The sequence below is a fragment of the Rubrobacter calidifluminis genome (genome assembly GCF_028617075.1).
GTDB lineage: Bacteria > Actinomycetota > Rubrobacteria > Rubrobacterales > Rubrobacteraceae > Rubrobacter_E > Rubrobacter_E calidifluminis.
Genome location: NZ_JAQKGV010000021.1, coordinates 1 through 40,928 on the forward strand (window position 1 = coordinate 1; position 40,928 = coordinate 40,928).

At 68.4% G+C, this 40,928-nt stretch carries 41 protein-coding genes and 1 pseudogene; 26 read left to right on the plus strand and 16 right to left on the minus strand.

What is annotated here, in order from left to right:
• Together PJB24_RS14010 and PJB24_RS14015 are read right to left on the minus strand one after the other, a co-directional pair.
• The coding region (locus PJB24_RS14010) for a 2-dehydropantoate 2-reductase N-terminal domain-containing protein (protein ID WP_273846924.1) at nt 1-319 on the minus strand (319 nt) is incomplete at its 3' end.
• A gap of 63 nt (nt 320-382) precedes the next feature.
• Nucleotides 383-1,276, minus strand: coding sequence for an SDR family oxidoreductase (locus PJB24_RS14015; RefSeq protein ID WP_273846927.1), 894 nt, complete (start codon nt 1,274-1,276; stop codon nt 383-385).
• A 392-nt stretch (nt 1,277-1,668) separates the two neighbouring features.
• Between PJB24_RS14015 and PJB24_RS14020 the strand changes: the two genes are divergently transcribed.
• The 9 genes from PJB24_RS14020 to PJB24_RS14060 are packed head-to-tail and all read left to right on the plus strand — an operon-like array spanning nt 1,669 to nt 11,799.
• Nucleotides 1,669-3,324: a carbamoyltransferase family protein gene (locus PJB24_RS14020; RefSeq protein WP_273846930.1), complete on the plus strand. Its 1,656-nt coding sequence runs from the start codon at nt 1,669-1,671 to the stop codon at nt 3,322-3,324.
• Complete coding sequence (locus PJB24_RS14025; protein ID WP_273846933.1) at nt 3,321-4,871, plus strand: HAD-IIIA family hydrolase; 1,551 nt, start codon at nt 3,321-3,323, stop codon at nt 4,869-4,871. Before PJB24_RS14020 ends, PJB24_RS14025 begins: the two co-directional genes overlap by 4 nt.
• The gene (locus PJB24_RS14030) at nt 4,868-5,887 is read left to right on the plus strand and encodes a glycosyltransferase family 9 protein (protein WP_273846935.1); all 1,020 of its coding nucleotides are present in this window, start codon (nt 4,868-4,870) and stop codon (nt 5,885-5,887) included. The genes PJB24_RS14025 and PJB24_RS14030 overlap by 4 nt, the downstream gene beginning before the upstream one ends.
• Entirely contained in the window at nt 5,884-6,819 is a 936-nt protein-coding gene (locus PJB24_RS14035; RefSeq protein ID WP_273846937.1) for a glycosyltransferase, read from the plus strand. Before PJB24_RS14030 ends, PJB24_RS14035 begins: the two co-directional genes overlap by 4 nt.
• Nucleotides 6,816-8,030 (plus strand): glycosyltransferase, encoded by a 1,215-nt coding sequence (locus PJB24_RS14040; RefSeq protein ID WP_273846940.1) that lies wholly within the window; start codon nt 6,816-6,818, stop codon nt 8,028-8,030. Before PJB24_RS14035 ends, PJB24_RS14040 begins: the two co-directional genes overlap by 4 nt.
• Nucleotides 8,027-8,635: a D-sedoheptulose-7-phosphate isomerase gene (locus tag PJB24_RS14045; RefSeq protein WP_273846942.1), complete on the plus strand. Its 609-nt coding sequence runs from the start codon at nt 8,027-8,029 to the stop codon at nt 8,633-8,635. The genes PJB24_RS14040 and PJB24_RS14045 overlap by 4 nt, the downstream gene beginning before the upstream one ends.
• Nucleotides 8,632-9,978 (plus strand): D-glycero-beta-D-manno-heptose 1-phosphate adenylyltransferase, encoded by a 1,347-nt coding sequence (gene rfaE2, locus PJB24_RS14050; RefSeq protein ID WP_273846943.1) that lies wholly within the window; start codon nt 8,632-8,634, stop codon nt 9,976-9,978. Before PJB24_RS14045 ends, rfaE2 begins: the two co-directional genes overlap by 4 nt.
• Nucleotides 9,971-10,915, plus strand: coding sequence for a glycosyltransferase family 9 protein (locus PJB24_RS14055; protein ID WP_273846945.1), 945 nt, complete (start codon nt 9,971-9,973; stop codon nt 10,913-10,915). The genes rfaE2 and PJB24_RS14055 overlap by 8 nt, the downstream gene beginning before the upstream one ends.
• Entirely contained in the window at nt 10,912-11,799 is an 888-nt protein-coding gene (locus PJB24_RS14060; RefSeq protein ID WP_273846948.1) for a polysaccharide pyruvyl transferase family protein, read from the plus strand. The genes PJB24_RS14055 and PJB24_RS14060 overlap by 4 nt, the downstream gene beginning before the upstream one ends.
• Here PJB24_RS14060 and PJB24_RS14065 read toward each other — a convergent pair.
• The 4 genes from PJB24_RS14065 to PJB24_RS14080 form a co-directional block, all read right to left on the minus strand.
• Nucleotides 11,796-12,173, minus strand: a complete 378-nt coding sequence (locus PJB24_RS14065) for a DUF2267 domain-containing protein (RefSeq protein ID WP_273846996.1) — start codon at nt 12,171-12,173, stop codon at nt 11,796-11,798. The two genes, PJB24_RS14060 and PJB24_RS14065, sit on opposite strands and share 4 nt — an antisense overlap.
• A gap of 17 nt (nt 12,174-12,190) precedes the next feature.
• Nucleotides 12,191-12,391, minus strand: a complete 201-nt coding sequence (locus PJB24_RS14070) for a hypothetical protein (RefSeq protein ID WP_273846949.1) — start codon at nt 12,389-12,391, stop codon at nt 12,191-12,193.
• A gap of 66 nt (nt 12,392-12,457) precedes the next feature.
• Nucleotides 12,458-12,673, minus strand: coding sequence for a hypothetical protein (locus PJB24_RS14075; RefSeq protein WP_273846952.1), 216 nt, complete (start codon nt 12,671-12,673; stop codon nt 12,458-12,460).
• 103 nt (nt 12,674-12,776) lie between these two features.
• On the minus strand, nt 12,777-13,655 hold the full coding sequence (locus PJB24_RS14080; protein WP_420541958.1) for a glycosyltransferase family 2 protein: 879 nt from the start codon (nt 13,653-13,655) through the stop codon (nt 12,777-12,779).
• A gap of 285 nt (nt 13,656-13,940) precedes the next feature.
• Between PJB24_RS14080 and PJB24_RS14085 the strand changes: the two genes are divergently transcribed.
• From PJB24_RS14085 to PJB24_RS14100, 4 genes are all read left to right on the plus strand, one after another.
• Nucleotides 13,941-14,642 (plus strand): SDR family oxidoreductase, encoded by a 702-nt coding sequence (locus PJB24_RS14085; RefSeq protein ID WP_273846955.1) that lies wholly within the window; start codon nt 13,941-13,943, stop codon nt 14,640-14,642.
• A gap of 87 nt (nt 14,643-14,729) precedes the next feature.
• On the plus strand, nt 14,730-17,048 hold the full coding sequence (locus tag PJB24_RS14090) for a glycoside hydrolase family 31 protein (protein WP_273846957.1): 2,319 nt from the start codon (nt 14,730-14,732) through the stop codon (nt 17,046-17,048).
• Nucleotides 17,049-17,288: 240 nt separating this feature from the next.
• A complete protein-coding gene (locus PJB24_RS14095) occupies nt 17,289-18,368 on the plus strand; it encodes a sensor histidine kinase (RefSeq protein WP_273846960.1) in 1,080 nt (359 codons plus the stop codon).
• Nucleotides 18,365-19,018 (plus strand): response regulator transcription factor, encoded by a 654-nt coding sequence (locus PJB24_RS14100; protein WP_273846962.1) that lies wholly within the window; start codon nt 18,365-18,367, stop codon nt 19,016-19,018. The genes PJB24_RS14095 and PJB24_RS14100 overlap by 4 nt, the downstream gene beginning before the upstream one ends.
• A gap of 22 nt (nt 19,019-19,040) precedes the next feature.
• Here the strand turns inward: PJB24_RS14100 and PJB24_RS14105 are convergent, their stop codons facing one another.
• Complete coding sequence (locus PJB24_RS14105; protein WP_273846964.1) at nt 19,041-19,241, minus strand: hypothetical protein; 201 nt, start codon at nt 19,239-19,241, stop codon at nt 19,041-19,043.
• A 133-nt stretch (nt 19,242-19,374) separates the two neighbouring features.
• Between PJB24_RS14105 and PJB24_RS14110 the strand changes: the two genes are divergently transcribed.
• On the plus strand, nt 19,375-20,049 hold the full coding sequence (locus PJB24_RS14110; protein WP_273846966.1) for a DUF2225 domain-containing protein: 675 nt from the start codon (nt 19,375-19,377) through the stop codon (nt 20,047-20,049).
• Nucleotides 20,050-20,052: 3 nt separating this feature from the next.
• Here PJB24_RS14110 and PJB24_RS14115 read toward each other — a convergent pair whose 3' ends face one another.
• Complete coding sequence (locus PJB24_RS14115) at nt 20,053-20,895, minus strand: LCP family protein (protein ID WP_273846997.1); 843 nt, start codon at nt 20,893-20,895, stop codon at nt 20,053-20,055.
• Nucleotides 20,896-20,977: 82 nt separating this feature from the next.
• Between PJB24_RS14115 and PJB24_RS14120 the strand changes: the two genes are divergently transcribed.
• From PJB24_RS14120 to fdhF, 5 genes and pseudogenes are all read left to right on the plus strand, one after another.
• Nucleotides 20,978-21,805 (plus strand): hypothetical protein, encoded by an 828-nt coding sequence (locus PJB24_RS14120; protein ID WP_273846968.1) that lies wholly within the window; start codon nt 20,978-20,980, stop codon nt 21,803-21,805.
• Between the two features lie 6 nt (nt 21,806-21,811).
• Nucleotides 21,812-23,461 carry an alkaline phosphatase D family protein gene (locus PJB24_RS14125; protein WP_273846970.1) on the plus strand — a complete coding sequence of 550 codons (1,650 nt, stop codon included), beginning with the start codon at nt 21,812-21,814 and terminating at the stop codon, nt 23,459-23,461.
• Between the two features lie 260 nt (nt 23,462-23,721).
• Complete coding sequence (gene fdhD / locus PJB24_RS14130; protein WP_273846973.1) at nt 23,722-24,579, plus strand: formate dehydrogenase accessory sulfurtransferase FdhD; 858 nt, start codon at nt 23,722-23,724, stop codon at nt 24,577-24,579.
• Between the two features lie 93 nt (nt 24,580-24,672).
• Nucleotides 24,673-24,870: pseudogene (locus PJB24_RS15990) on the plus strand (hypothetical protein); the annotation flags it as partial.
• A complete protein-coding gene (gene fdhF / locus PJB24_RS15850) occupies nt 24,847-26,778 on the plus strand; it encodes a formate dehydrogenase subunit alpha (protein ID WP_475852786.1) in 1,932 nt (643 codons plus the stop codon). The pseudogene PJB24_RS15990 and the gene fdhF, both read left to right, overlap by 24 nt.
• Before the next feature lie 52 nt (nt 26,779-26,830).
• Here the strand turns inward: fdhF and acs are convergent, their stop codons facing one another.
• The 5 genes from acs to PJB24_RS14165 all read right to left on the minus strand — a co-directional run bounded on the left by acs (nt 26,831) and on the right by PJB24_RS14165 (nt 31,812).
• Nucleotides 26,831-28,789, minus strand: a complete 1,959-nt coding sequence (acs, locus tag PJB24_RS14145) for an acetate--CoA ligase (RefSeq protein ID WP_273846975.1) — start codon at nt 28,787-28,789, stop codon at nt 26,831-26,833.
• Between the two features lie 69 nt (nt 28,790-28,858).
• Entirely contained in the window at nt 28,859-29,515 is a 657-nt protein-coding gene (locus PJB24_RS14150; protein ID WP_273846977.1) for an acetate uptake transporter, read from the minus strand.
• Nucleotides 29,516-29,766: 251 nt separating this feature from the next.
• Nucleotides 29,767-30,204 (minus strand): OsmC family peroxiredoxin, encoded by a 438-nt coding sequence (locus tag PJB24_RS14155; protein ID WP_273846979.1) that lies wholly within the window; start codon nt 30,202-30,204, stop codon nt 29,767-29,769.
• A gap of 84 nt (nt 30,205-30,288) precedes the next feature.
• Nucleotides 30,289-30,894 carry a cysteine hydrolase family protein gene (locus PJB24_RS14160; protein WP_273846980.1) on the minus strand — a complete coding sequence of 202 codons (606 nt, stop codon included), beginning with the start codon at nt 30,892-30,894 and terminating at the stop codon, nt 30,289-30,291.
• 39 nt (nt 30,895-30,933) lie between these two features.
• The gene (locus PJB24_RS14165; protein WP_273846982.1) at nt 30,934-31,812 is read right to left on the minus strand and encodes a DMT family transporter; all 879 of its coding nucleotides are present in this window, start codon (nt 31,810-31,812) and stop codon (nt 30,934-30,936) included.
• Nucleotides 31,813-31,869: 57 nt separating this feature from the next.
• Here PJB24_RS14165 and PJB24_RS14170 point away from each other — a divergent pair, with 57 nt between their 5' ends.
• A complete protein-coding gene (locus PJB24_RS14170) occupies nt 31,870-32,736 on the plus strand; it encodes a metallophosphoesterase family protein (RefSeq protein WP_273846984.1) in 867 nt (288 codons plus the stop codon).
• A 56-nt stretch (nt 32,737-32,792) separates the two neighbouring features.
• On the plus strand, nt 32,793-33,020 hold the full coding sequence (locus PJB24_RS14175; RefSeq protein WP_273846985.1) for a hypothetical protein: 228 nt from the start codon (nt 32,793-32,795) through the stop codon (nt 33,018-33,020).
• Here PJB24_RS14175 and PJB24_RS14180 read toward each other — a convergent pair.
• From PJB24_RS14180 to wbaP, 3 genes are read right to left on the minus strand one after another with little or no spacing between them, the layout of a single operon-like run.
• Entirely contained in the window at nt 32,998-33,471 is a 474-nt protein-coding gene (locus PJB24_RS14180) for a low molecular weight protein arginine phosphatase (protein WP_273846986.1), read from the minus strand. The two genes, PJB24_RS14175 and PJB24_RS14180, sit on opposite strands and share 23 nt — an antisense overlap.
• A 42-nt stretch (nt 33,472-33,513) precedes the next feature.
• A complete protein-coding gene (locus tag PJB24_RS14185; protein WP_273846988.1) occupies nt 33,514-34,515 on the minus strand; it encodes a sensor domain-containing diguanylate cyclase in 1,002 nt (333 codons plus the stop codon).
• Nucleotides 34,516-34,527: 12 nt separating this feature from the next.
• A complete protein-coding gene (wbaP, locus tag PJB24_RS14190; RefSeq protein ID WP_273846989.1) occupies nt 34,528-36,021 on the minus strand; it encodes an undecaprenyl-phosphate galactose phosphotransferase WbaP in 1,494 nt (497 codons plus the stop codon).
• A 205-nt stretch (nt 36,022-36,226) separates the two neighbouring features.
• On the opposite strand from wbaP, the gene PJB24_RS14195 reads away from it, so the two are divergent.
• From PJB24_RS14195 to PJB24_RS14215, 5 genes are all read left to right on the plus strand, one after another.
• Nucleotides 36,227-37,423, plus strand: coding sequence for an aminoglycoside phosphotransferase family protein (locus PJB24_RS14195; RefSeq protein WP_273846990.1), 1,197 nt, complete (start codon nt 36,227-36,229; stop codon nt 37,421-37,423).
• A 53-nt stretch (nt 37,424-37,476) separates the two neighbouring features.
• Nucleotides 37,477-38,772, plus strand: a complete 1,296-nt coding sequence (locus PJB24_RS14200; protein WP_273846992.1) for a glycosyltransferase — start codon at nt 37,477-37,479, stop codon at nt 38,770-38,772.
• Nucleotides 38,769-39,524, plus strand: coding sequence for a WecB/TagA/CpsF family glycosyltransferase (locus PJB24_RS14205; RefSeq protein ID WP_273846993.1), 756 nt, complete (start codon nt 38,769-38,771; stop codon nt 39,522-39,524). The genes PJB24_RS14200 and PJB24_RS14205 overlap by 4 nt, the downstream gene beginning before the upstream one ends.
• Nucleotides 39,525-39,545: 21 nt before the next feature.
• On the plus strand, nt 39,546-40,595 hold the full coding sequence (gmd, locus tag PJB24_RS14210) for a GDP-mannose 4,6-dehydratase (protein WP_273846994.1): 1,050 nt from the start codon (nt 39,546-39,548) through the stop codon (nt 40,593-40,595).
• Nucleotides 40,592-40,928, plus strand: a 337-nt coding sequence (locus tag PJB24_RS14215; RefSeq protein ID WP_273846995.1) for an NAD-dependent epimerase/dehydratase family protein, incomplete at its 3' end; no start/stop codon positions are given. The genes gmd and PJB24_RS14215, both read left to right, overlap by 4 nt.

The window sequence follows — 40,928 nt, forward strand, 5'->3', positions numbered from 1 at the left end:
GCGCCACCCCCTCCACCCCCGAGAGGTCCACCGAGCCGTCGGCCCTCCCCGGCGTCCCCACAGCGACGAAGAGCACCTCCGAGGCGAGGACCGCCGGTCCGAGCTCGGTGCCAAAACGCACCCGCTCCCGGCAGGCGTCCAAAAGCTCCCGCAGGTGAGGCTCGTGGAGGTAGAGGCGCCCACTCCTCCTGAGCGCCTCCACCTTCCTCAGGTCAGAGTCGACGACGTCCACCTCGCAGCCGAGGTACGCCAGGCACGCCGCGGTCACCAGCCCGACGTGTCCGGCACCCACCACGGCCACCCGCCGGGGAGCAAACACCTCTCTCCCAAAATCTTCGGGCATACGTCCCAAGGATATACCCGGGCCTGGCGAGACGGGCAACTAAACAGGCTCTCCCCCGGTCAGCAGGATGACATGCCCGGAGATGTAACCGGACTCCCTCTCCGAGGCCAGGAAGACGTAGCTCGGGGAGATCTCAACCGGCTGGGCGGGGCGTCCGATGGGCTTGCTCTCCCCGAAGGGTCGCTCCGCGCCCTCCGGCATCGTCGCCGGGATCAGGGGCGTCCATACCGGCCCCGGCGCCACCACGTTCACCCGGATGCCCCGGGGCGTCGTCTCGAGCGCGAGCCCTTTGGAGAAGGTGACGATCGCCCCCTTGGAGGCTGCGTAGTCGTGCAGGATGGGTTTGGGGTGGAAGGCCTCGATGGAGGCGGTGTTGATGATCGAAGACCCCGGCCGCATGTGCGCCAGCGCGGCCCGGCAGAGGTAGAAGACGGAGAACACGTTGGTCCTGAAGGTGTGCTCGATCTGCCAGGATGGCACCTCGGCGAGCCCCTCACGGGCCATCTGGTAGGCGGCGTTGTTCACCAGGACGTCTATCCTTCCGAAGCTCTCCACCGCCCGCTCGACGACCTCCCGGCAGTATTCCTCGCTCCCGATGTCCCCCGCCACCGCCACGGCTTTCCTGCCCGCCTCCTTCACGAGCCGTAGCGTCTCCCGCGCATCCCCCTCCTCTTCTTCGAGGTGGGAGATGAGTACGTCGGCCCCCTCCCGGGCGAACGCGATCGCGACCGCCCGCCCTATCCCAGAGTCCCCCCCGGTCACCACCGCGGCCTTCCCCTCCAGCCGGCCGCTCCCCCGGTAGCTCTCCTCCCCACAGTCCGGTTTGGGGTCCATCTGCGACTCGCTACCGGGATGCTCCTGACGCTGGGCGGGAAACTCCGGGTGCGGGAAGCGCTCAGTCGGGTTCTCCCGTTCCTCTCTGCCCTGGCTCAAAACTGCTCCTCCAAGTTCCGGATAACTCTCTTCGGGGCGCACAGCGACCGGAAGGCTAGATGGATGGTGGTAAACCCCGGACACAACACGCCCTTTCGGATCAATGGTCGCACTAAACCCGCCCCCCGGCGTCGCCTGGAGGATGCAGGCATCCTGCACACTTGGGACCATCAGGGCTTCAGAACGACCTCTGTCGCACTCCCCGCTCGAGCACGATGTGACGGCGCGTCCGCCAGATGGCCCCATCGCTGCACCGAAGTGTGCAGCCAGGTTGCATCCCACGGCTCATTGCCAGCCTGCGGCAGCGTGAGATTATCCGGGCATGCGCAGGATACTTCCGGGATCATACGGGACCGGGGCTTCACCCCGCACGAGGAGGGTGTAGCGCCGCCTTGCGCGTCCTGGGGATCAACGCCGTCTTCCACGACCCCGCCGCCGCGCTCGTGATAGACGGCGAGATCGTGGCCGCCTCGGAGGAGGAACGCTTCAGTAGGCGCAAGCACGGCAAGCGGCCCGTGCCTTTCTCCACCTGGGAGCTCCCGGAGCAGTCCGCGCGCTGGTGCCTGGAGCACGCCGGGCTCTCTCCCGCCGACCTCGACGCGGTGGCCTACTCCTACGACCCGGCGCTCGCCCCCCGTACGGAGGGCGAGATCACCGCCTACGGGTGGGAGGGTCTGCGCACACTCTACGCCCGCCGCGCCCCGCTCTTTCTGCGCTCCGCGTTCCCGGGCCTCGATCCGGGCAGAGTCCGCTTCGTCCCCCACCACGTCGCCCACGCCGCCTCGGCCTATCTGGCCGGTCCCTGTGACTCGTGCGCCGTGATGGTCGTCGACGGCCGGGGGGAGAGGACCTCCTACCTCGCGGGGCGCGCGGCGCGGGGCGGGCTGAAGGTGCTCGCCCGACAGGAACTGCCGCACTCGCTCGGGCTCCTCTACGAGGATCTGACCGAACACCTGGGCTTCAGGCGCTCCTCCGACGAGTACAAGCTCATGGCGCTGGCCTCCTACGGCGAGCCGGCCTTCCTGCCGGTGCTGCGGCAGACCATCCGGACCACCGGGGATGGCGGCTTCCGGACCGATCCCGTCGACTGGTGCGCCCTCGCCCCACCGGTTCCGCCAGGGTATGAGGCGTGGGAGCGGGAGCATGCGGATCTGGCCGCGAGCCTGCAGGCCCGCCTCGAGGAGGTGCTGCTCGAGCTCGCCCGCTGGCTGTACAGAGAGACCGGTGAGCCCACCCTCTGCATGGCCGGGGGTGTGGCTCTCAACTGCGTCGCCAACTCCCGCCTGTGGAGGGAGGGCCCCTTCGAAGAGGTCTGGGTACAGCCCGCAGCCGGAGACGCGGGCACAGCCCTCGGGGCAGCGCTCTACCTCGCCCGTGAACTCGGGGACGAGGTTTCCCCCATGCGCGGCGCGGATCTGGGACGCTCCTGGACGGAGACGCAGATAGCGAAAGAGCTCTCGCGCGCCGCCCTGCCCTTCGAGCGCCCGGCGGACATCGCGTACGAGGCGGCGCGCATCCTGGCCTCCGACGGCGTGGTCGCCTGGTTTCAGGGTCGGAGCGAGTACGGCCCACGGGCACTCGGACACCGCAGCCTCCTCGCCCATCCGGGCAGGGAGGAGAACCTCGACCGCCTCAACGCCATAAAGGGTCGCGAGAGCTTCCGGCCCGTCGCCCCGATGGTCCTCGCCGGGCGCGCACCGGACATCTTCGAAGACGGCCCCCTCCCGAGCCCTTACATGCTCTTCACCCACCAGGTTAAGGGGTGCTGGAGAAGGAGGATCCCCGCCGTCGTCCACGTGGACGGCACCGCCCGCATACAGACCGTAAGCCCGGAAGCGGAACCTCTCACCCACCGCCTGCTCGCCTCCTTCGAGAAGCTCACCGGTCTGCCGGTTCTCGTCAACACCAGCCTCAACACCGGCGGGCGCCCGATGGTGGACTCCCCGCGCGACGCCCTGGAGTGCTTCGGCTCCTCACCGATCGACGCCCTCGCCATCGGCCCGTTCCTGGTACGCAGGAGGAGCGCTTTCGGAGGCAAGAAGGTTTGACGGCGAAAGATCGACCCCCGGTCTCGGTGGACGTGGTGATCCCGACCTCGGGACGCTCCTCGCTCGCGGAGCTCCTCTCGGCGCTCGCCTCCGGGAGCGTTTCGCCGCCGGGATGGGTGGTCCTGGTCGACGACCGCAGAAGCCCCGATGGACCGCTACTGTCCCGCGGGGCGCCCGGGCCTCTCAGAAAGAGGCTGCTCGTCGTGCGGGGCCGGGCTGCGGGCCCGGCGGCGGCGCGCAACACGGGCTGGCGCGCATCGGGTGCCCGCTGGGTCGCCTTCCTCGACGACGACGTCATCCCCGCCCCCGACTGGATGGAACGCCTGCTCGACGACCTCTCAGGCCTCAAAGAGGGGGTCGCCGCGAGCCAGGGCAACCTCAGGGTCCCGCTCCCGAAAGGCCGCCGTCCGACCGACTGGGAGCGCAACGTCAGGGGACTGGAGGGTGCGCCCTGGATCACGGCGGACATAGCCTACCGCCGGCGGGCGCTCGCACGTCTGGGCGGGTTCGACGAGCGCTTCCCCCGCGCCTACCGGGAGGACGCAGACCTCGCCCTGCGTGCCACGCGCGCGGGCTACACCCTGGTACGCGGAGAGCGCACCTCCTTCCACCCCGTCCGTCCCGCACCGCCGTTCGTGAGCCTGCGCCTGCAGTCTGGGAACGCCGACGACGCGCTGATGCTCGCGCTGCACGGCCGCGGGTGGTGGCGGGCGGCGAAGGTGCCCGCAGGGCGCAGACCCGGCCACCTCGCGACCACCGCCGCCGGGACAACCGCGCTCCTCGCCCTCCTCGCCAGGAGACGACGCCCGGCCGTCCTCGCGCTCTCGCTCTGGATGGCTTTGACGGCGGAGTTTGCCGCCTCGCGCCTCGCCCCGGGACCCGGCACACCGCGGGAGGTCGCGGCGATGCTCGCGACGAGCGCCCTCATCCCTCCCGCGGCGAGCGCACACTGGCTGCGCGGGCTCCTGCGCGCCCGCAGCCTGCTCCGGGACGACTCCCGCGCCCCGCACCCGCTACCCGTCGAGCGGCTCCCCGAAGCCGTCATCTTCGACCGGGATGGCACGCTCGTGCGCGACGTCCCCTACAACCGCGACCCCGGGCGGGTCGAGCCCGTGCCGGGCGCGAGGGAGGCCCTGCAGCGGCTGCGGGCCTCGGGCATCGCTCTCGGCATCGCCACGAACCAGAGCGGCGTGGCCCGGGGCCTCATAGACCGCAGGGAGCTCCTCGCGGTGAACCAACGGGTCGAGGAGCTCGTCGGTCCCCTCGGCTTCTGGGCCGTCTGCCCGCATGCCCCGGAGGAGGGCTGCCAGTGCCGCAAGCCCGCCCCCGGGCTCGTACTGCGCGCCGCACGGGCCCTCAGCTCGGATCCCAGCCGCTGCGTGGTGGTCGGCGACACGGGTGCCGACGTGGAGGCCGCCCGGACCGCCGGGGCACGTGCCATCCTCGTCCCCACCCCGGCTACCCGCCCGGAGGAGATCCGGAGCGCCCCCGAGGTCGCACCCGACCTGCCCTCGGCCGTCGACCTCATCCTGGGAGAAACCCTTTGAGGCCGCATGTCCTCGCCTGCCGGCTGGACAACGCGGGGGACGTCCTCCTCGCAGGGCCCGCCCTCCGCGCCCTCGCCGCCGGGGCGGCGAAGGTGACGATGCTCTGCGGACCTCGGGGGGCAGAGGCGGCGCGGATGCTCCCCGGCGTGCGGGAGGTGATCGTCTATGACGCTCCCTGGGTGGCCTTCGATCCCACCCCGCTCGACCGCGAACGAACGCTCGGGCTCGTCGAACTCATCTCACGCATGGGAATAGACCAGGCGTTCATCTTCACCTCCTTCCACCAGAGCCCGCTCCCGCTCGCGCTCCTGCTGCGCCTGGCCGGGGTGCCCTTCGTCGCCGCGAGCAGCGTGGACTACCCGGGCTCGCTGCTGGACATCCGACACCTCCCGGAAGAATGCCTGCACGAGGTCGAGCGCTCGCTCTCCCTGGTCGAGAGGGCAGGATATACCCTGCCCCCGGACGACGACGGGCGCCTCGCCGTCCGCCTGCCCCAGGGAGAGCATCCCCTCCTTCTTGAGGGTCCCTACATCGCCGTCCATCCCGGAGCATCGGTCCCGGCCCGCACCTGGAACCCGGAGCGCCACGCAACCCTCGTCGGACGCCTGCTCGAGGAGGGCTGGCGGGTGGTCGTGACCGGCGGACCGGAGGAGCGAAAGCTGACGGCCCGGGTGACCAGAGGACGTCCGGGAACACTCGACCTCGGCGGCAGGACCACCCTGTCCGAACTCGCCCGCATCCTCGCCGGCGCACGGCTGCTGGTGACCGGCAACACGGGCCCGGCGCACCTCGCCGCGGCGGTGGGAACCCCCGTGATCTCGCTCTTCGCCCCCACCGTCCCCCTCGAGCGCTGGCATCCCTGGAAGGTTCCCCACCGCCTGCTCTACACGCCTGTCCCCTGTGCGGGGTGCCGCGCCCGCGTCTGTCCCTTCGAGGAGCACCCCTGCCTCGGCGGCGTCGGCGTGGAGGAGGTGCTCGAGGCCGTGTCCGCGCTGATGGAGGAACGTGCGAGGTGAAGGTCTTTCTCTGGCACGTCCATGGCTCCTGGACCACCGCCTTCGTGCATGGACCCCACGAGTACCTGATCCCGACCCTCCCCGACCGCTCCCCCGACGGCCTCGGCCGCGCCCGGACCTATACCTGGCCCGAGAGCGCGATCGAAGTCTCCCCGCAGGAGGCCGCCGCAGCCGATGTGGACGTCGTCATCCTCCAGCGACCGCAGGAGCTCCACCACCTAGCCGAAGAGTGGCTCGGGGGACGCAGGCCCGGCCGGGACCTGCCCGCCGTCTACGTCGAGCACAACGCACCGCAGGGTAGTATCAACGACATGCGACATTGCGTCGCGGACAGGAGGAACATCCTGCTCGTGCACGTGACGCACTTCAACGCCCTCTTCTGGGATGCGGGCTCCACCCCGGTGCGGGTGATAGAGCACGGGATCGTGGACCCCGGTTACCTATACGTGGGAGAGCTTGGGCGGGTGGCCGTCGTGATCAACGAGGCCAGGAGGAGGTGGCGGGTGACCGGCACGGACCTCCTCGGCTTCTTCCGGAAGGTCGCGCCGCTCGACCTGTTCGGGATAGACGCCGAGAGCCTCGGGGGGCGTGATCTGCCACAGGAAAAGCTGCACCGGGAGATGGCCCGCCGCCGGGTCTACCTGCACCCCTTCCGGTGGACCTCGCTCGGGCTCTCGCTCATCGAGGCGATGCATCTCGGGATGCCCGTGGTCGCGCTCGCCACCACGGAGGTTCCAGAGGCGGTCCCCCGCGGGGCCGGGGTCGTCTCAAACGACCCCGTGGTGCTCGAGGAGGGTCTGCGGCGCCTTCTCGCCGAGCCGGAGGAGGCCCGGGCGGCGGGGCTCGTGGCCCGCAGGGCGGCGAGGGAGCGTTACGGACTCGAGAGGTTCCTCGCCGATTGGGAGGAGGTGCTGGTGGAGGTGGCAGGATGAGGGTCGCGATGGTCTCCGAGCACGCGAGCCCCCTGGCGACGCTCGGCGGGGTGGATGCCGGGGGACAGAACGTGCACGTGGCTGCGCTGAGCACGGCGCTGGGACGCCTGGGGGTCGAGGTGGTGGTCTACACCCGCAGGGACGGGTCGCTCCTGCCACGCCGGGTGTCCCTCGGCCCGCGCGTCGCCGTCGAGCACGTCGAGGCCGGCCCCCCGGAGCCGGTCCCAAAGGACGAGCTGCCGCCCCACATGGGCCAGTTCGCCGCCGGGCTGCGCAGGGCCTGGCGGAGCTGGCGCCCAGACGTCGTACACGCGCACTTCTGGATGTCCGGCAAGGCCTCACTGGAGGCCCGGCCACCCGGTGTCCCGGTCGTCCAGACCTTCCACGCCCTCGGGATCGTCAAGCGCCGGCATCAGGGCGAGAAGGATACCAGCCCCCCGGAGCGCATCGACGAGGAGAGGAAGATCCTGCGCAGCGCGGATCGGATCGTGGCGACCTGCAGCGATGAGGTCTTCGAGCTGGTGCGCCTCGGGGCGGACCCCAGGAGGATCTCGGTCGTCCCCTGCGGCGTCGACCTCGGCATCTTCCGACCCGACGGGCCCGCGGAGAGGCGCCCGCCGGGGATACATCGGATCGTCGTCGTGAGCCGCCTGGTGGAGAGGAAGGGGATCGGAGACCTCATCGGTGCACTTCACCCCCTACCACAAACCGAGCTCGTCGTCGCCGGAGGCCCCGACGCCGCGCGGCTCGATGCGGACCCCGCGGCCCGGCGCTTCCGGTCGCTCGCCCGCGGGCTCGGCGTGGAGAGCAGGGTACACCTGCGCGGCAGGATCTCCCACGAGGAGGTGCCCGCCCTCCTGCGCTCGGCGGACGTGGTCGCGTGCGTCCCCTGGTACGAGCCCTTCGGGATAGTGGCGCTCGAGGCGATGGCCTGCGGGGTGCCGGTGGTGGCCTCGGCGGTGGGCGGGCTGGTCGATTCGGTCGTCCACGGCGTAACCGGGCTGCACGTGCCGCCGGGAGACCCCGGGGCCCTGACCTCGGCGCTCCGGATGCTGCTGGGTGACCCGGAGCGCCGCCGCAGGCTCGGGGAGGCGGGATCGCGCCGCGCCGCCGCACGCTACGGGTGGGAGAAGGTCGCGCGCTCGACGCTAGAGGTCTACGGCAACCTGCTGGAGTCCGGTCGCGTCCCGGGCGAGGAGGTCTCGCGGTGAGAGACGGGGAGCTCCCGACCGGACGCGCGCACCTCGCAGCGCTCTTCGAGGCTCTCGGCTCCCTGGAGGACGACCTGGAGAAGATCGAAGGGTGGGGCGTACACCTCGCCCGGGTTCTCACAGGAGGGGGACGCCTGCTCGCAGCCGGCAACGGCGGGAGCGCCGCGCTCGCCGAGCACCTCTGCGGTGAACTCTCCGGGCGCTACCGCGACGACCGCAGACCACTCTCCGCGCTCGCCCTGCACTCCGACGGGGCCTCCCTCACAGCCATCGCGAACGATTATGGGCCGCGGGCGGTCTTCTCCCGGCTCGTCGCCGCCCACGGCAGGCCGGGGGACGTCTTCCTCGCCATCTCCACCTCCGGCGAGAGCCCGAACGTCCTCTCCGCCGCGCAGGAGGCCCTGCGGCAGGGTCTCACGGTCTGGGCGATGACCGGCCGCCGGCCGAACCCGCTCGCCGGCCAGGCACACGACGCGCTCTGCGCCGACGCGGGGGAGACGGCCACCATCCAGGAGGTGCACCAGGTCGCCGTCCACATGCTGTGCGCGGCCCTCGACTGCCGGCTCGGGGTCTCGGTCCCGCAGCGAGGGGAGGTAGCGCGTTGAAGGCCGGGAGGGTCGTCGTGGTGGGCGACGTCCTTCTCGACCGCGACATCGAGGGCAGGGTGGAGAGGCTGTGCCCCGACGCCCCGGCCCCCGTCGTGGACGAACTCGGGCGGAGCTCACGACCCGGCGGTGCCGGTCTCGCCGCGACCCTCGCCGCCGCTGATGGAGCCCGGGTCACGCTCGTGTGCGCCCTCGCCCGGGATGCCGCGGGGGAAGAGCTTGGGGCCATGCTCTCCGAAGCCGGCGTGGAGGTCATCGACCTCGGCTGTGACGGTACGACGCCGGAGAAGGTGCGCATCCTGAGCGGCGGCAGGACGCTCCTGCGCCTGGACCGCGGCTCCCCGGCCCGGCCAGGCCCTCTGCCGGAGTCCGGCCGCAGGGCGCTGGCCGAGGCAGATGCGGTCCTGGTCTCGGACTACGGCAGGGGCGTCGCCGCCCATCCGGGGCTGCGGGAGGCGCTCGCTGCGCTCCCTTTCGGCAGGCCCCTGGTGTGGGATCCACACCCCCGCGGACCGTCTCCCCTCCCCCGGTCCACGCTCCTCACCCCGAACCTCTCCGAGGCCCGGGGTGCCACAGGAGGCAGAGAAGACCCACCGAGACTGGCCCGCGCGTTGCTGCGTCTCTGGCGCGCGGAGGCCGTCGCCATCACCCTCGGGGCGGGCGGAGCCCTGCTCGCGGACGGGATGGGGCTCTTCGCCGCACCCGCTCCTCGGGTCTCGGGGGGTGATGCGTGCGGGGCCGGCGACCGCTTCGCCTCGCGGGCCGCGGTACTCCTCGCCTCCGGCTCCGGAGTACGGGAGGCCGTGGAGGAGGGCGTACTCGCCGCCTCCAGCTTCGTCGCCGCCGGGGGTGCCGCCTCGTTCGCCGCGGAATCCCCGCCGGGGGTTGCTCCCGAGGTGGAGGAGATCGTCGCCCGGGTCCGGGCGGCCGGGGGGAAGGTCGTGGCCACCGGGGGGTGCTTCGACCTGCTGCACGCCGGACACGTCGGGCTCCTCGAGGGCGCCCGGGCGCTCGGGGACTGCCTCGTCGTCTGCCTCAACTCCGACGGGTCGGTGCGGAGGCTGAAGGGAGAGGACCGTCCGCTGGTGCCTCAGGCAGAGAGGGCGAAGGTGCTCGGTGCCCTGGGGTGCGTGGACGCCGTTGTCGTCTTCGACGAGGATACCCCCGAGGCCGTCCTGGAGCGGCTGCGCCCGGACATCTTCGTAAAGGGCGGCGACTACGAGGCGCGGGAACTCTCCGAAGCCCGCACGCTCGCCCGCTGGGGCGGGGAGGTCGTCATCCTCCCCTACCACGAGGGACGCTCCACCACCCGGCTGATAGAGGAGGCCGCCCGCCGTGGCTGAGAGAGGTCCGGTCCTGCTCGTCCTGCGGGCGCTCGGGCTCGGGGATCTGCTCGCGGGCGTGCCCGCGCTGAGGGCACTGCGTCGCTCGCACCCCGGCCACCGCATCGTCCTGGCGGCCCCGGCCTGCCTGGAACCGCTCGCCCGCCTCTCCGGGGCCGTGGACGCGGTCGCGGACGCCCGGCTCGGCCGTGCCCTCCCGCCGGGGCTGCACGGGGCGGACCTCGCGGTGAACCTGCACGGCAGGGGCCCCGAGAGCCACCGCACGCTCCTGGCCACGGGGCCACGGCGCATGGTCTCCTTCCACAACCCGGAGGTGCCGGAGAGCGCCGGGGGTCCTCGCTGGAGGGCGGAGGAGCACGAGGTCGTCCGGTGGTGCCGGCTGCTCGATGAGAGCGGCATCCCGGCCGACCCTTCCGAGCTGGACCTGAGACCACCGGAGATCCCCGTGGAGAGGCGGGCGCGGGGGGCGACGCTCATACACCCCGGTGCAGCGAGCCCTGCCCGCCGCTGGCCCGCGGAGCGGTGGGCCGCCGTAGCCCGGGCCGAGAGGGAGTCCGGGAGGGAGGTCCTGCTCACCGGCGGCCCCGGAGAGGTGGAGCTGGCACGGCGGGTGGCCCGGACGGCCGGGCTCCCGGAGGGGTGCGTGTACGCCGGACGCACCGGGCTTCTGGAGCTCGCCGCGCTCGTCGCGGCGGCCGGGCGCGTCCTCTGCGGAGACACGGGGGTCGCACACCTGGCGACCGCGCTCGGCACCCCCTCGGTGGTGCTCTTCGGCCCCGTCTCCCCCCGGCTGTGGGGCCCACCGCCGGAGAGGGAGCGTCACCGGGCGCTGTGGGCCGGCAAGAGCGGCGACCCGCACGCCGCGACCCCGGATGCCGGGCTGCTCGAGATCGGGGTCGGTGACGTGCTGGAGGCGATCGGGGAGCTCCCGCGATGAGAGCCCTAGTCGCCGGGTGGTTCAGCTTCGTGCGCGGGGAGGCCACGGCGGGTGACCTGCTCGCGAAGGACACCGTCTGCCGGTGGCTCGAAGAGGCCGGGTGGGAATTCGACGTGGCCCTCTCTCCCGCATTCGGCGGGGAGGGCGTGGACTGGCGCACGGTGGACCCGACGCGCTACGAGGCGGTGGTCTTCGTCTGTGGACCGGCGAGGGGTGAGCAGATCTCCTCGCTCGCCCGGCGTTTCTCCGGCCGCCGGCTCGTCGGGCTCGGGGTCTCGGTGATCGAAGGCTCGAAAGAGACGGAGCTCTTCGACGTCCTCGTCCCCCGGGACGGCCCCTCGGGAGCGCTCCCGGACCTCAGCTTCCTCGCCACCCCGCGTAAACCCCCGGTCGTCGGGCTCATCCTCTCTCACCCCCAGCCGGAGTACGGGGAGCGTGCCACGCACGAGGAGGTACACGAAAGGCTGCTCCGCATCCTCCACGCGGAGGATCTCTGCATCCTCCCCCTCGACACCCGGGTGGATCCCCGCTCGCAAGGATTCCGCACCTCCGGGGAGGTGGAGGCCGCGATCTCGCGGATGGACGCCGTGGTCACCACCCGGCTGCACGGGATGGTGCTCGCGCTCAAAAGCGGCGTGCCCGCGCTCGCGATCGACCCCGTACGAGGCGGAGCGAAGGTCGGCAGCCAGGCGGCGGCGCTGGGCTGGTCCGCCCTGCTCCTCCCGGAAGAACTCGACCGGAAGTCTCTCCTGGAGAACCTGAAGTTCTGCCTCTCACCGGAGGGGCGTGACGCCGCCAGCCGGGTGAGGGAGCGGGCGGCGCTGCTCCTGGAGACGGCCCGCTGTCGCTTTCTGGAGGCGCTCGGAAGGGCGGACGCAGGCTAATCCCCGAAGAGGGGCGCGTACTCCGATGGAAGCTGGGCGCGCACGTCCCCGATCTCACCGGATGTGACGGCCTCCCGCAGCACCCCGACCACCGCCCGGGCGTGGTCTTCGGCGGCCTTCTGGTCCGTCCCCTCCCTCTCTGCGACCCTGCGGTAGAACTCCTCGAGCGGGAAGGGATCGGCCTGCGCCCCACCCTCGCGGCGGACGTACCCCGCCAGTTCCTCGGGAAGCTGGGAGGCGAGGTCGTGCGGCTCTCCTCCGGCAAGCCGTTCGCCGAGGGTTCTCAGCACCGCGGCGGTCGCCCTCTCTGCCTCCTCCCGCGAGGCCAGGTTCGCGCGCTCCCGTACGGCCTTCAGGAACTCGTCACGCCCCATTGCCACAACCTCCCTTCTCAGCCGTTCTCCTCGCGCTCCCTGAGCTTCTCGGCCACCCGGCGCTTCTCCTCGTCTTCGCCCGGCTCCTTCGAGGAGCCTACCCGCGAGGAGGCGTCGCCCTTCGTCCCGCGGCCCACGTGGGGGCTCTGCTCCGGGTCCGGCTCTGAGGCCTCCTTCGCTATCTCGGGGTTGTTCTTCGGTCGCTTGTGTCTGCTCATCCCTCTCCCTCCAACAACACTCCATCGGGCGGGGTCGGCCGGGAGGTCCGGCCAACCCCGCCAGAACTACCCGCGTCTGAGCAGCTCCCTGCACCTCCGGGCGCGCTCGGCGTCCTGCCTCTGCACCTCGCGGAAGAAGTCCGCCAGCTCCCCGTCACCTTCCCTCTCGGCGTCCTCGATGTATCCGGCGTACACGGTGCCGCCCTGGGCAGCGTGGTAGAAGACGCTCACCAGGTCGTAGACGGCATTGCTCACGCCGGTCTGCGCTTCACCGTTGCTCAAAGGTGCTCCTTTCATTCGGTCGATACCCCTGCCGGATGATCCGAGCCGGTCTGCAAACACCGGAGGGGCCGAAGCGGTGGGCCACGGCCTCTGTCGCATCCCCTCATCCCGCGCGGGGCGCGCCGAGCGCCCGAAACCCTCTCTCCCGATCCAGCATCTCAAGGCCCTCCTCCACACTGGGAGGGAGAACCCTCCGGCTGCTCAGCCTCCGGGGCAGACCGCCGAGCGCCTCGATGAGCGCCGCACCGGCGTCGGGGTCCCGGAGGGCCGAGCGGGCTACCTCGAGCGTCTGGCGCGCCGCGACGCCGGCGGGACGACGCATCCAGGCAAACCACAAAGCGTTGCGGATCCCGAGCCGCCTCCTCCGCCGCCGGTCACGGAAGGTGGAGGGGTGGTGGCGGCACACGACCTCCTCGACGTAGACCAGAGCCCAGCCAGCGGCTGCCAGGTCGGCGGCGAGCAGTTCCTCCTCCCCCCCGAAGAAGACGTGGGGGTCGAAGCCGCCCGCACTCAGGTACGCCTCCCGGCGCACGACCGAGGCGCACGCGAGGAAGCCGAGCACCGGCGGTCCCGGAAGGTCGGGCTCGCGAGGGAGCGGGCTCCTCCTCATCTCCGCACAGATGGGATCCTCCCTCCCCTCCGGACCGACGAGGATGCGTCCCGCGAGCAGGGCCAGGCGGGGATGGGCGTCGAGCAGCTCGGCCGCACGCCGGAGCGCTCCGGGCTCCCACCAGGAGTCGTCGTCCGAGAAGGCCACGTAAGGCGTGCCGAGCAGCCCGACCCCGACGTTTCTCGCCGCCGCCCCCAGGTTCTCCTCAAGGGCGACGACCTCCACCTCCGGATGGCGCCGCCGGACCTCCGCCGCGGTCCCGTCGGAGGAGGCGTTGTCCACCACGACGACCCGCGGTCGCTCGGGGAGGGCACGCAGGTGCGCGAGGGTCACGAGCAGTTCCGGCAGCCGGTTCCGGGTGACCACCACCACCGATACACGCCCCTCGCCCGCGTCGACGACAAACGGTCCTCCAGGTCTCTCGCCACCCGAAACATGCTCGCACGACGCAGGATCGGGGATAAGCACTTTATGGGCTAAAGAGACTGCACCATTCGGGCCAAATTGCCGGTGTGAGAGGTCGTGCCGCTTCCGGTCGGTCCGGGGGTGGGTTAGAGTGGGGTTCCGGTCGGGATCTGAAGAGCCGGATGCAGCGCCTTCTCCGGGGAGGAACATTCGCGAGGAAGGAGATAACCGGTGGAGGAGATCAAGGGAAGCATGAGGGGAAGCATCGTGCTGGTCACCGGAGCGGGGAGCGGGCTCGGCGAAGCCACCGCGCGGGTGCTCGCAGCAGATGGAGCCCGGGTCATCTGCGGGGACATAGACGAGGCGGGCGCGCGGAGGGTGGCCGGCGAGATCGGCGGGGAGGCGGCCCGTCTCGACGTCGCCGACCCCCGCTCCGCAGAGGAATTCGTCCGGTGGGCGATGGAGCATGAGGGGAGGATCGATGCCCTCGTCAACAACGCGGGGGTGGACTACGTCCGGTCGGCGGTCGAGATGACCCTCGAGGAGTGGGACAGGGTCCAGCACACCAACCTCAGGGGCCCCTGGCTCCTCTCGCGCGCCGTCTTCTCGCACATGGTCGGGCGGGGCTCCGGCCAGATCGTCAACGTCGCCTCGACCGCCTCGAAGAAGGGTTGGGCCAACGCCACCGCCTACGCGGCCTCCAAGCACGGACTACTCGGGCTCACCCAGGCGCTGCATGCCGAGGGCAAGGAGCACGGGGTGCGCGTGATGGCCGTCGTCGCCGGCGGGATGCGGACCGGCTTCTTCCGGACGCTGGACCCTCCCCCGCCACCCGAGACCCTCCAGCCGCCCGAGAACGTCGCCCGGGCCATCCTGTTCATGCTCTGCCAGCCCGCGGAGTCCGTAATCCACGAGCTGATCATCACCCCGATGACCGAGACCTCCTACCCGTAGCGTCGAACCTTCCCGAAACGGGGAGACATCATCCTTCAGAGACACCCTGCCGCCACGGCGGTTCCGGAGACCGGAGTGAGGTGAGCGATGGGAGAACAGAGCGTCGGGCTGCAGAACGAGCCGGTGGACGTGAGCGAGGAGTTCGGACGGCAGGAGAACCACTTCTTCGCCGCCGCGAAGGCTGAGAGCTTCGATCCGGCGTCCGCCTCCGGAGAGCTCCTCTGGAGGAGCTTTGCGCTCAAACAGCGGGTCTCCTACCACCAGCTCACGCTGCAGCTCGAAGGCTACAAGGTGTGGGAGGATGCACCTCCCGGCGAGTACGAGGACGAGCCGGCCTTCCCGTTCGCCCTCTCCTTCTACGGCCCGAGGACGGTGCGGCTGCGGGTGGCGGCGAGGCCGCAGACGATCCGGGAGCGCCCCTCGCTCATGGTCCCGCGACCTCCGCAGGAAGACGCCTCCCCCTGGGAGCTGGTGGACGGCGGCTGCTGCACGGAGTACCGGGGTCCCGCAGGGACCGTAGCGGTGAGCCGGAGTCCCTGGCGGCTTGAGTTCCGCGACGCCTCCGGGCGTCTTCTGACCCGGAGCTGGCACGTCTCGGATAAGCCGGGGGTCGTCAGCGGCAGGCCCACCCCGTTCTCGTTCGTCCGCGACGCCGCCAACCTGCGCCGGCACCTCGCGGCCAGCTTCTCGCTCTCCCCCGGGGAGAGGCTCTTCGGAGGCGGCGAGTCGTTCACCGCCCTGAACAAGCGCGGGCAGAAGCTCGTGCTGTGGACCCGCGACGCCTACGGCACACAGTCGCAGGAGATGTACAAGCCGGTGCCGTTCTTCCTGAGCAGCCGCGGCTACGGGATGTTCGCGCACACCAGCCATCCTCTCACCCTCGACCTGGGAAGTTCCTACGACGGGGCCGCCGTCCTCTACCTCGACGACGACTTCCTGGATCTGTTCTTCTTCCTCGGTAGTCCGAAGGAGGTGCTCTCTGAGTACACCGCGCTCACCGGCCGGGCTCCCACCCCGCCGCTGTGGTCGTTCGGGCTCTGGATGGGCCGGGAGAGCTACTCCTCCGAGCAGGAGGTGCGGGAGGTGGGGCGGAAGCTGCGCGAGGAGAGGATCCCCTCCGACGTGATACATTTGGACGTCGGCTGGACCGAGGTGCCCCACCGCAACGACTTCAGGTTCTCCCCCTCGCGCTTTCCCAACCCACAGAAGATGCTCTCCGCCCTCAGGGAGGAGGGATTCCGGGTGAGCCTGTGGCAGCTCCCCTATTTCAACCCGAAGAACGAGCTGCACGCCGAGGCGATAGAGAAAGGATTCGTGATCCTCTCCGCCAACGGCGAGCCTCCGGTGGACGACGCGGTGATAGACCTCTCGAACCCGGAGGCCGTCCGCTGGTACCAGGAGAAGCTGGCGAATCTCTTGAAGATGGGCGTCGGCGTCTTCACCGCGGACTTCGGCGAGGCCGCCCCGCTCTCGGGGATCTACAGCGGGAACAGGAGCGGCTTCGAGGAGCACAACCTCTACCCGCTGCGCTACAACCGGGCGGTCGCCGAAATTACTAAAGAGGCAACCGGCGAGAGCGTCATCTACGCCAGGAGCGCCTGGGCGGGAAGCCAGCGCTACCCGCTGCACTGGGGCGGGGATGCGGAGGTCACCGACGGCGCGATGGCCGCCACCCTCAGAGGAGGCCTCTCTTTGGGCCTCTGCGGGTTTTCGTTCTGGAGCCACTTCATCGGGGGGTTCTCGCGGCCCACCCCGCCCGATCTCTACCTCAGGTGGCTGGCGTTCGGTGTCTTCTGCTCGCACGCCCGCTGTCACGGCGCCCCCCCGACCGAGCCGTGGGAGTACGGAGAGGAGTTCACGCAGAGCTTCCGGCGCATCGTCGAGATGCGATACCGGCTCATGCCCTACGTCTACGCCCAGGCGCGGGAGTGCTCGGAGAGGGGATTCCCGATGGTGAGGCCCCTCTTCTTCGAGTACCCGGAGGACAGGAGCTGCTGGACGGTGGAGGACGAGTACCTCTTCGGCGAGGACCTGCTGGTCGCGCCGCTCGTGGAGAGCGGTCCGGAGAGGGAGGTCTACCTGCCGCCGGGGCGGTGGTTCGGCTACCCCGACGGGCAGATCTACGAGGGATCGGGGTGGCTCGAGCTCAGGGCGCGGGAGATCCCGATAGTAGTTCTGGTGCGCGAGGGTGCGGTCGTCCCCCACGCGGAGCTGGCCCGGCACACGGGTGAGATCCGGTGGGACCGGATAGAGCTCAAAGTCTTCGGGGACGGTGAGGCCTCGGGGCTCTTCTGCCGTCCACAGGAGGACGTCCATCCTCACCGTTTGCGTCTCGGCCGCGGGGATGTATCACCGGAGGAGGACCCCTCCGGAGGCGAGGTGAGGTGGAGCGTAACCCGGGTGTGAGGAGCCGCTCGCACGGGGGATCCTCCCGCCGGAGCCCTGCGGGCACATCGTGTACGGGGACGCGACCAGAAGCAAAGCATCCCGAAGATGGCCGGGAATACCCCCGGCAGCGACGCACGCGAGGGGACGCTGCGCTGCAGCCGGCGGCCACATCCTTCTTCTCTGGAGAGGGTGGCATCAATTCCCCCGGGGGATGTAAGCTAAAATTCGTAGGCTGGCAGGAGGTTTACAGAGCGGGAGATGGCCCTCTCCGAAAACTCAATGGTTCGCGTGCAGGCGGCCCGCGTCCTCGAGGAGAACGAGGAAGCGATCCTCGCGGGCTACCTGAGACGACTCAGAGAGGAGGGCAACTTCCTGATCGCGGGGGGAGAAGAGAAAGAAGCGATCGGGGAGGGGCGCAGGATGCTCAGATGGGCCGTACTCGCGCTGAGGGACGAAGGATCGGAGAAGGACACGCTCATTGACGAGCTCGCGGAGAACGCAGAGGCCGTCGGGTCGCCAGAGGAGCAGCACCCGGATGAGGCGTTGCGTGCCGGGGTTGCGCTCTGCCGGGCGGCGTTCGATATGCTGGTAGAGCGTCTGGACCTCTCCGACATCTCCCCGCAGGAGATCTTCGAGGTCGCGCAGACCATCCAGCAGAGCGTGATGGAACGTGTGGCACGGGTCTCGATGGTCTCCTACGTGGACTATCTCCTGACCAAGATAGGCGAGGTGCAGAGCGAGGAGCGCAGGCGATTCTCGCGCGAGCTCCACGACAGGGTCGCACACGCGATGGCGCTGGTCAATCAGAGCCTGGAACTCTACGCCGCGACGAGAGACCGGGACCCCGAGCAGGCCCAAAGCAAGCTCTCCCAGGCACGCGAGGCCAACCTGGAGGCGATCGAGGCGGCCCGCGAGCTCGCCCTCGATTTACGCCAGAGCGGAGCCGGCGAAGGCCTGCAGGTGGCCCTGGAGAATCTGGGCCGGGCGAGCATCCCGCCGGGGATGCGCTACGAGGTCTCTTTCGAGGGAGACGAAGAGATGATACCCCGCCACGTGCGAGATCAGCTCTACATGATCCTGCGCGAGGGGGTCAGGAACGCGGTCTCACACTCCGGCGGCGATCTGGTGGAGGTGGAGGTCAGGATCTCGCCGCGGGAGGTGGTGGCGGCCGTCACCGACAGCGGAAGCGGCTTCGACCCCCGGCGCGTCCGTCGTAGGGTCGGGCTCCACTCGATGAGGGAACGCGCCTCCCTGCTCGGGGGAAGCTTCGAGATATCATCCTCGCCGGGCGGAGGGACGAAAGCAGTAACGAAGGTCCCGCTCAGGAGCCGGTCGTGAGCAGGAAGATAAAGGTAGCCCTCGCCGACGATCACACGATGTTCCGCCAGGGGCTCAGGGAGATGCTCTCGACGGATCCATCTCTGGAGGTCACCTGGGAGGCCGCCAACGGGGCCGAGGTCGTCGAACTGGCGCGAACCTCCCCGCCCGATGTCCTCATACTCGACGTGGAGATGCCGATCATGGGGGCCGGGGAGACCATGCAACACCTGGGAAAGCTGCAGCCGCCACCCAGGATTATCATCGTGACCATGTTCGAGGAGCCGCGCCTGGTGCGCGAGCTGCTGGCTGCGGGGGCGAGTGCATACCTGGTGAAGAGCGCCTCGCTCGAAGAGTTGCTCGCGGCAGTGCACGCCGCCGTGGAGAATCCCAGCGAGGACAACGTCGTACTCTCCGTGCCGCGTGGGGTGCTGGAGAGATCGGGCAAAAGGTGCGCCCTCTCGGAGAGGGAGCTGGAGGTGCTCCTTCTCGCCGCGCGGGGGCTCTCCAACCGAAAGATCTCCGTCGTCCTGCACCTCTCCGAGGCGACCGTCAAGCGCCACCTGGCCAACATCTACGCCAAGCTCGGGGTCACCTCCCGCAGCGAGGCAGCCCGCAGGGCCCTCTCGGAGGGCTGGATCTCCACCTACGAGCTGACCCGCGAGGGGTGAGGATCGAAGAACGGGGTCGTCGTTACTGCAGAAGCCTCTTCAGGCCCTCTTCGAGGTACTCCGCGGAGACCGAGCCGTCTGGGGTGTAAGAGACGGCTTCCCTGCAGAGGTGGTAGAGCGCGAGCGTGCGCGTCGGGGAGAGCCTGCGGTTGCCCGCCTGTTCCAGGACCAGACGCATGAGCTCGAGCGCCACCTCCGCGTCGCTCTTTCTCGGCTGTTCCACCGGGTCTACCTCCTCCCTCAGAGGGCGACGATCAGCCGGGAATCCGCCGGCGCTGTGGTAAACTCAGCATACCTTGATTTTCGCAGAGAAGACCGCACCGCGCAGCGCGAAAAGCATCCGGCGAGGGTGAGCCTTGGGCAGGGTCAGACGCGTCTACGTCAGATGTCCGGTATGTGAGCGCATCTTTCCCACCCTCCACGCCGGCTCCTACGTGACCGTGGGCCGCGAGACCGATCTGTGCCCCAAATTCCCCGGGCGAGTCTCGGACGGCTCGCTGCTCCTGCAGAGCGCGGTGACGATGTGTCCGGCATGCTCGTTCGCCTCCCCCTCGGACTTCGGCGAGCTCGACCTCTCCTTCGACGAACGCTACGAGCTCGAGGAGCTCCTGAGGGAGGACGGCCTCCTCAAGGTCTTCCGCAGCAGTCCTCCCCCCTGGCTCGCCTTCCACGCCGCGGAGATCTGCGGCAGGGAGCTCGGGGCCACCCACCGGGAGCTCGGTGATCTGTGCCTGAGAGCCTCGTGGGTGTGCAGAAAGGAGAAGGAACAACCCTTCGAGAGCACCTTCCAGCTGCGGGCGATCCGACACTTCCTGCGCGCGCTTGAAGAAGAGGACCTCTACGGGAGGGAGCTCGCCCTCACCACCTACCTGGTCGGCGAGCTCAACCGGAGGCTCGGCAACCACCGCGAGGCGCTCAACTGGTACGTCAACGCCGAGCGTACCATGCAGTGGATCTCCGATCCATCCCTCACCTGGCTGGGGCGGCTCATCTCCCGCCAGCGCGAGCTCGCCGAGTCGCAGGCGGCCTGAGCCTCAGCCTATGGTCTCCTGGATCACCTCCTGCGCGGCCTTCCTGTCCGGGATCCAGAACGAGATCCCGTTGATGTACTGCGGGTGACCCGGGTAGAGGGCGGCCTTCCCCCCTCCCCCGTAGAGCTTGTACTGCAGAGCGAAGCGCAGGAGAGAGACCGGGTTCATGTTCGTCTTGGTGTTGTCCAGGATCGCCCCGATCACCGCGGGGAGCCGGGGCAGGTTGGCCGGCGAGGTCGCCTGCGCGACGAGCTGGTCGAGGAACTGCTGCTGGCGCTCCTCGCGCCCGATGTCTCCCTGCGGGTCGTCCCGCCAGCGGACGTAGGCCAGCGCCTGTCCGCCGTTCAGCTTCTGCACGCCGGGGTCTATCTTGTACACCCTGCCCTCTATGCCGAGGTTTATGGGCTCCTTCACGTCTATGGTGATCCCGCCGAGGGCGTTGACGACGTCTTTGACCCCGGTGAACTTGACGAGCACGTAGTGGTCCACCGGTACGTTCAGGTCGTCCTTGAGCGTCCTGAGGGTCAGGTCGGCCCCGCCGTAGGTGTAGGCCGAGTTGACCTTGCCCCAGCCGTATCCCTCTATCCTGACCAGCGAGTCGCGCGGAATGGAGAGCATTCCGCCCGTGGCCCGGAAGATCACCATGGTGTCGGTGCGCGCCGGGGCTCCATCACCCCGGGTGTCGCTGCCCAGCAGCAGCACCCGCTGGTCCCCGACGGGGACCAGGAGATAGCCGAGGAACAGCAGGACGAGCGCCGCCACCACGAGCAGTATCCGCCGCCGGGCGTAGTTCGGGCGCTTTTTGCCCAGATCACCGGGCAGCTCCCCGGCTCTGTACACTTTCATCGACACGGGTCGAGATTATATCCGCATGCCGCGGTCATCGCGGACACACGGGCGGCACACGATATACATGTATACTTGATCCATGCAGGGCCTTCAGAGACCATCTCTCGAGGTCGGGGATGAGCGGGTAGCCTGGGAGGGGCTCGCGTCCTCCTGCGCTTCGCCCGCGCGCCGGCTGGCAGCGACGGGAGGGCTCGCGATCCTGCTCTTCATGCTGATCTCCACCGCCCTCGACCTCTACTACAATGCCTTCGGCGTGCGGTACGCGCTCGGCGGGATCGTGGCCGTGCCCTACCGGGCTTTCTACACCTCTCTGGCAGTTAGCGTCACGGTTGCTCTTTGCGGTTACGGCGTGTGGCTCGTGCGCAGCCTGAGATCATACTCGTCCTTCGCCGGCATCTTGCGAGATGGGGGGTTGGATCCCAGGAGGCCCACCCGGCGAGGGCTCCGGGTCTACTCTGACGAGCAGTTGCTAGCGCTGCGCAGCCGCTACGAACGCTCCCGCGACCCGAGGTTCCGCCGGCTGCTCGAGCGCACCTTCGGCTTCCATCCGGACGACTCTTTCTCACTCGCCCCCCTCAACGTCCGCCCGGCCACCTTCGAGATGAGCGCCCTCAGGGTAGAGTGGGAGGCCGCCCTGATCCTCGAGCAGGGCCGGGACCCTCTGCCGGAGATCACCTGGTGGATGGAGAGCAGGCTGCACCTCATGCCCCGGCAGGCCGGCAAGACCCAGAGGCTCATCTACGCCCTGCGCTACACCACGGACTCGGTGCAGGAGCTCAAGCGGCGCTACGGCTATCGGACGGAGCGCTGGCCGCAGACCGTGCCGGAGGGCAAGCTCTTCGACGCCCTGCGGGATTTCGAAGAGGCCCGGCGCATCCGCGCCGCCCTCAGCAGAAAGAGGTCTTGAACTGGCATGACGGCTCTCGTTCTCGGCCCTCTGCTCCGCTACACGGGCCCCACGGAGGCCACCGTCTGGGTCGAGACGGACCAGCCCGGCGAGGTGGGCATACACATCGAAGGTGAAGCTCACCACGAACGCACCTTCAGCGTCGAGGGGCACCACTACGCGCTCGTCTACCTCACCGGTCTGGAACCCGCGAAGACCTACGAGTACGAGGTGACGCTCGAAGGCGTGAAGGTCTGGCCCGAGGAGGACTCTCCGTTCCCGCCGAGCGTCATCCGCACTCCAAAGACCGATGGCCCGTTCAGGATCTGCTTCGGCTCCTGCCGGGTCTCGGCTCCCCACGAAGAGCCCTACACCCTGAGCCCCGACGAGGACCCGCGAGGCCATGGGCAGGACGCCCTCTTCGCCCTGGCCCGCAGGATGCTCCGCACCCCCAAAGAGCAGTGGCCCGACGCCCTGCTCCTGCTGGGGGATCAGATCTACGCCGACGAGGTCTCTCCCGGGACGCTGGCGTTTATCGAGTCCCGGCGCGACACGCGCAGGCCCCCAGGCAGGGAGGTCGCGGACTTCGAAGAGTACACCCGTCTCTACCGGGAATCCTGGGGAGAGAAGACCATCCGCTGGCTCCTCTCCACCGTCCCCTCGGCGATGATCTTCGACGACCACGACGTACACGACGACTGGAACACCTCCTGGCGCTGGGTCCGGAAGATGCGTCAGAAGAGCTGGTGGGGGGAGAGGATTACCGGGGCCTTCATGTCCTACTGGATCTACCAGCACCTCGGGAACCTCTCCCCCGCCGAGCTCGTCGAGGACGAGGTGTTCTGCCGGGTGCGCGGCTCCCGGGACGCGGGAGGGCTCCTGCGTGCCTTCGCCCGCCGCGCCGACCGAGAGGCCGGCGGTACCCGCTGGAGCTTCCATCGAGACTTCGGTTCGACCCGGCTCATCATGGTCGACTCCCGGGCCGGCCGGGTCCTGGAGGAAGGGCGACGATCGATGCTGGACGAGGCGGAGTGGCGGTGGGTGGAGGATTGCGCCCGCGGGGAGTTCGACCACCTCCTCATCGGCACCTCGCTTCCGCTCCTCCTCGCCCCCGGTCTGCACGGCCTGGAGTCAGCAAGCGAGGCCGTGTGCGCCGGAGCGTGGGGCGCGCCTGGTTCGAAGGTCGGGGAGGTGGTCCGTCAGGCGCTCGACCTCGAGCACTGGGCGGCCTTCGAGGAATCCTTCGACAGGATGGTCCGGTTGATAAGCTCGGTCGCCTCCGGCGAGCGCTCCGGAAGACGGCCTCCAGCTTCCATCGTGGTGCTCTCCGGAGACGTGCACCACGGCTACCTGGCGGAGATGAACCCGGGCGGCAAAGCAGAGAGCCTCGTCTACCAGGCCGTGGGTTCGCCGCTCAGAAACATGCTCCCCCGGGCCGAACGGGCCGCCATGAGGGCTGGATGGTCCCGGGGCGGGGAGTTCGCCGGACGGATGCTCGCCCGGCTCGCCGGAGTCGGGGAACCCTCACCTTCCTGGTGGCTCCTGCACGAAGAGCCCTGGTTCGACAATCACGTCTCGACGCTCGAGATGGCGGGCAGGAGGTGTACGCTGAGGGTCGAGCGTCCTGCCGGCGGAGACCCCACCCTGACGCCCATCCTCGAACGCCGCCTGGCGTAAGGGAGGTACGTCCTCGCCCCCGGTGAGTCACGGCACGGTGAGCCGCACGGCTTCAAAGAGCCTTAACCAAATTTAACCTCAGGGCTGTTGTCCGGCCGGACGAGTTTTGATAACTTATTCACATCAGGGTTTTGGGTATGGGGAAAGGGAACTCCGGGAAAGGGAAAGGAGGAGTTCCCTTCTTTTGTATCTCTTTCTCTCGCGACCGGTGTTAAACTCCTCAGCGAGGAGGAAAAAGGGTCGGAGGCCGCAGGACCATGTTGAGAGAGACCCCGGGCACCGCCCGGCGCACCAGCAAGACGCGCATCAGGCTTCGGAAGGTCGAGGATGGTCGGGTGACGTCGAGCCGCGACGTGCTCGCCACCGAGGAGCCGCTGGAGATCCGGGTGCTCTCCGGGGGGGAGCGGAGGACGGTCGCCGTCACCATGCGCACGCCGGGCGCGGACTTCGAGCTGGCCGCGGGCTTCCTTTTCGCAGAGGGGATCGTCTCCTCGAGGGAGGACATCGAGAAGATGAGCTACTGCCTCTCCTCGGAGGTGGGCGCCGAGCAGCAGTACAACATCGTCAACGTCACGCTGCGCCCCGGCCTCACGTACGACCCTTCATCCCTCGAGCGCCACTTCTACACCACGAGCGCCTGCGGTGTGTGCGGCAAGGCGAGCCTGGAGCAGCTCGAGATGCGCGGCTGCCGGGTGCTACCGCCCGGACCGCGGGTCTTTCGGGAGGTGATCTGCAGCCTCCCCGGCAGGCTGCGCTCGTCGCAGGGCCTTTTCGAGGAGACGGGGGGGCTGCACGCCGCCGCGCTCTTCGACACCGACGGCAACCTGCTCGCGCTGCGGGAAGACGTAGGAAGGCACAACGCAACCGACAAACTGATAGGCTGGGCCCTGCTCGAAGGCAGGATCCCCCTCTCAGAGGGCATCCTCATGGTCAGCGGAAGGAGCAGCTTCGAGATCATGCAGAAGGCGCTCGCGGCCGGTGCCCCGATCGTCTGCGCCGTCTCCGCCCCGAGCAGCCTCGCCGTGGACGTCGCCCGCGAGTTCGACATGACCCTCGTGGGCTTCCTGCGCGAGGGCCGCTTCAACGTCTACTCGGGCTTCGAGCGCATCCTCGCCTAGGGCGCCGGCGCGTGGACATCACCGCGCCCGCGGGGATATAATCCGCGCATGTAATATAGTGATCTTTCGGGCGGGAAAGGGGTGTTCTTCGAGGTGAGCGCTACGGAGACCCGCGAGGAGAGGGTCGGTCCGGCCGGCACGCGTCTCGGGCACACGATCTGCGGCTTCTGCGGGGTCGGCTGCGGGCTCGAGGTGAAGGTGGAGGGGGGCAGGATCAGCAAGGTCACGGGCCGCAAGTCCAACCCCTCGAGCAAGGGCGAGGCGTGCATCAAGGGGCGAGAAGGCTGGCGGCACATCTACAGCGAGCGGCGCCTGACGCGCCCGCTGGTGCGTAAGAACGGCGAACTCGTCCCGGCGAGCTGGGAGGAGGCTTTAGACCTCGTCGCGAGCCGCATGAGCCAGATAAAGGAGGAGAGCGGCGGGGACGCCTTCGGCCTCTTCAGTTCCTCCCGCTCGACCAACGAGCTCAACTACCTGGCCGGGAAGTTCATCCGGCAGGTGATGGGGGTTAGCAACGTAGACTCCTGCAACCGCGCCTGACACGCCGCCAGCGTCACCGGTCTGGTGGCGACGTTCGGAGCGGGGGCCTCCACAACCTCCTACGACGAGTTCGAGGACACCGACCTCATCGTCTGCTGGGGTTCGAACACCCAGGAGTGCCACCCCATCATCTACAACCACATGCGCCGCGGCGTGAAAAACGGCGCGAAGATGGTCGTCATAGACCCGCGCAAGACCGAGCAGGCCAGGAAGGCCGACAGGTGGCTCCGGGTCAACGTCGGCACCGACATCTGCCTGGCGAACGCCATGGGCCATGTAATCATCGAGGAGGGTCTCTACGACCGAAAGTTCGTCGAGCGGGCGACCGAGAACTTCGAGGCCTACCGTGAGAAGGTCGCGGGTTACACCCCAGAGTACGCCGAAGGGGTGACCGGCGTCCCGGCGGAGGAGATCCGCGAGGTCGCCCGGATGTACGCGACGGCGGAGAGGGCGATCCTCAACTGGACGCTCGGCATCACCGAGCACCACAACGGGGCCCAGGCCGTCTTCGCGCTCATCGCGCTCGGGCTCCTCACCGGGCACGTCGGCCGCTACGGCAGCGGGCTCAACCCGCTGCGCGGGCAGAACAACGTGCAGGGCGGCGGGGACATGGGGGCCCTGCCGAACCGGCTGGTCGGCGGCTGGAGCTGGGACGACCCGGAGGCCCACCGGCGCTTTCGGGAGGTATGGGGGGTGCCGCTGCCGCAGAAGGTCGGCAAGAACCAGGCTCAGATGCTCGACGCGATAGAGTGTGGGGAGATCCGGTGCATGTACGTCATCGGGGAGAACCCCTGCCAGTCCGACGCCGACGAGAACCGTTCCGACCGGCTCTTCCGGGGCCTGGACTTCCTGGTGGTGCAGGACATCTTCCTCACCAAGACCGCTCGTCTGGCGGACGTGGTGCTCCCGGCGGCGGCGAGCTGGTGCGAGACGGAGGGCACCTTCATCAACAGCGAGCGCAGGGTGCAGCGGGTGCACAAGATCGTCGACCCGCCCGGCGAGGCGCGGGCGGACGAGTGGATCCTGCAGGACGTGGCCAACCGGCTCGGGGCGAACTGGCACTACGAGAGCGCCGAGGACATCTGGGACGAGATCCGACTCCTCGCCCCCAACTTCAGCGGGATGAGCTACGAGCTGCTGGAGCGCTACGACGGCATCCAGTGGCCCTACACCGGGAGCGAGGAGTACGACGGACGTCCGGGCACGAAGTTCCTCCACGCCCGGCTGTGGGACGAGGAGGTGGAAAAGCGGGCTCCCTTCACCCCGGTCGACCACGAGGGCCCGGTCGAGCCCCCGGACGAGGAGTACCCGTTCCAGCTCACCACCGGCAGACGCCTCGCCTTCCACAACACCGGCACGATGACCCGGAGCTACAAGAAGGTCAAGGACCCGGAGGAGCTCCTGGAGATAAGCCCCGAGGACGCCCGCGCCCTCGGCGTCTCCGACGGGGACTTCGTGCGGGTGAGCTCGCGGAGGGGCACCGTCCCGAGGGTGAAGGCCCGGGTGACCGACCGGGTGAGCCGGGGGCTCGTGTTTCTGGGTTTCAGCTTCGCGGATCAGGTCCCGACCAACGTGCTCACGATAAACGCGGTCGACCCGCAGTCGGGGACGGCCGAGCTCAAGGCCTGCGCGGTCCGGGTGGAGCCCGCTGAGGGTTGAGGGAGGAAAAGGGGGCGGGGCCTCCCCGCCCCCTTTTCCGTTTCGGAGCCCCTCAGGTCTGGCTGTTGGCCTGTCTGCGCAGCTCCTCCACCACGTCCGGGTCGGCGAGCGTGGTGGTATCCCCGAAGTCCGTTGAGCCCTGGGCGACGGCGCGCAGGATGCGGCGCATGATCTTGCCGCTTCGCGTCTTCGGGAGGGCGCTGGTGAAGACCATGTCGTCGGGGGTGGCGATCGGACCTATCACCTCGCGGACGTGCCGGCGCAGCTCCTGCTTGAGCTCGTCGGAGCCCTCCAGATCACCCTCGAGCGTGACGTAGGCGAAGATCGCCTGTCCCTTCTGCTCGTCGGGACGCCCGACGACGGCGGCCTCGGAGACCTTCTCATGGGAGACCAGCGCGCTCTCGACCTCCCAGGTGGAGATGCGGTGCCCGCTGACGTTTATGACGTCGTCGACGCGGCCGATGATCCAGTAGTAGCCGTCTTCGTCGCGCTTGGCCCCATCTCCGGCGAAGTACACCCCCGGGAAGCGCGACCAGTAGGTCTCCTGGTAGCGCTGCGGGTCCTTGTACAGGGTGCGCAGCATCCCCGGCCAGGGACGGGTGAGGACCAGATAACCGCCGCCGGAACCTTCTATCGGTCGTCCCTCCTCATTGTAGATGTCGGCTCCTATGCCGGGGAAAGGCCTGGTCGCGCTACCGGGCTTGGTGGTTGTGATGCCGGGCAGCGGGGTGATCATGTGCCCGCCGGTCTCCGTCTGCCACCAGGTGTCCACGATCGGGCAGCGCCCGCCGCCGACGAACTCGTGGAACCAGACCCAGGCCCGCGGGTTGATCGGCTCACCCACCGTCCCGAGCAGCCTCAGAGAAGAAAGATCGTGCTTCTCGGGCCACTGCCTGCCCTCTTTCATCAGCGAGCGGATCGTAGTCGGGGAGGTGTAGCAGATCGTCACCCCGTACTTCTCGACTATCTCCCAGTAACGGTCCGGCGCCGGGTAGGTGGGCGTACCCTCGAACATCAGGCTCGTCGCCCCGTTGGCGAGCGGGCCATAGACGATGTACGAGTGCCCGGTGACCCAGCCGATGTCCGCCGTGCACCAGTAGACGTCGTCGTCCTTTATGTCCATCACCCACTTGGTGGTGGCGTAGACGAAGGTGAGATATCCGCCCGTGGTGTGCACGATCCCCTTAGGACGCCCGGTCGAGCCGGAGGAGTAGAGGATGAAGAGCAGATCCTCCGCATCCATCTCCTCCGCCGGGCACTCGGGGTCGGCTTCGGCCATGAGCTCGTGGTACCAGAGATCCCGCCCCTCCTGCATAGGAACCTCGTCCCCGGTGCGTCGTACGACGATCATGTGCTCGACCGACGGGGCATCCTCGAGGGCTTTGTCCGCGTTCTCCTTCAGCGGAACCCTCTTGCCGCCCCGTCGCCCGGCGTCGGCGGTGATGACTACCTTGGCCTCGCAGTCGTTGATCCTGCCGCGCAGCGAGTTGGCCGAGAACCCGCCGAAGACCACCGAATGCGGGGCGCCGATGCGGGCGCAGGCGAGCATGGCGACCGGGAGCTCGGGGATCATCGGCATGTAGATGGCGACCGTATCACCCTTCCCGACCCCCAGGCTCCTGAGCACGTTGGCAAACTTCTTCACCTCGGCGAGAAGCTCGGAATAGGTGAGCGCGCGTCCCTCCTCGCCGGGCTCGTCCGGCTCCCAGACTATCGCCCGCTTGTCCCCCCGGCCCTGCTCGACCTGGTAGTCGAGACAGTTGTACGAGACGTTGAGCCTGCCCCCGACGAACCACTTGTAGAAGGGCGCCTCCGAGTCGTCGAGGACTTTGTCCCACTCTTTGAACCAGTGCAGCTCGCGGGCGAACCCCGCCCAGAAGCCCTCCGGATCGCGCTCGGCCCGCTCGTAGACCGACGGGTCGCTGACGTTGGCCCGCGCGGCGAACTCCTCCGGCGGCGGGAAGGTCCTCCTCTCCTCCAGTAACGCCTCGATGGTCTTCTCTTCTGTCATCTCCGGCTCCTCCTTTCTCTACCGGTCCATCTTACCCCACCGCCAGAACCACTTAACTGCACCTCCGGCTCAGGCCCGGGGTCCCACGGGCAACACCACCCGTCCGGAGACGGAGTTGATCACCCCGGCCGCCGAGGTGTACCAGGCCGCTATCGCCGTGAGAAGCCCCACGTACCCGCCGACCTTGGAGATGCCGGCCGAGCCCGCGAGTTCCCCTATGCCGAGCAGGAAGAAGGTTATGGCAAGCAGCAAAAACACCACCATCACCGCGTTGGTCACCCGCATGGAACCGAAGAACATGTACGCGGTGAAGATGCCCCACGCTATGAGGAACCACCCCACCACCGAAGAGAGATCCGAGGCCGGTATCCTGCCAGCGTAGAAAGTCTCGAGCGCAGCGAATGCGATCCAAAACGCTCCGTAAGAACTGAACGCTGTGGCTCCGAAGGTGTTGTTGTTCCTGAACTCCCACATCCCGGCCAGAAGCTGCCCTAATCCCCCGTAGAAGAGCGCGAGCGGCAGAACGACCTGCACCCCGGCGGAAGGCAAAAGCCCCGCGTTGACGAGGCTGAGCAAAAACGTCGTGAGCGCGAACGCCGCGAGCCCGAGCGGCGCGGGGTCACCGATCGGAGCCGCCGGCGGATTCTCCCGCGCCGTGCGCCCCGCCGTCTCGTCCCGCACCATCTTCCTTATCTCTTCACGCAGCTCTGGATCTACCTGAGCCATCCGCTACTCCTCCCTCCCGGAAAACAAGAAAATGCCCCGCAACAAGCCCGTACAGGCATGGTCTTCCTCTCCTAGAGAACGCCTCCTTTCTCGAGAAGCCCCTTGTGCTACCCACCAGAGGTGGATTATAGCATTATATGCGACTGCAGACCAGCGTTTGTCACATTGTGCGAAACTTTTCCTGCGAAAAGACGAACCCGGGCCGGTCAGGCCCGGGTTTTTGGAGGAGCTGGCTCTTCCTTATCTACGGATCAGGCCAGAGAGGCGTTCAGGGTTATCTCGACGTTGTTTCTGAGGGCGTTGGAGACCGGGCAACCCTGTTCGGCCTTCTCTGCGGCCTCCCTGAATCCGGCTTCGTCCAGCCCCGGCACGCGGCCGCGCACCTCAAGGACGGAGGAGGTGATCTTGAGCTGTCCCATGTCGAAGGTGACCTCGGCGCTGACTTCGAGCTCTTCGGGTTCGTGTCCGCTCTCGGAGAGGACGTTGGAGAGGGCCATCGCGTAGCAGCCGGCGTGGGCGGCGGCGATGAGCTCCTCCGGGGAGGTCTTCCCGTCGGGATCACCGGTGCGGGCGGGGAAACTGATCTGTGCATCGCTGAGAGCGCCGCTGCTCGCCAGGTTCAGGCTCCCGGAACCTCCGGTCAGGCTTCCTCTCCATCTGACCTCCGCGCGCCGTTGTGCAGAGGGCATACTCCACCTCCGTTCATCGTATCTTCCAGGTGAGCCTCATATACCCGCTCTCGTATGCAGCTAACCGCACCCGCGGATGACCGATCACGCCACCTCTATGCCCCGGCTCCGTGTGACGGTGCCGGCGAAGAGGAAGGCCGTCTGGCGCAGGGAGGACTCCAGGTCGAACGGGTCGAGCGCGGAGACCGCGTCGCGGGGCAGCACCACCTCGAACCAGCGCAGGGCAGCACTCGCCGCGGTGTAGTGCACGCAGATGTTGGCCACGGTACCGCAGACGATCAGGGTCTTCGTATCCCACAGACGCAGGAAGTGCTCCAGGTGGGTGCCGTAGAAGGCGTCGTAGCGGACCTTGCGGATCACGAGCTCACCCTCGCGCGGGGAGAGTTCGTCCACAATCCGCCATCCCCAGGAACCCTCGCGGGCGTGCTCGCCCCAGATCTCCCACTCCGGGTCACCCTCGGCGTGGGTATCCTGGGTGAAGACGACCTTCATACCGGAGTCCCTGGCCACCTCGAGCAGGTGGTGTATGGCGGGGATCGTCCCTTCGGCGTCCGGGACCCTGAGCGCTCCCCCCTCCTTCACGAAATCGTTCTGCATGTCGACGACGACGAGGGCGGTGCGCGAGGGGTCCACCCGCACGCTCTCCCTGACCTCGTACTCCGGGACCACGACCTCTCTGCGGCCGGACATCTTCAGACCTCCTCGCTCTCTCCTTCCCGGCAGGAAATTTTATACGGGATCGGGGGGCAGCCCCTTCTTCGCCCTCCTGCGGGTGAGGAGAGGCAGTATCTCACCCAGAAAGAGCGCCGAGAGGATGAGGGCGGCCCCCGCCATCTGCACCGCGTCCAGCCGGTCGCCAGCGAGCCAGTAGCCGAAGAGCGCGGCGAAGACCGGCTCCATCGTCAGGATCACCGCCGCGCGGGCCGCGGGCAGGCGCTGCTGGACGAACGTCTGGGCCCAGAAGGCGGCGGCGGAGGCCAAAAGACCGGTGACGATCAGGGCCATCCAGACGCTGCGCGGTGGGAAGGAGACACCGCCCGAGAAAAGCCAGACCCCGGTGAAAAGGAGCGCCATCACGGAGGTCTCCACCGAGGCGAACCCCAGCGCGTCGTGCCCCGAGGCGTATCGGGAGAGCAGGGCTATCTGCAGCCCCAGGGCGGCCGCACAGAGCAGGGTGAGCAGGTCGCCCAGGTTTACGCCGTCGGGACTCCCACCGGCAAGCAGCACCATCCCGGCGAAGCTCAGGATGACGGCGGCGAGCACGGGGCGGGAGATGCGCACCCCGAAGAGGAGGCGGTCCGAGAGCGGGGCGAACACGACGAACATCCCTGTGATAAGCCCGGAGTTCGTCGGGGTGGTGTACAGCAGGCCGAGCGTCTGGAAGAGGTAGCCCACGGCCAGCACCAACCCCACACCAGCCCCCGCGACGAGCGTTCCACGGGTGATGCGCCGCAGGGTGAAGGGGACGAGGGCGCAGGCGGCGAGCAGGAAACGGGCCGCGAGGAACGGTATGACGCCGTAGGCGGAGATCGCGTCCTGCACGACCACGAAGGTCCACCCCCACACAGCCGTCACACCGAGCAGGACGATGGTATACAGGAGCCTCACGAGGGACAATTGTAGCGCGGCCGGAAGCCACGGCTTCTTATTGTAATATTAGGGCTCGTGACCACCCTCGTACACGTCTCCGACCTGCACTTCGGCAGGCCCGCCGTCTCCGAGCAGCTCGACTCTCTACTCAAGTACATCGGGAGGCTCAAGCCCGATGCGGTGGCCGTCTCCGGCGATCTCACGCAGCGCTGCTCGATAGCCGAGTTCCGGCAGGCCCGTGACTACCTGGAGGCCATCGGCAGGGTGGCACCTTACATAGTCATCCCCGGCAACCACGACATCCGCTGGCTCGGGGCCGTGCTGCGCAACCTGGGGATAGTCGGTTTCATAGGCAGGCGGGCCCACGAGCACAAATACTCCCGCTACCGGCGCTACATCTCCGAGGATCTCAGCCCCTCGCTCACGATCCCGGGTGTGGTCATCGCGGGGCTGAACACGGCCCACGGCATAACCCGCGGCTCGCTTACCCGCCGGCTGCGCGACCTCGGCGTCATAGGCCACGTCCGGAGCGACGACCTCGCGCACGTCAGGCGCACCTTCGAGGAGGCCCCGCCGGAGGCGGCCCGGGTTGTGATGATCCACCACAACCTCATGCGGGGTCCCATCTCCGGTCGCCACGGTCTGGCGAACACCGACGAGGCGCTGCGCGCCTTCGCCTCTCTGGGGGCGGAGCTCGTCCTCTGCGGCCACGACCACCAGGAGGCGGTGCACAGCGTGGAGACGAGCGAGGCCGGGCTCGTCATCTCGACGGCGGGCACCATCTCGAGCCGCAGGCGACCCGGTCACCCCTCCAGCTTCAACCTCGTGCGGGTGCGGGAGGAGTCCCTCAGCATCACCATATACGCCTGGAGCGAGAAGGCCGGCGACTTCTCGCCAGCCGGAGAGCACCTCTTCCCCCGGCGCGCGCGAAAGAGACCCTAGGGCGCCGCGGGCGCGGGTTATAATGGATCTTGAGTCGATGCCCCCGAGAGGAGAAGGTGTTCAGGGAGATGTGGAGCAGGCTTACCCGCGGCGGGGATGGTCTTCCCCGGGAGAAGGTGGATGCCGTAGTCAGGCTCATCGACCAGTATCTCGCCGAGGAGGCCGTGAAACGCAACCTCCAGTCGGACAAACAGACCATCCACCCGAGGGACCTTCCCCCCGAGAAAAGGGAGGCTCTGATCTCCGAGATCTTCTCCATCCTCAGGGAGACGAAGAAGCAGTAGTCCCACCCCCAAGCTTCCTCACCAGAGGCCCGATGCACTCGAAGAGGTGCCGGGCGCAGGCCCGGTATGCGCTCAGGCTGAGCCCGTAAGGGTCCGAGATTCCCTCCCTGCCGGAACCGACGTACTCCGTAAGCACGTGTACGCTCTCGGGCAGACCGCCGAACGCGCTTCCCATTTCCTCGACGTGGGCCGGGGTCATCGTGAGCACCAGGTTCGCCCGGTAGAGCATGGCCTCGGTGAGAGCCCGGGAGCGGTGTTGCCCCACCTGTATCCCCGCCTCGGCGAGCACCTCAACGGCCTCCGGAGCCATAGGGTAGCCATCGACGGCGAAGACGCCCGCACTCCGCGCCCGCCAGTCCAGCCCCGCGTCCCCGGCCAGCGCGTTGAAGATGGCCTCGGCCATCGGGCTGCGGCAGATGTTGGCCGTACAAACAAAGAGAACCTCTCTCATGGTCCCTGCGAGCTTACCACGAGACCGGCCTGAGGTCGGCTCTCATCCGCTCTCCCCGAGGATGGAATACCCGTCACGCCCCGCGCTCTTGGCCCGGTACATCGCCCCGTCGGCCGCCCGGAGCAGGGCACCCGCCCCTCTCCCGCCGCCGCTCTCCACGACGACCCCGGCGCTGGCGGTGACCCGCATCCTGTAGCCGCCCACCTCCACCGGCTCACGCAGCGCGCCGAGCACCCTCTCGACGACCGGCTCCACGCTCCCCTCTCCGATGTCCTCGAGGAGCAGCGCGAACTCGTCGCCCCCGAGACGCGCGGCGGTGTCCGAAGGCCGGAGGCAGGAGCGCAGCCTTCCACCGACCGCGACGAGCAACCTGTCTCCGGCCTCGTGCCCCATGAGATCGTTGATCCGTTTCATCCCGTCCAGGTCCAGGAAGACCACGGCGAAGGGCTCACCGCTCCTGGAAGAGCGGGCGCACGCTCTCTCGAGTCGGTCGAGGAAGAGCGCCCGGTTCGCCAGGCCCGTGAGCGGATCGTGCAGGGCCTGCCGGATGAGCTCGTCCTCACGCAGCCTGCGCTCGGTGATGTCCCGCAGATAGTAAGCCCGGTAACCTTCCAACTCCACGCTCAGTGCCTCCAGGTACCTGCAGGAGCTCCCCCGACCTCGCAGCCTGAAGTTCTCGACCCAGGCGTCCTGCCGGTGGGGGGACCTGCGCCGGGGGCCGTATCTCTGCATAGCCTCCGGCAGACGGTCGCCGACGAGCTCCGCCGGCTCACACCCGAACATCTCGCCGGCAGCCGGGTTGGCGTAGCGCACCCTGCCGTCCCCGTCGAGGAGGAGCACGACGTCTGGAGCGTCCTGTACGAGCCGGCTCAGCAGGTCGTCCCCGCACCCCCTCCCTCCCTCACGAGCCGCGCCCACCAGCTGTGCGACCCCGCGCCAGAGACCGCGCAAGAATCCTGGCAGGCGGTAGAAGACACGCACCCCTGCAGCATCCTCCAGGGAGGAACGCTCGAGGGTGAGGTGTTCACCTAAAGCCCTCTTCATCATCCCGCCTGCTCAGCAGGCTCCGCGGTCGGAGAAGAGGCTGCGGAAGGTGCGCGCCAGGAGCAGGAGGTCGAGCCATATGGACCAGTTGTTTATGTAGTAGAGGTCCATCCTGATCCTCTCGCGAAACGGGGCGTTGCTCCTGCCACCAACCTGCCAGGGACCGGTGATGCCGGGGGTGACCTGCAGTATGGTCTGCTCGGCCTCGCCCATATCGGGCGACTCCCGGGGGAGGTAGGGCCGGGGGCCGACCAGACTCATCTCCCCCTTGAGCACGTTCCAGAGCTGCGGCAGCTCGTCAAGGCTCGTGGCGCGCAGGAAGCGTCCCACCCTGGTGACCCTGGGGTCTTCACGCAGCTTGTGGTAGAGTGCGTACTCCTTCCTCAACTCCTCGTTCTCCTGCAGGAGCCGCTCCAGAGCATCCTCCGCGTCCCGGTCCATGGTACGGAACTTCAGGCACCCGAAAGCCCTGCCGTCCCTGCCCATCCGTTCGGCCCGGTAGAAGACGGGTCTTCCAGACTCCAGAAGGATCAGCACACAGAGCACCACGAACAGCGGAAGGAGCACCACCCCCCCGAGCAGGGTCAACACCACGTCCATCACCCTCTTCACCCTCTGGGTCCAGACATCCAGCAGGTTGTGGCGAACCTCGACCCCGAAGATCCCAGCGAGGTCCCTCGCGGTCACCGCGGAGTTGGTCACCCCTTCCAGGTTGGGGATGATGATGACGTGCCGGAATCTGACCCGCGCCCTCTCGACGAATCGGAGCAGGTGCTCCCTGCGGGTGTACGGCATGGCGAAGATGGCCGTGTCCACACTGCTGTTGTGACCCCACACCACCGCATCCTCCACCGTCCCCCCGTAGGGGACGCCCTCGATCTCTCCTCCCACAGGCACCCGCCGCCCGTCGAAGATGGCCCGGGGTTCGAAACCAAGCGTCCACTCGCTCCGGAGGGCCCGGATCAGCCTCCCGCCGGTCTCCCCGAAACTGAGTACCACCACCGGCTTCCCCCACAGTCCCGCCTTACGCAGGGAGAGCTTCGTCAGGTAGCGCGCCGGGGGCGCGAGAACCGCGAGCCCGGCGAAGCCGAGCACCAAAAGCAGGCGCGAGATGGCATCCCCGATCTGGAAGGAGAACGCGAAGACCGTCGTGATGGCCATCGTCGTGAGCACGGCCTGCGTCTGCCGGCGAAGCTCCTCGGTCTGTCCGAGGCCGTAGCCCGGATATAGGCCCATGAGCCAGCGCAGTCCGATCCAGACCCCCAGGTTAGAGGCCACCGTGGCGATGGTGACCTCGGAGAGGTTTCCTCCTCCGAAGAGACCCCGCAGCAGGGCCGCCAGTTCCCAGACCAGGATGGCCAGCACCGCATCAGAGAGCATCAGGGCGAGGGCGACCAACTGCGGCGACGCCCCGGTCCTGTTTCCGGCGAGGAGCTCCTCCGCCCGCGCCATCCCGGCGGGGATGTCAAGAGGTAGCGCTTTTCCAGAGTCTATGGCTCTCTGCACGCCTTACCATCCCGTCCGTGTAGCAGATCTCCCTGAATGCCCCGGATATTAGGGCCGCCTGCGGCGCGGCACATCGGCTAGACAGCGCATCTTGGGACCGGCCGGGTGGCCTATTTAATGCGCTTTTAATCTCTCTTCCCCCGCCCCGGGCGGACCGTGTGTAGAATCCGGGCACTATGGCGCGTCCGATCGAGAGTCAGCAACCATGCCCGCCGGGCTCGAGAGACTCCTGAGGCGGGAGCGGGAGGGCCGAACCCTGCCGGAGGTGACGTCCGGGCTTAAAGAACTGGGCATCCCGGTCGCCCTCGCGGGTGAGGGGCGCGAGTACCGGGCTTACCCGTCCCTCGCGAAGGTGCGCTGGCTCTTCCCGGCCGGCCGGCGCGGCATCAGGCGTGCCGGCATGGAGGCGCTCTTCCATCCCGTGACCGCCCGAGGCCGGCTGCTCAAGAGCCTCATCTCCGCGGGAGTCCTGCCCGGCGGCAGGGTGTTCCTGGAGGAAGATGCCGTCGGCCGCCTCGAGGAAGAGATGGCTCACCACCTGACGGAACCAGAGGTGCGCGCGGTCTTCTACGTGGGGACCCCGGGCGCCTACCGAAAGGTTACGGCGCAGGCGCTCTCCGAGAACGATCGGGTACTGGCCTTCGCCAGGATAGCCGCCTCGCCGCGCGCCAGGGAGGAGGTCGAAGCCGAACACCACAACCTGCTGAGGCTCGAAGGCGCCCGGGCGCTGCGCGGCCGGGTACCCGAGGCCCTCGCCCTCTTCGACTGGCAGGGATGCAGGGTGCTCGTCACGAGCGCGGGTCCCCCGCGAGCCGGGCCGCGAGACCTCCGCCGGGAACACCTCTCCTTCTGCCGTGACCTCTTCCTGCCGTTCGCAGAGCACCGCACGTTCAACGAAAGCCCGCTGCTGTCGAGGATGTCCGAGAAAGCCGGACGACTTGCCTCCCGGCTGGACGGCCGCCTGTCCTCTCTGCTGGAGAGGGCGCTCGACCGCCTTCGGAGAGACCTCGGAGAGGTAGAGCTACCCCTTTCGATGGCTCACCGCGACTTCGCGCCCTGGAACACCCGTCTGGGGCCGCAGGGCCTGTTCGTCTTCGACTGGGACGGAGCCCAGGAGGGCGTAACGCCCCTGTATGACGCCTTCCACTTCTGCACCGTGCGATCGCTGCTGACGGGAAAGGGCGCCCCCCTCCCGGACCGCCGGTTCCTGAGCGAACTGCTGGACGGGACATGGCCCGGCGCCATCGAGCACCTGCCCTCGTTGTATCTGGCCTACCTGCTCGACGTGACCCTCCACTACACCGAGGCACGGGTCGCCGCCCCGCAAGCCGGAGACAGCGACCTCAGAGACCGGCTGGCGGGACGCATCGAGGCCTTCCTGTACGGAGGTTCACCCCTCTAGGTCGGGCAACCGCCCCGGAACCCAGCCGCGCCCGGACAAGCCGCGGATAGAAAATGTGCCGTCTGGCAGATGCCCGGCGCCAGCCACCGCGCGACCATGACCCCGAGATGATCGGAGCTCTGAGCGAGAGAACGAAGCCAGCGGTGGTCGGCCAGCCGGGCCTACCGGCCAGGATCCTCACGGTCCACAACACCTACCAGCAGGCCGGAGGGGAAGACCTCGTCTTCTTGGAGGAAGCGGCCCTGCTCGAGTCCCACGGGCACCGGGTCGTGTGCTACGAAGCCCACAACGACAGGATACAGGGGATGGGCCGGGCGGAGCTCGTCCGGGACACGATCTGGAACCAGCGCGCCTGCCGGGAGATAGGCGAACTGATCCGGCGGGAATCACCTGACGTGGTCCACCTGCACAACACCTTCCCGCTGATCTCGCCGGCCGTAGCGCACGCGGCGGCCCGCGAGGGCGTCCCGGTGGTCCAGACACTCCACAACTACCGGCTGCTCTGTCCCAACGGTCTCCTGTTCCGCGGGGGGCAGCCGTGTGAGCAATGTCTGGGCAGGACGCTGCGCTGGCCGGGCATCGTCCATGGCTGCTACCGCGGTAGCCGGGCTGCCACAGGGGCGGTAGCGGGGATGCTCCTCGCCCACCGGGCGGTCGGGACGTGGTCGCGCAGGGTCACCGCCTACATCGCTCTCTCAGACTTCGCTCGCCGGAAGTTCATCGAGGACGGTCTGCCCGCGGGCAAGGTCTTCGTAAAGCCCAACTTCGTCGCCAGGGATCCCGGCTGCGGCGAGGGCAGCGGTGGCTACGCCCTCTTCGTCGGACGCCTCTCCCCGGAGAAGGGCGTAAAGACGCTGCTCGAGGCCTGGAAGCTGCTCGGCGGGGACGCGATCCCGCTCAAGATCGCGGGCGACGGCCCGCTGTCCGGCGAGGTGTCACGGGCCGCGGCGGGGGGCTCGCGCGTCGAGTGGCTCGGACACGGCTCCCCGCAGGAGATCCGGGCCCTCATGAAAGACGCGACGACCCTCGTGTTCCCCTCCGAGTGGTACGAGACCTTCGGACGCGTGGTTATCGAAGCGTTCGCGGCCGGAACCCCGGTCTTGGCAGCCGGGACCGGCGCGGCCGCCGAGCTGGTGGAACACGGGCGCACCGGGCTCCTCTTCCGGACCAGAGACCCGGCCGACCTCGCCCGTCTGGTGAGGTGGCTCGCGCACAACCCGCGGGAGCATGCCCGGATGCGCCGGGAGGCCCGCGAGGAGTACGAGCGGCGATACACGGCGGAACGCAACTACGAGTTGCTGATCGGGATCTACAGGCAGGCGATGGAGAAGGTGGTGGCGGGATCATGACACTGGCATCGCGCTCGGTGATAGGGATGCGGGTAGACGCAGCCTCCTGCGACGAGACCACCCGGCAGACGTCGATCTGGGCGCGGGAGGGGCACTCTTCCTACGTCTGCGTCGCGAACGTGCACATGGCGATGGAGGCCTTCGACTCTGCCTCCTTCCGCAGGATCGTGAACGACGCAGACCTCGTCGTCCCGGACGGCAGGCCGCTCGTCTGGGCGCTGCGGTGGTTGGGCGTCCGGGGTGCACCCCAGGCGCGGGGGGCGGACCTCCTGGTCTACCTCGTAGAAAACGCGGCCCGTGCGGGGATCCCGGTCGGGTTCTACGGGGGCACCCCTGAATCCCTGGAGGCCCTGGTCAGGGTGCTGGGGGAGCGGTTCCCGGGCCTGGAGGTGGCCTGCGCCATCTCACCCCCGTTCCGGGAGCTCACCGAGCAGGAAGATGAAGCCTACGTGAGGCAGATTCGCGCCTCCGGCGCCCGCATCCTGTTCGTGGGGCTCGGCTGCCCCAAGCAGGAGATGTGGATGGCCAGACACAGAGGGAGCATCCCGGCGGTGATGGTGGGGGTCGGCGCCGCCTTCGACTTCTGCTCCGGCCGTATCCGCCAGGCCCCCGGCCTCCTGCAGAAGGCTGGCCTCGAATGGGCCTACAGGCTCTCCAGAGAGCCCAGAAGACTCTGGAAACGTTACCTGAAGCACAACCCGAGGTTCGCCGCGATGCTCGCCCTGCAGATCCTCGGGCTGCGCACCTATTGAAACTACCGAGGGAGAGACTGGATGAGCAGAAAGGGCTTGATCACAGGCATCACGGGGCAGGACGGCTCCTATCTCACGGAATTTCTCATTGAGAAGGGCTACGAGGTGCACGGCATCATCCGCCGCAGCTCATCCTTCAACACCGAGCGCATAGACCACCTCTACCGCGACCCTCACGACCCGGAGAGGAGGATGTTCCTGCACTACGGTGATCTCTCCGACGGCAGCGGCCTGAGGCGTATCCTGCAGAGCGTCGCCCCCGATGAGGTGTACAACCTCGGGGCGCAGTCGCACGTCAAGACCTCTTTCGAGCAGCCGGAGTACACCTCGGAGATAGACGCGCTGGGTACGCTGAGGCTGCTCGAAGCCGTGCGCGACGTGCAGGAGAGCATGGGGCGTGAGATCCGCTTCTACCAGGCCGGAACCTCCGAGATGTTCGGGGCCTCTCCTCCCCCGCAGTCGGAGAGCACGCCTTTTTACCCCAGGAGCCCTTACGCAGCGGCGAAGGTCTACGCCTACTGGGTGACGGTCAACTACAGGGAGGCTTACGAGCTTTTCGCCTGCAACGGCATCCTCTTCAACCACGAATCCGAGAGACGCGGGGAGACGTTTGTGACCCGCAAGATCACCCGCGCCGCCACCCGCATCAAGCTGGGTCTGCAGGAGAAGCTCTACCTGGGCAATCTGGAGGCCAAACGCGACTGGGGGCACGCGCAGGATTATGTGGAGGCGATGTGGCTGATGCTGCAGCAGGATGAGCCCGATGACTATGTGGTCGCAACCGGGGAGTCCTACACGGTGCGAGAGTTCGCCTCCAGAGTCTTTGATCTTCTGGATCTTGACCTGGAGGAGCACGTGGAGATAGATCCCCGTTACTTTCGCCCCACAGAGGTGGAGCACCTGCAGGGAGACGCCACCAAGGCCCACTCCATCCTGGGCTGGAAGCCCACCATAAGCATAGACGAGCTGGTGCGCAGGATGGTCGAGCACGACTACGAGCTGGCCCTGCAGGAGAAGACCCTAAAAGATGCCGGTCATGCGCTTATCCTGCGGGGGACCGCGGCACAGTGAACAAAAAGAGCCGTATCTACGTGGCCGGGCACCGCGGGATGGTCGGCTCGGCCATCGTCCGGAGGTTGCGGGGGGAGGGCTTCGAGGGGATCGTGACCAGAGCCCGCACCGAGCTCGACCTCACCGATGCCAGGGCGGTGGACGCCTTCTTCGCCGACGAACGCCCCGAATACGTCTTCCTCGCCGCGGCGAAGGTCGGCGGCATCCTCGCCAACGCCACCTGCCCGGCCGGGTTCATCCGCGATAACCTCGCGATAGAGCTCAACGTCATCGAAGCCGCCCACCGCCACGGGGTGAAAAAGCTCCTTTTCCTTGGCAGTTCGTGCATCTACC

Bases quoted from the DNA above. Each gene is read 5' to 3' on its own strand.
- PJB24_RS14205 (WP_273846993.1), top strand. From the start codon at position 38,769: ATGACACTGGCATCGCGCTCGGTGATAGGGATGCGGGTAGACGCAGCC.
- PJB24_RS14180 (WP_273846986.1), bottom strand. From the start codon at position 33,471: ATGAGAGAGGTTCTCTTTGTTTGTACGGCCAACATCTGCCGCAGCCCG.
- PJB24_RS14095 (WP_273846960.1), top strand. From the start codon at position 17,289: ATGGCCCTCTCCGAAAACTCAATGGTTCGCGTGCAGGCGGCCCGCGTC.
- PJB24_RS14090 (WP_273846957.1), top strand. From the start codon at position 14,730: ATGGGAGAACAGAGCGTCGGGCTGCAGAACGAGCCGGTGGACGTGAGC.
- PJB24_RS14060 (WP_273846948.1), top strand. From the start codon at position 10,912: ATGAGAGCCCTAGTCGCCGGGTGGTTCAGCTTCGTGCGCGGGGAGGCC.
- PJB24_RS14150 (WP_273846977.1), bottom strand. From the start codon at position 29,515: ATGGCTCAGGTAGATCCAGAGCTGCGTGAAGAGATAAGGAAGATGGTG.
- PJB24_RS14120 (WP_273846968.1), top strand. From the start codon at position 20,978: ATGCAGGGCCTTCAGAGACCATCTCTCGAGGTCGGGGATGAGCGGGTA.
- PJB24_RS14085 (WP_273846955.1), top strand. From the start codon at position 13,941: ATGAGGGGAAGCATCGTGCTGGTCACCGGAGCGGGGAGCGGGCTCGGC.
- PJB24_RS14125 (WP_273846970.1), top strand. From the start codon at position 21,812: ATGACGGCTCTCGTTCTCGGCCCTCTGCTCCGCTACACGGGCCCCACG.
- PJB24_RS14185 (WP_273846988.1), bottom strand. From the start codon at position 34,515: ATGAAGAGGGCTTTAGGTGAACACCTCACCCTCGAGCGTTCCTCCCTG.
- gmd (WP_273846994.1), top strand. From the start codon at position 39,546: ATGAGCAGAAAGGGCTTGATCACAGGCATCACGGGGCAGGACGGCTCC.
- PJB24_RS14070 (WP_273846949.1), bottom strand. From the start codon at position 12,391: ATGAGCAGACACAAGCGACCGAAGAACAACCCCGAGATAGCGAAGGAG.
- PJB24_RS14195 (WP_273846990.1), top strand. From the start codon at position 36,227: ATGCCCGCCGGGCTCGAGAGACTCCTGAGGCGGGAGCGGGAGGGCCGA.
- PJB24_RS14200 (WP_273846992.1), top strand. From the start codon at position 37,477: ATGTGCCGTCTGGCAGATGCCCGGCGCCAGCCACCGCGCGACCATGAC.
- PJB24_RS14040 (WP_273846940.1), top strand. From the start codon at position 6,816: ATGAGGGTCGCGATGGTCTCCGAGCACGCGAGCCCCCTGGCGACGCTC.
- PJB24_RS14155 (WP_273846979.1), bottom strand. From the start codon at position 30,204: ATGCCCTCTGCACAACGGCGCGCGGAGGTCAGATGGAGAGGAAGCCTG.
- acs (WP_273846975.1), bottom strand. From the start codon at position 28,789: ATGACAGAAGAGAAGACCATCGAGGCGTTACTGGAGGAGAGGAGGACC.
- PJB24_RS14065 (WP_273846996.1), bottom strand. From the start codon at position 12,173: ATGGGGCGTGACGAGTTCCTGAAGGCCGTACGGGAGCGCGCGAACCTG.
- PJB24_RS14160 (WP_273846980.1), bottom strand. From the start codon at position 30,894: ATGTCCGGCCGCAGAGAGGTCGTGGTCCCGGAGTACGAGGTCAGGGAG.
- PJB24_RS14115 (WP_273846997.1), bottom strand. From the start codon at position 20,895: ATGAAAGTGTACAGAGCCGGGGAGCTGCCCGGTGATCTGGGCAAAAAG.